This is a genomic window from Methylibium sp., assembly GCF_013817345.1.
Classification (GTDB): Bacteria; Pseudomonadota; Gammaproteobacteria; order Burkholderiales; family Burkholderiaceae_C; genus Methylibium.
The window spans coordinates 1-56,871 of record NZ_JACDCW010000013.1 but is presented as its reverse complement, the minus strand read 5'-3'; the positions used below and the strand labels follow the sequence as shown (position 1 = coordinate 56,871).

At 68.0% G+C, this 56,871-nt stretch carries 50 protein-coding genes and 1 pseudogene (1 of these 51 only partly in view); 35 read left to right on the top strand and 16 right to left on the bottom strand.

All coding sequences use genetic code 11. The features are described from left to right. Nucleotides 1–515 carry part of the coding region annotated (locus H0W40_RS04265) for a folate-binding protein (RefSeq protein ID WP_292443582.1) on the bottom strand (this coding region is incomplete at its 3' end). Its footprint begins 349 nt before the window's first position, so 515 of the 864 annotated nt are shown. Nucleotides 516–558: 43 nt separating this feature from the next. On the opposite strand from H0W40_RS04265, the gene mltG reads away from it, so the two are divergent. From mltG to H0W40_RS04230, 7 genes are all read left to right on the top strand, one after another. Next, nucleotides 559–1,572 (top strand): endolytic transglycosylase MltG, encoded by a 1,014-nt coding sequence (gene mltG / locus H0W40_RS04260; RefSeq protein ID WP_292443580.1) that lies wholly within the window; start codon nucleotides 559–561, stop codon nucleotides 1,570–1,572. After that, complete coding sequence (gene tmk / locus H0W40_RS04255; protein WP_292443577.1) at nucleotides 1,569–2,201, top strand: dTMP kinase; 633 nt, start codon at nucleotides 1,569–1,571, stop codon at nucleotides 2,199–2,201. Before mltG ends, tmk begins: the two co-directional genes overlap by 4 nt. Beyond that, nucleotides 2,198–3,262 carry a DNA polymerase III subunit delta' gene (gene holB / locus H0W40_RS04250; RefSeq protein ID WP_292443575.1) on the top strand — a complete coding sequence of 355 codons (1,065 nt, stop codon included), beginning with the start codon at nucleotides 2,198–2,200 and terminating at the stop codon, nucleotides 3,260–3,262. Before tmk ends, holB begins: the two co-directional genes overlap by 4 nt. Nucleotides 3,263–3,285: 23 nt before the next feature. Further along, nucleotides 3,286–3,669 carry a PilZ domain-containing protein gene (locus H0W40_RS04245; RefSeq protein WP_292443572.1) on the top strand — a complete coding sequence of 128 codons (384 nt, stop codon included), beginning with the start codon at nucleotides 3,286–3,288 and terminating at the stop codon, nucleotides 3,667–3,669. Nucleotides 3,670–3,755: 86 nt separating this feature from the next. Continuing rightward, nucleotides 3,756–4,559: a TatD family hydrolase gene (locus H0W40_RS04240; protein WP_292443569.1), complete on the top strand. Its 804-nt coding sequence runs from the start codon at nucleotides 3,756–3,758 to the stop codon at nucleotides 4,557–4,559. 16 nt (nucleotides 4,560–4,575) lie between these two features. Continuing rightward, the gene (locus H0W40_RS04235) at nucleotides 4,576–5,217 is read left to right on the top strand and encodes an ankyrin repeat domain-containing protein (protein ID WP_292443567.1); all 642 of its coding nucleotides are present in this window, start codon (nucleotides 4,576–4,578) and stop codon (nucleotides 5,215–5,217) included. A gap of 232 nt (nucleotides 5,218–5,449) precedes the next feature. Then, a complete protein-coding gene (locus H0W40_RS04230) occupies nucleotides 5,450–5,656 on the top strand; it encodes a hypothetical protein (RefSeq protein ID WP_292443565.1) in 207 nt (68 codons plus the stop codon). 25 nt (nucleotides 5,657–5,681) lie between these two features. On the opposite strand, the gene H0W40_RS04225 is transcribed toward H0W40_RS04230, so the two are convergent. Further along, on the bottom strand, nucleotides 5,682–6,821 hold the full coding sequence (locus H0W40_RS04225) for a YeeE/YedE family protein (protein ID WP_292443562.1): 1,140 nt from the start codon (nucleotides 6,819–6,821) through the stop codon (nucleotides 5,682–5,684). A gap of 125 nt (nucleotides 6,822–6,946) precedes the next feature. Here H0W40_RS04225 and H0W40_RS04220 point away from each other — a divergent pair, with 125 nt between their 5' ends. Together H0W40_RS04220 and H0W40_RS04215 are read left to right on the top strand one after the other, a co-directional pair. Further along, nucleotides 6,947–7,609 carry a DUF599 domain-containing protein gene (locus tag H0W40_RS04220; protein WP_292443560.1) on the top strand — a complete coding sequence of 221 codons (663 nt, stop codon included), beginning with the start codon at nucleotides 6,947–6,949 and terminating at the stop codon, nucleotides 7,607–7,609. 21 nt (nucleotides 7,610–7,630) lie between these two features. Next, on the top strand, nucleotides 7,631–8,530 hold the full coding sequence (locus H0W40_RS04215; RefSeq protein ID WP_292443558.1) for an alpha/beta hydrolase: 900 nt from the start codon (nucleotides 7,631–7,633) through the stop codon (nucleotides 8,528–8,530). Nucleotides 8,531–8,585: 55 nt separating this feature from the next. On the opposite strand, the gene H0W40_RS04210 is transcribed toward H0W40_RS04215, so the two are convergent. Next, nucleotides 8,586–9,341, bottom strand: coding sequence for a TlpA disulfide reductase family protein (locus tag H0W40_RS04210; RefSeq protein ID WP_292443556.1), 756 nt, complete (start codon nucleotides 9,339–9,341; stop codon nucleotides 8,586–8,588). Here H0W40_RS04210 and soxC point away from each other — a divergent pair. The 10 genes from soxC to H0W40_RS04160 all read left to right on the top strand — a co-directional run bounded on the left by soxC (nucleotide 9,334) and on the right by H0W40_RS04160 (nucleotide 18,159). Beyond that, nucleotides 9,334–10,680, top strand: a complete 1,347-nt coding sequence (soxC, locus tag H0W40_RS04205) for a sulfite dehydrogenase (RefSeq protein WP_292443554.1) — start codon at nucleotides 9,334–9,336, stop codon at nucleotides 10,678–10,680. The two genes, H0W40_RS04210 and soxC, sit on opposite strands and share 8 nt — an antisense overlap. Then, complete coding sequence (locus H0W40_RS04200) at nucleotides 10,664–11,812, top strand: c-type cytochrome (protein WP_292443551.1); 1,149 nt, start codon at nucleotides 10,664–10,666, stop codon at nucleotides 11,810–11,812. Before soxC ends, H0W40_RS04200 begins: the two co-directional genes overlap by 17 nt. 86 nt (nucleotides 11,813–11,898) lie before the next feature. Beyond that, nucleotides 11,899–12,369: a thiosulfate oxidation carrier protein SoxY gene (soxY, locus tag H0W40_RS04195; protein ID WP_292443548.1), complete on the top strand. Its 471-nt coding sequence runs from the start codon at nucleotides 11,899–11,901 to the stop codon at nucleotides 12,367–12,369. Nucleotides 12,370–12,416: 47 nt separating this feature from the next. Further along, nucleotides 12,417–12,728 (top strand): thiosulfate oxidation carrier complex protein SoxZ, encoded by a 312-nt coding sequence (gene soxZ, locus H0W40_RS04190; RefSeq protein ID WP_292443546.1) that lies wholly within the window; start codon nucleotides 12,417–12,419, stop codon nucleotides 12,726–12,728. A gap of 94 nt (nucleotides 12,729–12,822) precedes the next feature. Further along, entirely contained in the window at nucleotides 12,823–13,617 is a 795-nt protein-coding gene (gene soxA / locus H0W40_RS04185; protein ID WP_292443514.1) for a sulfur oxidation c-type cytochrome SoxA, read from the top strand. A gap of 12 nt (nucleotides 13,618–13,629) precedes the next feature. Beyond that, nucleotides 13,630–14,283, top strand: a complete 654-nt coding sequence (gene soxX / locus H0W40_RS04180; protein ID WP_292443511.1) for a sulfur oxidation c-type cytochrome SoxX — start codon at nucleotides 13,630–13,632, stop codon at nucleotides 14,281–14,283. A 69-nt stretch (nucleotides 14,284–14,352) separates the two neighbouring features. Continuing rightward, entirely contained in the window at nucleotides 14,353–16,098 is a 1,746-nt protein-coding gene (soxB, locus tag H0W40_RS04175) for a thiosulfohydrolase SoxB (protein WP_292443509.1), read from the top strand. After that, nucleotides 16,098–16,613 carry a heme-binding protein gene (locus H0W40_RS04170; protein ID WP_292443589.1) on the top strand — a complete coding sequence of 172 codons (516 nt, stop codon included), beginning with the start codon at nucleotides 16,098–16,100 and terminating at the stop codon, nucleotides 16,611–16,613. The genes soxB and H0W40_RS04170 overlap by 1 nt, the downstream gene beginning before the upstream one ends. 114 nt (nucleotides 16,614–16,727) lie before the next feature. Further along, nucleotides 16,728–17,141, top strand: coding sequence for a DsrE family protein (locus H0W40_RS04165; RefSeq protein WP_292443506.1), 414 nt, complete (start codon nucleotides 16,728–16,730; stop codon nucleotides 17,139–17,141). A 43-nt stretch (nucleotides 17,142–17,184) separates the two neighbouring features. Next, entirely contained in the window at nucleotides 17,185–18,159 is a 975-nt protein-coding gene (locus tag H0W40_RS04160; protein WP_292443503.1) for an MBL fold metallo-hydrolase, read from the top strand. 105 nt (nucleotides 18,160–18,264) lie between these two features. Here the strand turns inward: H0W40_RS04160 and H0W40_RS04155 are convergent, their stop codons facing one another. Next, nucleotides 18,265–19,377 carry a YeeE/YedE family protein gene (locus tag H0W40_RS04155; RefSeq protein WP_292443501.1) on the bottom strand — a complete coding sequence of 371 codons (1,113 nt, stop codon included), beginning with the start codon at nucleotides 19,375–19,377 and terminating at the stop codon, nucleotides 18,265–18,267. Between the two features lie 154 nt (nucleotides 19,378–19,531). Here H0W40_RS04155 and H0W40_RS04150 point away from each other — a divergent pair, with 154 nt between their 5' ends. Both H0W40_RS04150 and H0W40_RS04145 read left to right on the top strand, forming a co-directional pair. Further along, a complete protein-coding gene (locus H0W40_RS04150; RefSeq protein WP_292443499.1) occupies nucleotides 19,532–19,867 on the top strand; it encodes a cytochrome c in 336 nt (111 codons plus the stop codon). A 55-nt stretch (nucleotides 19,868–19,922) separates the two neighbouring features. Continuing rightward, nucleotides 19,923–20,279 (top strand): helix-turn-helix transcriptional regulator, encoded by a 357-nt coding sequence (locus H0W40_RS04145; RefSeq protein ID WP_292443497.1) that lies wholly within the window; start codon nucleotides 19,923–19,925, stop codon nucleotides 20,277–20,279. Here H0W40_RS04145 and smpB read toward each other — a convergent pair whose 3' ends face one another. Then, the gene (gene smpB, locus H0W40_RS04140; RefSeq protein WP_292443495.1) at nucleotides 20,280–20,747 is read right to left on the bottom strand and encodes an SsrA-binding protein SmpB; all 468 of its coding nucleotides are present in this window, start codon (nucleotides 20,745–20,747) and stop codon (nucleotides 20,280–20,282) included. A gap of 37 nt (nucleotides 20,748–20,784) precedes the next feature. Here smpB and H0W40_RS04135 point away from each other — a divergent pair, with 37 nt between their 5' ends. Then, on the top strand, nucleotides 20,785–21,252 hold the full coding sequence (locus tag H0W40_RS04135; RefSeq protein ID WP_292443493.1) for a type II toxin-antitoxin system RatA family toxin: 468 nt from the start codon (nucleotides 20,785–20,787) through the stop codon (nucleotides 21,250–21,252). A gap of 24 nt (nucleotides 21,253–21,276) precedes the next feature. After that, nucleotides 21,277–21,558 (top strand): RnfH family protein, encoded by a 282-nt coding sequence (locus H0W40_RS04130; protein WP_292443490.1) that lies wholly within the window; start codon nucleotides 21,277–21,279, stop codon nucleotides 21,556–21,558. Between the two features lie 66 nt (nucleotides 21,559–21,624). On the opposite strand, the gene H0W40_RS04125 is transcribed toward H0W40_RS04130, so the two are convergent. After that, complete coding sequence (locus H0W40_RS04125; protein WP_292443488.1) at nucleotides 21,625–22,149, bottom strand: DUF4124 domain-containing protein; 525 nt, start codon at nucleotides 22,147–22,149, stop codon at nucleotides 21,625–21,627. A 128-nt stretch (nucleotides 22,150–22,277) separates the two neighbouring features. Here H0W40_RS04125 and guaB point away from each other — a divergent pair, with 128 nt between their 5' ends. The 3 genes from guaB to guaA are packed head-to-tail and all read left to right on the top strand — an operon-like array spanning nucleotide 22,278 to nucleotide 26,683. Then, nucleotides 22,278–23,747, top strand: coding sequence for an IMP dehydrogenase (guaB, locus tag H0W40_RS04120; protein WP_292443486.1), 1,470 nt, complete (start codon nucleotides 22,278–22,280; stop codon nucleotides 23,745–23,747). Between the two features lie 56 nt (nucleotides 23,748–23,803). Further along, complete coding sequence (locus H0W40_RS04115; RefSeq protein ID WP_292443484.1) at nucleotides 23,804–25,072, top strand: MFS transporter; 1,269 nt, start codon at nucleotides 23,804–23,806, stop codon at nucleotides 25,070–25,072. Nucleotides 25,073–25,099: 27 nt separating this feature from the next. Next, entirely contained in the window at nucleotides 25,100–26,683 is a 1,584-nt protein-coding gene (gene guaA / locus H0W40_RS04110; protein ID WP_292443481.1) for a glutamine-hydrolyzing GMP synthase, read from the top strand. 13 nt (nucleotides 26,684–26,696) lie between these two features. On the opposite strand, the gene H0W40_RS04105 is transcribed toward guaA, so the two are convergent. After that, on the bottom strand, nucleotides 26,697–27,458 hold the full coding sequence (locus H0W40_RS04105) for a BTAD domain-containing putative transcriptional regulator (RefSeq protein WP_292443479.1): 762 nt from the start codon (nucleotides 27,456–27,458) through the stop codon (nucleotides 26,697–26,699). A gap of 405 nt (nucleotides 27,459–27,863) precedes the next feature. Here H0W40_RS04105 and H0W40_RS04100 point away from each other — a divergent pair, with 405 nt between their 5' ends. Then, entirely contained in the window at nucleotides 27,864–28,607 is a 744-nt protein-coding gene (locus tag H0W40_RS04100; RefSeq protein WP_292443477.1) for a response regulator transcription factor, read from the top strand. A gap of 13 nt (nucleotides 28,608–28,620) precedes the next feature. Here H0W40_RS04100 and H0W40_RS04095 read toward each other — a convergent pair whose 3' ends face one another. The 9 genes from H0W40_RS04095 to H0W40_RS04055 form a co-directional block, all read right to left on the bottom strand. Then, on the bottom strand, nucleotides 28,621–30,705 hold the full coding sequence (locus H0W40_RS04095) for a diguanylate cyclase (RefSeq protein WP_292443475.1): 2,085 nt from the start codon (nucleotides 30,703–30,705) through the stop codon (nucleotides 28,621–28,623). Next, a complete protein-coding gene (locus tag H0W40_RS04090; protein ID WP_292443472.1) occupies nucleotides 30,702–30,980 on the bottom strand; it encodes a hypothetical protein in 279 nt (92 codons plus the stop codon). Before H0W40_RS04090 ends, H0W40_RS04095 begins: the two co-directional genes overlap by 4 nt. Next, nucleotides 30,977–41,218 carry a DUF4347 domain-containing protein gene (locus H0W40_RS04085; protein ID WP_292443470.1) on the bottom strand — a complete coding sequence of 3,414 codons (10,242 nt, stop codon included), beginning with the start codon at nucleotides 41,216–41,218 and terminating at the stop codon, nucleotides 30,977–30,979. The genes H0W40_RS04090 and H0W40_RS04085 overlap by 4 nt, the downstream gene beginning before the upstream one ends. 14 nt (nucleotides 41,219–41,232) lie before the next feature. Continuing rightward, nucleotides 41,233–42,126: an efflux RND transporter periplasmic adaptor subunit gene (locus H0W40_RS04080; protein WP_292443468.1), complete on the bottom strand. Its 894-nt coding sequence runs from the start codon at nucleotides 42,124–42,126 to the stop codon at nucleotides 41,233–41,235. A gap of 27 nt (nucleotides 42,127–42,153) precedes the next feature. Next, nucleotides 42,154–44,160 carry a hypothetical protein gene (locus H0W40_RS04075; protein ID WP_292443466.1) on the bottom strand — a complete coding sequence of 669 codons (2,007 nt, stop codon included), beginning with the start codon at nucleotides 44,158–44,160 and terminating at the stop codon, nucleotides 42,154–42,156. 73 nt (nucleotides 44,161–44,233) lie between these two features. After that, nucleotides 44,234–46,375, bottom strand: coding sequence for an HlyD family efflux transporter periplasmic adaptor subunit (locus H0W40_RS04070; RefSeq protein WP_292443464.1), 2,142 nt, complete (start codon nucleotides 46,373–46,375; stop codon nucleotides 44,234–44,236). Further along, a complete protein-coding gene (locus H0W40_RS04065) occupies nucleotides 46,372–47,826 on the bottom strand; it encodes an HlyD family efflux transporter periplasmic adaptor subunit (RefSeq protein WP_292443461.1) in 1,455 nt (484 codons plus the stop codon). The genes H0W40_RS04070 and H0W40_RS04065 overlap by 4 nt, the downstream gene beginning before the upstream one ends. Nucleotides 47,827–47,883: 57 nt before the next feature. Further along, nucleotides 47,884–48,006, bottom strand: coding sequence for a hypothetical protein (locus tag H0W40_RS04060; RefSeq protein WP_292443458.1), 123 nt, complete (start codon nucleotides 48,004–48,006; stop codon nucleotides 47,884–47,886). Nucleotides 48,007–48,101: 95 nt separating this feature from the next. Continuing rightward, nucleotides 48,102–49,661 (bottom strand): methyl-accepting chemotaxis protein, encoded by a 1,560-nt coding sequence (locus H0W40_RS04055; RefSeq protein WP_292443455.1) that lies wholly within the window; start codon nucleotides 49,659–49,661, stop codon nucleotides 48,102–48,104. Between the two features lie 189 nt (nucleotides 49,662–49,850). On the opposite strand from H0W40_RS04055, the gene H0W40_RS04050 reads away from it, so the two are divergent. The 8 genes and pseudogenes from H0W40_RS04050 to H0W40_RS04015 form a co-directional block, all read left to right on the top strand. After that, nucleotides 49,851–50,081: a hypothetical protein gene (locus H0W40_RS04050; RefSeq protein ID WP_292443452.1), complete on the top strand. Its 231-nt coding sequence runs from the start codon at nucleotides 49,851–49,853 to the stop codon at nucleotides 50,079–50,081. Between the two features lie 37 nt (nucleotides 50,082–50,118). Further along, nucleotides 50,119–50,727, top strand: coding sequence for a tRNA adenosine(34) deaminase TadA (tadA, locus tag H0W40_RS04045; protein WP_292443450.1), 609 nt, complete (start codon nucleotides 50,119–50,121; stop codon nucleotides 50,725–50,727). Further along, entirely contained in the window at nucleotides 50,727–51,737 is a 1,011-nt protein-coding gene (locus tag H0W40_RS04040; RefSeq protein WP_292443447.1) for an LD-carboxypeptidase, read from the top strand. The genes tadA and H0W40_RS04040 overlap by 1 nt, the downstream gene beginning before the upstream one ends. Before the next feature lie 4 nt (nucleotides 51,738–51,741). Beyond that, entirely contained in the window at nucleotides 51,742–54,420 is a 2,679-nt protein-coding gene (locus tag H0W40_RS04035) for a TonB-dependent receptor (protein WP_292443445.1), read from the top strand. A 141-nt stretch (nucleotides 54,421–54,561) separates the two neighbouring features. Beyond that, nucleotides 54,562–55,437, top strand: coding sequence for a MotA/TolQ/ExbB proton channel family protein (locus H0W40_RS04030; RefSeq protein ID WP_367153728.1), 876 nt, complete (start codon nucleotides 54,562–54,564; stop codon nucleotides 55,435–55,437). A gap of 88 nt (nucleotides 55,438–55,525) precedes the next feature. Next, nucleotides 55,526–55,951 carry a biopolymer transporter ExbD gene (locus H0W40_RS04025; protein WP_292443583.1) on the top strand — a complete coding sequence of 142 codons (426 nt, stop codon included), beginning with the start codon at nucleotides 55,526–55,528 and terminating at the stop codon, nucleotides 55,949–55,951. A 3-nt stretch (nucleotides 55,952–55,954) separates the two neighbouring features. Next, nucleotides 55,955–56,398, top strand: coding sequence for a biopolymer transporter ExbD (locus H0W40_RS04020; RefSeq protein ID WP_292443442.1), 444 nt, complete (start codon nucleotides 55,955–55,957; stop codon nucleotides 56,396–56,398). Between the two features lie 55 nt (nucleotides 56,399–56,453). After that, nucleotides 56,454–56,871: pseudogene (locus tag H0W40_RS04015) on the top strand (energy transducer TonB); the annotation flags it as partial.

Sequence of the window (56,871 nt, the reverse complement as noted above, 5' to 3'; positions counted from 1 at the left end):
ATTTCGGCCGCCGATTCGGCCGGCGCCGCGCACAGCCAGCGTGGCTGGCCGGCACCGTCGGGCAGGCGCACGACGCTGACGCCGTTTTCGAGCAGCCGGTGGCCCCAGACGGGCAGGGCCGCGGTGCCGCTGGCGGCGGCCTGCAGCCAGGCACCGGCCTGCGCACCGCTCAAGCCGAGCAGCGAAACCGGCGCGGTGATTTCTTCGAGCTGCACCTTGGCGCGCAGCACGAACATGCGCAGGCGCTTGAGCGTTGCAGGCAGCAGATCGGCTCGGCACGCCAGCCAGATCTCGTCGTGGCTGCGCTTGAAGCCGACGAAGCTCGCCAGCATGCGACCCTTCGCCGAACACGGGGCAGCCAGCCGGGCTTCGCCGAGGCCGAGGCCGGTGAAGTCGTTGGTCAACTGGCTGTGCAGGAAGGCCGCGGCGTCGGCGCCACGTGCGCCGATCAGGCCGGTGTGGTCGAGGCGCACGGCACCTTCGGGCGCAATCTCGGTCGCAGGAGTAGATGTCATGCGCTGATTATCATCAGCGCCGCATGGAACAACCCCACTGACGATGAAGCGCGTGTTCAAGCTAGGGCTGCTGCTGGCGCTGGTGCTGCTGGTGGGCGCGGCCGCGGCGGCCTTCTGGTGGTTGCAGCGGCCGCTGCCGCTCGCCGCTCCGAGCGTCGAGTTGTCGATCGAGTCCGGCACGGCACCGCGCCAGATCGCTCAAGCCTGGGTCGACGCCGGCGTGCAGGTGCCGCCGCGGCTGCTCTATGAATGGTTCCGATGGTCTGGCGAGGCGCGCAATATCCGCGCCGGCAGCTACGAGATCCGCACGGGCGAAACCCCCGTGTCGCTGCTGCACATGATGGTGCGCGGCGACGTCACCATGGCCACGGTGCGCCTGATCGAAGGCTGGAACTTTCGTCAGTTGCGGGCCGAGTTGGCCAAGGCCGAAGCGCTCGTGCCCAGCACCGTAGCGATGAACGACACCGAGCTGATGGCGGCTCTGGGCACGCCCGGCGTCGCGCCCGAAGGCCGTTTTTTCCCGGACACCTACAGCTATCACAAGGGCGCGACCGACCTGTCGGTGCTGCAGCGGGCCTATCGCGCGATGCAGGGCCGTCTGGAGGCCGCCTGGGCGCAGCGTGACGCGTCCACGCCGCTGAAGAGTCCCGATGAGGCCTTGATCCTGGCCTCCATCGTCGAGAAGGAAACCGGCCAGGCCGACGATCGCGGCAAGGTCGCGGGCGTGTTCGTGAACCGGCTGCGCATCGGCATGCCGCTGCAGACGGACCCGACGGTCATTTACGGCCTCGGCGAGTCTTTCGACGGCAACCTGCGCAAGCGCGACCTGCAGGCCGATACGCCCTACAACACCTACACGCGGCGCGGCCTGCCGCCCACGCCGATCGCCATGCCGGGCAAGGCTTCGCTGCTGGCCGCGGTGAAGCCGGAGGCGACCAAGGCGCTCTACTTCGTTTCTCGCGGCGACGGCAGCAGCGTCTTCAGCACCAACCTCGGCGACCACAACCGGGCGGTGAAAAAGTACCAGCGCGGCATTGGCCGCGACACACCGCGGTGAGCACCGCAGCAGGCCGCTTCGTCACTTTCGAGGGCATCGACGGCGCCGGCAAGTCGAGCCATCTCGAGGCGGTGGCCGAGCGGTGGCGTGGGCAGAGCCTGGAGGTCGTGCGCACGCGCGAACCCGGCGGCACGCCGCTGGCGGAGAGCCTGCGCGAACTGGTGCTTCACCGAAGCATGGATGCGCTGACCGAGGCCCTGCTCATCTTCGCGGCGCGGCGCGATCACCTGCAGCAGTGCATCGAGCCGGCGCTGGCGCGCGGCGCGGTGGTGCTGTGCGACCGTTATACCGATGCGACCTTCGCCTACCAGGGCGCAGGCCGCGGCTTCGATCTCGCAGTGCTGTCTGCGCTCGAAAGCTGGGTGCAAGCCACGGGGGGCGGCACGCGACAGCCCGACCTGACCTTGTGGTTCGACCTCGATCCCGCCGTGGCTGCGGGGCGCGTCGCCGCCGCGCGCACGCCCGATCGCTTCGAGCAGCAGGACGAGGCCTTCTTCCGGCGCGTGCGAGACGGCTATCGAACGCGCGCGGCCGCAGCACCCCAGCGCTTCGCCCGCATCGACGCGGCGCAGCCGCGCGAGCAGGTGGCCGCGCAGATCGTCGGCGTGCTGCAGGAGCGTGGCTGGTGAGCGCCGCGCTCGCTCCCTGGCTGCTGGCGCCGCTTGCGCAGGCACTGCAAACCACGCGCGGCCATGCGCTGCTCATTCACGGGCCGCGCGGTGTCGGCCAGTTCGAGCTGGCCCTGGCTCTTGCCGCCGCCTGGCTGTGCGAGGGCGAGCCCGAGGCGCGGCCTTCGGGCCAGGCTTGCGGCGTTTGCGGCGCCTGCCGGCTGATCGCCGCGCGCACGCATCCGGACTTGCTGGTGCTGGTGCCCGAGGCGCTGCAGCAGACCCTCGGCTGGAGCACCACCGAGGAAGCCGCCGACGGCGAAGGCGGCAAGGGGCGCAAGCCGAGCAAGGAGATCCGCGTGGAAGCGGTGCGCGCCGCGGTGGCGTTCTCGCAGAAGACATCGACCCGCGGCGGCGCGAAGGTGAGCGTGCTGTACCCGGCCGAGCGGATCAACCCCACCAGCGCCAACATGCTGCTCAAGACGCTTGAAGAACCGCCCGGCCGTGCGCGCTTCATCCTGGCGAGCGCCGCGCCTCAGCAGTTGTTGCCCACGGTGCGCAGCCGATGCCAGGCGCTGCGGCTGCCACTGCCGCCGCAGCAAGATGCAATCGACTGGCTCGAAGCCGAGCGTGTGAGCCAACCCGAGGTGCTGCTCGCCGCAGCGGGCGGCGCGCCGCTCGAAGCGCTGGAGCGGCTTGCACTGGGCATCACCGCCGAGGCCTGGCTGCGGCTGCCGCGCGAGGTGCAGGCCGGGCAAAGCGCCACGCTGGCCGCCTGGCCGCTGCCGCTGGCGATCGACGCGCTGCAAAAGCTTTGCCACGATGCGCTGGCCGCAGCGGTCGGCGCCGCGCCGCGTTACTTCGGCGCGCAAAGCGTTCCGAAAGCGGGTGACGTGGCCCGACTCACCGCCTGCGGCGCCGTGCTTCGCGGCGAGATGCGCCGTGCCGAACACCCTTGGAATGCCGCGCTCGGCATCGAAGCGCTGGTGCAGCAATTGCGCCGGGCAATGCAGCCGGCCACGTTGCCGACAACTCTGCCGCAAGTCGCACGGTCTTCGACGTTGCGGCGCGCTGCCGAATAGAGTCCGGTGGATACACTGAAACCATGAGTGAAGTGAACCTGCGGAGCCCACCGGCGATCGCCACCACCGCGCGGCCGAGCGTGATCCAGCTCGTCTTTCGCGAGAAGGGCGCGCTGTATGCGGCCTACATCCCCCTCTTCACCGACGGCGGGCTGTTCGTGCCGACCAATCGCGAATACAAGCTCGGCGAAGACATCTACCTGCTGCTGTCGCTGCCGGAAGATCCGCAGCGTTATCCGGTGGCCGGCAAGGTCGGCTGGGTGACGCCGGCCAACGCCTCGGGCGGGCGCACGCAGGGCGTGGGCGTGCGCTTTCCCACCGATGAGAAAACGCGCATGCTCAAGGTCAGGATCGAGGAGATCCTCGGTACCTCGCTTTCCTCGGCCAAGCCGACGCAAACGCTCTGAGTCGTTCTGTCGCGTATTGACGCAGCTTCGCGCGACGCGGCCCTAGAAAACACGTGCTCCAGCTGCTGAGGCACAGTGTCGGCACCATGTTCGTCGATTCCCACTGCCACCTCAGCGACCCGCAACTGCAGGCCGAGTTGCCCGCCATCCGCGCGGCCATGGCGCGCGAGCGCGTCGACCGTGCGCTCGTGATCTGCACCACGCTGGAGGAGTTCGAGACGGTTCATTCTCTGGCGATGGCTCACGAGAACTTCTGGTGTTCGGCCGGCGTGCATCCTGACAACGAAGACGTGCGCGAGCCGAGCGTGGAGAACCTGCTCGAGCTGGCGGCCAAACCGCGCGTGGTGGCCATCGGCGAGACCGGCCTGGACTACTACCGCCTGGGCGAACGCACGGTGGCCGACATGGCCTGGCAGCGCGAGCGTTTCCGCGTGCACATCCGCGCGGCGCGGCAGGCCGGGTTGCCGCTTGTCATCCACACGCGCTCGGCCTCCGAGGACACGCTGGCGATCCTGCGCGAGGACGGCGTTTCCGGTGCGGGGACTCCGGCACACGGCGTTTTTCATTGCTTCACGGAAACCCGCAAGGTGGCCCGCGAGGCCTTGGCCCTGGGCTTCATGATCTCCTTTTCGGGCATCCTGACCTTCAAAAACGCGACCGAGCTTCATGAGGTGGCGCGCGAGGTGCCACTGGATCGCTGCCTGATCGAGACCGACAGCCCCTACCTCGCGCCGGTGCCCCATCGGGGCAAGATCAACAACCCGTCTTTCGTGCCTCTGGTGGCTGCCAGGCTGGCGGAGCTCAAGGGCTGCAGCGTCGAAGCCGTGGCTGAAGCAACTCGCCACAATTTCGAGAGATTGTTCAATGTTCCGGCCGCTGGCAGTTCGTAGTGACTTGATAAACGACATGAAGTACATCGCCTATCTGGCTGTTGAACTTGGATTTTCTTCTTCGCTTGCTGGTTCGTACGAGGATTTTTTTCGGGCTGTCCACGGCAACGACGCCGCAGCCGTCGAAGCGCTGGTCGCGCGCGGTTTCGATCCCAACGCCCCCGATCCGAGAGGCCAGCCGGCGCTGATGCGCGCGCTCGATGCCGGCGCGAGCGACGTGGCGCTGACGATTGCCCGGCTGCCCGGCACCGACGTCAATGTCCAAAACCCGGACGGCGAAACGCCGCTGATGAAGGCGGCCATGAAAGGCAACATCGCCTTGTGCCGCGCCCTGATCGAACGCGGCGCCGACGTCAACCGGCCCGGCTGGACGCCTTTGCATTACGCGGCGGCCGGCGATTCGCTCCCGGCCCTGCGGCTGCTACTGGCGGAGGGAGCGGCGGTGGATGCCCGCGCACCCAACGGCCGCACGCCGTTGATGATGGCCGCGCTCTACGCTGACGAGAGGCTGGTCGAGACCTTGCTGGCCGCAGGCGCCGACTTGGGCGCACGCGAAAGGGACGGTGCCACGGCAGCCGACCTGGCCGGCGCAGGAGGTCGGGAGTGGCTGGCTCGAAAGCTGGCGGAACGTGCCGACGGGTCAACTACCGGGCGCTGAGGGGACGAGCGGTGCGCCGTTCGGGGTGGGCAGCGCGCTCCGGGTCGCCGTGTAGAAAGTTTGTCGCGCCGGCGCCTCAGCTACCTTGCGACATATGCACTGTTCCGACCGCCTGCGACAGCCGCAGCGCGTGTCAGGTGAATTCCGACACCGTCTATGGCGCTGCCCCGACTACGGCGCACGCCCCGGGCTGCCTACAGTTGCGGTCATGCCAGCCAACCGAGGTGATCCCATGCTGCCGATTCGTACTCCGTCCAACCCTTTTGCACTGCTGATGGACCCGGAGACGGTGCTCCAGGCCATCGAGCGTTCGGATCGTCTGGGCCGCCTGCAAAGCCGCATCTGCCGCCCGCTCGACAAGCCGCTGATCCCGCGCGTCGCCAAGGAAGTGATCGAGTTCGACCGCAAGGTCGACGCCATTCGTTACCGCGGCGAGTGATCCTCGAGCTGCTTAGGCAGCCCGCTCAGCTTGTCGCCAGGCTGGGTACGCTTTCCCGCCCGACCCGCATCGCCTGCACGTTCAAGGCGGCGAATGCGCCGGCCACGATGCCGGCAACCGCCAGCAAGGCGCCCGCGGACAGCATGGCCAGGCCCGTGACGCCCTGACCGACGGAGCAGCCCAGAGCAGTCACGCCTCCGAAACCCATCAGTGCGCCGCCGGCAAGATGACCGCGCAGTTCGTCGGCCGTCTTGAAAGACTCCACGCGAAACTCGCCGCGCAGCCGCGCTGAGACGAAACTACCCAGCACCACGCCCAGGGTCAGCAAGACGCCGAAGCTCGCTCTGGTGTTCTGGTCGGTCCAGAACGTGAGCAGATCCAGCACGTGCGCAAGCGGGGCCGTGAAGCTGAGCGCTTCAGGCCGCCGGGATTGCGTGCCGAGCCAGGCCGCCTCCAGGGTTTCGGGGTGCTCCGAAATGAAACCGACATGCCCGGTAAGCCACCAGCACACGGGCACCAGCGCACCCACGACGACCCCGCCCATCCAGTGCACCGGCTTCATCGAAGCCCGAGCGCGCCACAGCCACGTGCCGGCGATGCCCAGCACGGCCAGCAGCACGACCCATCGCAACATGGCGGCCGATGCGGGCAGCAGCACGGCGAGCAGTGAGCCGAGGTCTTGCGGCCGGCCGAGCTGAAGGCTCCAGGTGTCGAGCCCTTGCACGCGGACTTCCGCCAGCACGCCGCGCAGCGTCATCTGTGCCACCACGGCCGCGACGAGCAGCGTCACCAGCGATTTGAGATTGCCGGACCCGGCCTTGACCAGGCTGCGCTGAGGGCACCCGGCCGCCAGCACCATGCCGTACCCGAACAGGACGCCGCCAACCAGGTAGGAAAGCCAGACGAAGCGCTCGCTCCACGGCAGCGAGCGCTCGGCATCGAACACCTGCAAGCCGATCAACAGCTGCGAGCCGAGTCCGGCGACCGCCACTGCGAGCACCCAGGTCATCAGGCGGGCTTGCCCGCGAAAGACGAACCAATCGGCAATGGCGCCGCGAATGCAAAAGCGCGAAGCCTGCCCCGCCGCGCCGAGCAGCACGCCGATGAGCAAAGCGCCCCAGACGACGGCCTGGGTGGCTGTTTCAGGGTCGAGTTGAAGTTCCATGATCGGGATTGGCGACGCGCCGCACTGGCTCGATAAAACAACCCGCGATTGTGCCGGGCGCCTGCCGCTGCCTGTCAGACGCGTTCGGGAAGCCAGCGCGGATCGCCGGGCCGATAGGATGCCGCATGAACCCCCTGCTTCCCTGGCTGGCCATTGCCGCGGCCACCTTGCTCATCGGCGCCTACGAACTGCACCTTGTTCTGACCGGGCACCGCAGCCCCGAGGCGACGGCGCGTTCGGCGCATTCCCGGCTGCGGGGCGAGTGGGTCGCGGCGCTCGCGGTGCAGCCGGGCTCGGAAATCCTTGCCGTGCAGACGCTCAGAAATTCGCTGATGTCGGCCACCATCACGGCATCGACCGCAGCACTCGCACTGATGGGCAGCGTTTCGCTCGCTGCTTCGTCTGCCATCAGGAACGGCACGCTGTGGGCGCCGCCGCAGAACTCGGCGCGGCTTGTGCTGGAGCTGATGCTGCTGGCCACGTTGTTCGCTTCCTATTTGTGTTCGGCCATGGCGATGCGCTACTTCAGCCAGGCCGGCTTCGTGCTTTCGCTGCCCGTCGGCTCGCCGGCGCGCGAGCGTCGCAACCCGATGGCCACGGCATACGTGCAGCGCGCCAGCGTGTTGTACAGCTGGGGTCTGCGTCTGTTTCTCTTCGTGGCGCCGATCGGCGCCGGCCTGGTCAACCCGATCGCGATGCCTTTCGCGGCGCTGGCGCTGATCGTCGTGCTGCGGCTTTTCGACCGGGCGCCCGATGTCCCTGTCCCGGGGCAGGCGCCCGCCCCTTAGTAAGCCCATCGGCCATTCACCATGAACGCTTTCGAGCAGCCCCTGTTCCCCCGTTTCGAACAGCTTCGCATGGAGGTGGGCGACGGAATTCACATCGCGGCGGTCATCGGAGGCACCGGCGCGCCGCTGCTGTTGCTGCACGGCCATCCGCAGACGCATGCCATCTGGCACCGCGTTGCGCCCGTTCTTGCGCAGCATCGCACCGTGGTCGCTGCCGACCTGCGCGGCTACGGGGACTCGACCAAGCCGAGTGGCGCGGCCGATCATGAGAACTACTCGAAGCGAGCCATGGCGCGTGACCCGCTCGCACTGATGCACGCGCTCGGTTTCGAACGGTTCGATGTGCTGGCCCACGACCGCGGCGCGCGGGTCGCCCACCGTCTGGCCATGGACCGCCCCGAGGCAGTCCAACGTCTCGTGCTGCTCGACATCGCACCCACCCTGGCGATGTACGAGCAGACGACCGAGGCGTTTGCCCGGGCCTATTGGCATTGGTTCTTCCTCATCCAGCCCGCGCCGCTGCCCGAACGGCTCATCCAGGCCGACCCTGCCAGCTACGTTCGCGACGTGATGAGCCGAGGCAGCGCCGGCCTCGGCGCTTTCGATCCGCGCGCGTTGGCCGAGTACGAGCGCTGCATTGCGCTTCCGGGCGCCGCGCACGGGCTGTGCGAGGACTACCGCGCGTCGGCCGGCATCGACCTCGAACACGACCGCGCCGACCGCGATGCCGGCCGCCTGCTCGAGCAACCGCTGCTGGCGCTTTGGGGCGAGCAGGGCGTCGTTCACCGGTGCTTCCGCCCGCTCGATGAATGGCGCCGCGTCGCGCGAGACGTGAAGGGCGAAGCACTTGCCTGCGGTCACTACATCCCCGAGGAAGCGCCCGAGGCCTTGCTCGCAAGCGTGGTGCCGTTTCTTTCCTGATCGGCCTGATCAAGCCGAGCCAGCCCCGGCCCGGGCGACCGACTGGCGATGCCCCTCAGTCGCCCAGGCGCAGCAGCTTCAGCTTGCTCGCGAGCGCAGCCTTGGAAATGGCGCCGACATGGCGCGCGACCAAACGGCCCTCGGCGTCGTAGAACAGCGTTGTCGGCAGGCCCCTGGCGCCGACCGCCGGACGCAACGCCGAAGCAGCGTCGAGCAGCACGTTGTCGAGCGCGAGGATTTCCTCGTACAGGTAGCGCCGCACCACGGCCGCGCTTTCGCCCTGGTTGGCGAACACGAAACGAACCGCGGTCTCGCGCTCCTGGGCCAGCGCGAGCATCGGCATCTCTTCGCGGCACGGCGGGCACCATGTGGCCCACAGGTTGACGACGGTCGGCTGCCCTTTGGCGAAGGTGGGCAGATCGACCGGAGCTCCCTCCAGCGTCACCAGGGGCACGCGGGGCAGTGCGGACTCGCTGGAGGTGCCGGCCGCAAGGCCCGGCCCGCCGAGAAGCGCAAGCACGAGCGCGAGAAAAGGAGCTAGCAGGCGCAGGCGAAGGTGGCGGGCGTGGAGGGGGATCATGGTGGCGAAGGCAAACGCGACGCTGGAGAGCATAGGCCCGGCCAACGGCCCGAGGAACGGCCCGGATTCCTCGGCGGGTTTCCCCCCATCGCAATAACTTCTGCAATCGCTAATATTCGCCACAAATGATATCCGGCTGAGCCGCTTTTCAGGCGCGCCGCAGACCGGTGCTTTCGAGTCGCGAAAGGGCAGTGTGGATTCACAAGGCAAACCGGTCGGGCGCTTGATCAAGGCACCGGAAAACTTCGTCGATGCGGCGGGCGTACGGCAAGTCTTCGCCGAAGCCCGCAGCGGGCGCCGGGACTTCATTCGACAGGCCTTCGCGGCGGCTGGCGCTGCGGCGACGGCGCCCCTGGCACTGGCGGCGGCCGATCCGGTGTCGGCCGACGGGGGCGACCCGCACATCTTGAACCTGCCCGCACACAGCTTGGGCCTGGGCCAGCCGGTGGCCACCGACGGCTACGGCAATCCCTCCAAGTTCGAAGCCAACGTGCAGCGCCGCCGCAGCCCGGGCCTCACGCAGACGACGCAGGCCTCGGTGTCTTTTGCGCCGCTGCAGTCGCTGTTCGGCATCGTCACGCCCAGCGGACTGCACTTCGAGCGGCATCACCAGGGCTGGTGGGACGTGGACCCATCCAAACACCGGTTGATGATCAATGGCTCCGACGCGAACCTCGTGAAGACCCCGCGCGTGTTCACGATGGACGAGCTCATGCGTCTGCCTTCGGTGTCGCGCTTTCACTTCATCGAATGCGGCGCCAACACCGGCATGGAGTGGGGCAATGCCGCGGTGCCGACCTGCCAGTACACGCACGGCATGCTGAGCTGCAGTGAGTTCACCGGCGTGCCGCTGCGAACGCTGTTCGAGCTGTGCGGCGTGGACTACAAGCGCGGCCGCTTCGTGCTCGGCGAAGGGGCCGACGGCTCCTCGATGACGCGCACACTGCCGATGGAGCTGGTGGAAAGCGGCGAGGTGTTCGTCGCCTACGGCCAGAACGGCGAGATGCTTCGCCCCGAAAACGGTTACCCGCTGCGCCTGGTCGTGCCCGGCGTGCAAGGTGTGAGCTGGGTCAAGTACCTGCGCCGCATCGAAGTCGGCGACAAGCCCTACGGCAGCAAGGACGAAGTGCTGCACTACGCCGACCTCATGCCCGACGGCCGCCACCGCCAGTACACGAGCACGCAGGAGTGCAAGAGCGTCGTCACCACGCCCTCGGGCGGGCAGGTGCTGCTCGACAAGGGCTACTACAACATCACCGGCCTGGCCTGGTCGGGCAAGGGCAAGGTGAAAAGGGTCGATGTATCGACGGACGGCGGGCGCAACTGGCGCAGCGCGCGGCTCGAAACACCGCTGCTGAGCAAGTGCCTGAGCCGCTTCAACCTCGACTGGGTCTGGAACGGCAAGCCGGCCATGATCCAGAGCCGGGCGATGGACGACACCGGCTATGTGCAGCCGACCTATCAGCAGCTTCGCAAGGTGCGCGGCTCGCGCTCGATCTATCACAACAACGCCGTGCAGACCTGGCTCGTGCAGGAAAGCGGAGAGATCAAGAATGTTCAGCTGGCGTGAGCTGCTGATCGCCGTTGGTTTGTGCAGCGCCTTGGCCACACAGGCGCAGACGCAGACCCAAGCGCAAGCGCAGGCCGATGCCTATCCCGGCATCGGCCGTGCGGCGACGCCGAAGGAAATCACCGCCTGGGACATCGACGTGCGGCCCGACTTCAAGGGCCTGCCTGCGGGCGCCGGTTCGGTCGATGCGGGCATGCAGGTCTGGGAGAGCAAGTGCGCTTCCTGCCACGGCGTGTTCGGCGAAAGCAACGAGGTCTTCATGCCGATCGTGGGCGGCACGACCAAGGAAGACATGAAGTCCGGCCGCGTCGCCCGGCTCACCGATGCCGACTATCCCGGCCGCACCACCCTGATGAAGCTGTCTTCGGTGTCGACGCTGTGGGACTACATCAACCGCGCCATGCCCTGGGCGCAGCCCAAGTCGCTCAGCACCGAGGAGGTGTACGGCGTCACCGCGTACATCCTGAACATGGGCGGCATCGTCGCGAATGATTTCGTGCTCTCGGATCGCAACATCGCCGAGGTGCAGTCGCGGCTGCCCAACCGCAACGGCAAGTCCACAGACCATGCCTTGTGGCCGGGTGAGGGCGCGAGCCAGCGCGAGCCCGACGTGCTGGCAACGGCCTGCATGAATGACTGCGCCACCGAGCCCGAGCTGCGCTCCTTCTTGCCGGAACACGCACGCAATGCCCACGGCAATCTCGCCGAGCAGAACCGCACGGTGGGCGCGCAGCGCGGCGCCGACACCAGCCGGCCACCCGCTGCGTCGCTGGAGGCGAACGCCGCCCGAGCCGGCACGGCCGGGGCGGCGGCTGCATCCGCGCCGAGGGCGGCGGCCGAGACCGGTGCAGGCCCGAAGGCAGTGCCGAGCAGTGGCACGGCGGCCATCGCGCTCACCCGAAAGCACGCGTGTGTCGCGTGCCACGGCATGGAGAGCAAAATCGTCGGCCCGAGCTTTCACGAAGTGGCCGGCAAGTACGCGGGCCGTGAAAACACGGTGGCGTATCTCGCCGGCAAAATCAAGGCAGGCAGCTCTGGCGTCTGGGGCGCCGTTCCCATGCCGGCACAAGCGCTCGGCGAGGCCGATGCCCAGGCCATCGCGCAGTGGCTGGCCGACGGAGCCAGCGAGTGAGCCCGCCGGGCAACCGCCACCCTAGGGATGGCACCGATCGTCGAAGCATCCTGCTTCATTAGGATATGCAGATAAAGGAGTTCGATATGCAAACTCGTCGAGACATGCTTTCCCATTCGGCCAAGGTGGCGCTCATGCTGGCGGGCGCTGGCCTGGTGCCCTCCGTGTCGCTGGCCCAGGCGGCGGGCGACTACAACAAGGCCGCCTTCGAAGCCAAGACCATCGACGACCTGATGAAGGCGCTGGGCGCGGGCAAGCCGGTCGAAAGCAAGGACGTCACCATCACCGGCCCCGACATCGCCGAGAACGGCGCCGTCGTGCCGATCGGCGCGGCGACCACGCTGCCGGGCGCGAAACGCCTGCTGCTGCTGGTCGAGAAGAACCCGTCGGTGCTCTCGGCGATGTTCGACGTGAACGAATCAGTCGAGGCGAACTTCTCCACGCGCGTGAAGATGGGTCAGTCCTCGGACGTCTACGCCGTGGCAATGATGGGCGACGGCAAGGTGCTGTTCGCCAAGAAAGAAGTCAAGGTCACGCTCGGCGGTTGCGGTGGGTGAACCCGAACGCCGTGCACTGCAACCTTAATTGATCGAAGGAGTTCAACATGGCAGATCCGATGCGCATTCGCGCTCAAGCCGCCGGCGACAAAGCTACCGTTCGCGTTCTCATGAGCCACGAGATGGAAACCGGCCAGCGCAAGGACGCCGCCGGCAAACCCATTCCGGCCTGGTTCATCCAGGAGGTAACGGCGCAGCACAACGGCAAGCCGGTTCTCAGTGCCCAGTGGGGGCCGGCCGTCGCAAAGAATCCCTACCTCCAGTTCGTGGTGAAGGGCGCCAAGGCCGGCGACAAGATCACCATCACTTGGGTCGACAACAGGGGCGACAAGCGCAGCGACGAGGCCACGGTGACCTGAGCCCATTACGGCGTGCCGACCTCGGCACGCCGCTTGTGAGCGCACTCGCGAGCGCCATGGCCTGACTCGACAGAAAGACAAAGGGAGACGAATCATGAAGCGAATGTTGATCGCGAGTGCCCTGATGGCAACGATGGTCGCCGCGGTGGCGCAGAAATCGACCGCCGAAGGCATTGCCGAGTACCGCAAGATGCTCGAAGACGGCAACCCGGCCGAGCTGTATGAGATGAAGGGCGAGGAGCTCTGGAAGAAGAAGCGCGGCCCGAAGAACGCCTCGCTCGAGCAGTGCGATCTGGGCAAGGGCCCGGGGCAGGTCAAGGGCGCTTTCGTGGAGTTGCCGCGCTACTTTGCCGACACCGGCAAGGTGCAGGACCTCGAGTCGCGCCTGCTCACCTGCATGGAGCGCCAGCAGGGCTTCGACGCCGCCGAGATCGCCGCCACGCCGTTCGGCAAGGGCGAGCAGTCCAACATCGAGTCGCTGGTGGCGTATATCTCGACAGCCTCGCGCGGCATGAAATTCAATGTACCGCAGGGGCACGAGCAAGAGCGCACCATGCTCGAACTCGGCGAGCGGGCCTTCTTCTACCGGGCCGGACCCTACGATTTTTCCTGCGCTTCGTGCCACGGCTCGGACGGCAAGCGCGTGCGGCTACAGGACCTGCCCAACCTCACGGTCAACCCGGGCGACGGCATCGGCTTCGCCGCGTGGCCGGCCTACCGGGTGAGCAACGGTCAGATGTGGGGCATGCAGCGACGCCTCAACGACTGTTTTCGGCAGCAGCGCTTTCCCTACCCGGGCTACGGCTCCGAAGTGATCACCGCGCTCAGCGTGTACATGGGCGTCAATGCCAAGGGGGCGGAATCGATCGCCCCGGCCCTCAAGCGCTGAAGGAGCATGAACATGCACAAGAAGCACCTCTGGATCGCCCTGGGCGTCGGCACGACCGCGCTGCTGGCGGGTTGCGCGGCCCTGTCGCCGAAGCCTGACTACGACGCGCTCACCGCCGAGATGATGAAGTCCTCCTTCCGCGACCGGGGCATCGCCACGGTCGATCGCCTGGAGCAGAACCCGGCGAACGCCGCCTGCTCCAAGGCCGCGGGCGCCGAACTGCCGCCCGCCACCGCCAAGGCCATCGAGGCGGCCAACCTGAAGACGGTGAAGATGCCGAGCGACGGCCAGTTCATCGGCGACTGGAAAGCCGGCGAGAAGCTCGCACAGAACGGTCGCGGCATGACCTGGAACGAGAAGTCCACGGCCACCAGCGCCAACGGCGGCAACTGCTACAACTGCCACCAGATCGGCAAGGCCGAGCTCTCCTTCGGCACCATCGGCCCGAGCCTGTACCAGTACGGCAAGCTGCGCGGCGTCAGCGATCCGCAGAGTGCTGCGTCCAGGCCGATCGTCGAATACACCTGGGCCAAGCTGTACAACTCCAAGGCCTTCATCGCCTGCTCGGACATGCCGCGCTTCGGCCATGCGGGGCTGCTCGACGAAGCGCAGCTGAAGAATGTCATGGCCCTGCTGCTCGATCCGAAATCGCCCGTCAACCAGTAAGCGGTGCGAGCTTTCGAGCCCGCGCAGAGCGGGCTTTTTCATTCGAGCAATATCGTTGATTGCTGAACCATGAATCTTTCGAAGCGCGAGTTCCTGCAGATGCTGGGCGCCGCCTCGGTGGCCGGCATGGCGCTGGGGCGCCATGCAGATGCTGATGCCGCTGCCGCGCAAAGCGCGCTGTACGACGTGCCGCGTTACGGTAACGTGTCCTTCCTGCACATGACCGACTGTCATGCGCAGCTCAAGCCCATCTACTTTCGCGAGCCGAGCGTTAACCTGGGCATCGGCGACATGCGCGGGCAGTTGCCCCATCTCGTTGGCGAGCACCTTCTCAAGGCCGCCGGCCTGCGGCCCGGCACGGACCGCGCCTATGCCTTCACCTGCCTCGATTTCCAGCAGGCGGCCGAGCGCTACGGCAAGGTCGGCGGCTTCGCGCACCTGGCCGCGCTGGTCAAGCAGCTCAAGGCCAGCCGCCCCGGCGCGCTGCTGCTCGACGGCGGCGACACCTGGCAGGGCTCTGCCACGGCGCTGTGGACGAACGGGCAGGACATGGTCGATGCCGCCAAGCTGCTCGGCGTCGATGTGATGACCGGCCACTGGGAATTCACCTACGGCATGGAACGGGTGAAGGAAGTCCTCGCCAAGGACTTCAAGGGTCAGGTCGCGTTCGTCGCGCAGAACGTCAAGACCAACGACTTCGGCGACCCGGTGTTCGAGCCCTACGCGATGCGCGAGATCAACGGCGTGCCCTGCGCGATCATCGGACAGGCCTTCCCCTATACGCCGATCGCCAATCCGCGCTGGCTGGTCGCCGACTGGAGCTTCGGCATCCAGGACGAGAATATGCAGAAGGTGGTCGACGAGGTGCGCGGCAAGGGCGCGCAGGTCGTCGTGCTGCTGTCGCACAACGGCATGGACGTCGATCTGAAGATGGCCTCGCGCGTGCGCGGCATCGACGCCATCTTCGGCGGCCACACGCACGACGGCGTGCCCGTGGCCGTGCCGGTGAGCAACGCCGGCGGCAAGACGCTGGTCACCAACGCCGGCAGCAACAGCAAGTTCCTGGGCGTAATGGATTTCGACGTCAAGGGCGGCAAGGTGGCTGACTTCCGCTACCGCCTTTTGCCGGTGTTCGCCAATCAGCTTGCCGCCGACCCGGCGATGGACGCGCTGATCACCCAGGTGCGCAAACCGTTCGAGGCCAAGCTCGCCGAGAAGCTGGCCGTCACGGACGGCATGCTGTACCGGCGCGGCAACTTCAACGGCTCCTGGGACCAGTTGATCTGCGATGCGCTGATGGACGTGCAGGGCGCCGAAATCGCGTTCTCGCCGGGCTTCCGCTGGGGCACCTCCTTGCTGCCCGGCGACACGATCACGCGCGAACTGATGATGGACCAGCTTGCCATCACGTACCCGCAGGCCACGGTCAACGAAATGACGGGCGCGACGATCAAGACCATCCTCGAAGACGTGGCCGACAACCTCTTCAACCCCGATCCCTACTATCAGCAGGGCGGCGACATGGTGCGCGTGGGCGGCCTGGCCTACACCTGCACGCCGGGCGGGCAGATGGGCGGGCGCATCACCGACATGCGCCTGGCTGGCAAGCCGATCGAGGCGGACAGGAAGTACAAGGTGGCCGGTTGGGCGCCGGTCGCCGAGGAAGCCCGCGATGCGCCGGGCGCCAAGCCGGTGTGGGAGGTCGTTGAAACCTGGCTGCAGGGGCAGGGCGGTCGCGTGAAGGCGCGCTCGCTGAACACGCCCAAGCTTGTCGGCGTGCAGGGCAACCCCGGTATCGTGGAGGGCCGAGCGTGATGTCGATTCGAAAACTTCTTTCGCTCGCCACAGTCGCGCTGAGTGCCTCGCTGCTGCTGGCTGCACCCGCGTCTGCCCAGGAGGAAGGCAGCTTCACCGTCAAATCGCTGACGCCCGAGACGGCCCTCGCGGCCGCGCGTGCGACGATGGCGCATTGCCGCGCACAAGGCTTCCAGGTGGCCGTGGCGGTGGTCGATCGCTCGGGCGTGCTGCAGGCGCTGCTGCGCGACCGCTACGCCGGCGCGCACACGATCCAGGTGGCCACGGACAAGGCCTGGACTGCGGCCAGCTTCAAGATTCCGACCTCGTCGCTCGCAGCCGAGACGCAGGCCGGCAAGCCGATGAGTGGCCTGCGTGCCGTGCCGCGCGTCATGGCAGCGGGAGGCGGACAGGTCATCGAAGCGGCCGGCAGCCTGCTCGGTGCCATCGGCGTTTCCGGGGCGCCGGGCGGCGAAGCCGACGAGGCCTGTGCCGATGCCGGCATCAAGGCGATCGCCGACGCGATCGAGTTCTAGCTGGCCCGGTCGCAGAATGCCTGTTCGCGCCGATCCGCCTCGGTAGCCGTTCGCAGCTGCATCGCGCCAGGCACCGGCGTGATGCCCCACGCCATTTCCTGCAAGGAGATTTTCATGAGCATTCGCCAGGTTTCCACAGCGCTCGTCCTCACCCTTGCGGCCACTTGCGCGCTGGCCCAGGACAAGGTGGCGTATCACATCAACGACAGCGCCACGCAGGCTCTGGCGGGCCTGCGCAACGTGAAGAACCATCTGGACACCGACCCCAAGGCGCAGATCACAGTCGTCACTCACGCGGGTGGCGTGGACTTCCTCATGTACGACGCGCAGGACCGCAACGGCAACCCCTACGAGGTCGCGGTGCAGCAGCTCGTGGGGCGGGGCGTGAAGTTCGAGGTCTGCGAGATCACCTTGAAAAATCGCAAGCTCGAGCCCAAGCAGTTCATTCCCGAAGCGTCATTCACGCCTTCGGGCGTGGTGCGCCTGTCGAAGCTGCAGGGGCAAGGCTACTCGTACATCAAGCCGTGAACACGGCGCCTTGCAGGCGGCGCTGAACGCAGGGTCGGCGAACATGCGAGGCCCTTTCACAACGGCTCGGCACCGGATCGCCTGCGTCGTCGCGCTGGTCGCCGGCCTTTTGAGCCCGGCCGTTGTTGCGGCGGGCACCGAACCTGCGGTTCGTGCGGTCCGTGTGGCGCCTGATGTCTGGTTCGTCCAAGGCGAGGCGGCACTCGGCACCGCCGGCAACCGCAACTTCATCTCCAACGCCGGCTTCGTCGTCACCGACGACGGCGTGGTCGTGATCGACGCGCTCGGCTCGCCCACGCTCGCCAGAGAGCTGATCGCCGAGATACGGCGCGTGACCGCGCAGCCGATCCGCCATGTGATCGTGACGCACTACCACGCCGATCACATCTACGGGCTGCAGGCCTTTAAGGCAGCCGGCGCGAGCATCGTGGCGCACACCGCCGGGCGCGAATACCTCACCTCCGACACCGCCCAGCGACGGCTCGAAGCCGGTCGCCAGGAAATGTTTCCCTGGATCGACGAGACCACCCGCCTCGTGCCCGCCGATCGTTGGCTCGACACCGAGAGCACCCGCTTGCAGGTGGGCTCGACGCAGTTCGAGATCCACCGTGTCGGGCCCGCGCACACGGCCGAAGATCTGGTGATCCACGTGCCGGCTGCCGGCGTGCTGTTCGCAGGCGATCTGGTGTTTCGCGGCCGCATTCCCTTCGTCGGCCAGGCCGACAGCCGGCGCTGGATCGAATCGCTCAACCGGCTCATTGCGCTAGAGCCGCGCATCATGATTCCCGGCCACGGCCCGGCAGCGATGGAGCCTGCCGCCGACCTGGCCCTTACGCGCGACTACCTGCTCTATCTGCGCAGCAGCATGGGCGAGGCGGCGCGCAATCTCGAACCTTTCGAGGAGGCCTACGCCAGGACCGACTGGTCGCGCTACGAACGCATGCCGCTGTTCGGCGCGGCCAATCGCATCAACGCCTTCAACACTTATCTGCTGATGGAGCAGCAGGGCCCGCGCTGAATAGGGCAGTACTGTGCGTACTCGACTCGGCACTCGCTGCCACCGTTCGGCTCGCGGGTACCTCGCTTTGCAACGGCTGCCGCGTCCGGCAGCACGGGCGACGCCTCACATGCGCTCCAGGCGCCACATCTGATAGTGCAGCGCCAACACCGCACCCCCAACGATGCCCGCCAGCGCGATGAAGCTGCCGATCGCCAGGGTGGAGACGCCCGACAAGCCCTGGCCGATCGTGCAGCCCAGCGCGGTGACGCCGCCCACCCCCATCAGCAGGCCACCGGTGAGGTGGTTCGCGGTGTCTTCGACGCTGCCGAAACCTTCCCAACGGAAGCTGCCGCTCAGCAGCGCCCAGGCTGCCGAGCCGACCACCACGCCCACCACGCTGACGACGCCCAGGGTCAGCAGCTTGTTCGCGTCGCTGAAGAAAAGCAGCCAGTCGAGCGCGTAACCCACCGGCGCAGCCATGCTCAAGGATTCCATGCGCCGCGAGTTCGTCGCGAGAAAGGCTTCCTCCAGGGTGTTCGGGTCTTCGGGCAGATAACCCAGCACGCCGGATATCCACCACATGCCCACGATCACGCCGCCGATCCCCAGGCCGCCCAGCCAGACATCGAGCGTGCGGCCTTCCGGCTTGGCCAGCACCCACAGCAGCAGGGCGGCTCCGAAGGCCAGGCCGAGCAGCGCCGCCGACGTGGGCGTCGCCAGGCCGGTCGCTCCGGACAAGAGCGTGGGCAGATCCTGCCCCCGCGGCAGCTCGATCAGCGCGCGATCCACGGTGGACACGCGCAGCACCGCCGTGATGCCCCTGAGCGTGGCGAAGGCCCCCACCGCCAGCATCACCACGACCACCAGCGACTTCAGGTTGCCGCCACCCACGCGCACCAGGCTCTTGCTGCCGCAGCCGGACGCCAGCACCATGCCGAAGCCGAAGATCGCGCCGCCGACGATCCCCGAAAGCCACAGCACCTGCGGGCCGGCGTAGATCGTCTTGCCGGCGCTCACCCAGCCCAGTGCCACCATCGCGTTGAAGCCGAGGATCGCCACCGCGATGGCCAGGGCCCACATGCGCGCGCGCGTCCAGTCGTGCATGTTCACCACATCGGCGATGGCGCCCATGGTGCAGAAATGGGTGCGCTGCGCGATGGCGCCGAACAGCGCGGCGAGGAGGAAGGCGCCCCACAGCACCTGACTGGTAATGGCCGAATGATCGACGTCTTGCATACCGCAATTGTCGCGCTGCGCCTCGCAGGCGCGACGCGACGGTGCTTGCCCTGCCTGACTCAGGGAAACCTCGAAGCGTCATGACCGGCACGAGAAGCGCTCGGGACTGCGCGCCGGGTGCATGATGGCAACCACGCCGCAGCCGGGAGCCACCATGAAGTTCTACCACCTTGCGTTCATGCTCGCCTGTGCCCTGTGCGGACCGCAAGCTGCGGCTCAAAAGGGCACCGATATCTTCGAGGGCGCCGATCTGGCCCTGGGCGAGCGTTTGATCGAGGAGCATCGCTGCGCGCAGTGCCACACCAAGACGGTCGGCGGGGACGGCTCGGCCATCTACCGGCCGAAAGGGCGCATCAACACGCCGGGCTTCCTGCGCGGCATGGTGGAACAGTGCAACACGCAAATGAACCTGGGCCTGTTTCCCGAGGAGGTGACGGCCATCGCCGCGGTGCTCGACCGCGATCACTACCGCTTCAAGCCGGCCAATTGAAATATCGGTGGTTCCGAATACAATTTTTGGCATCTGCAACCACCGAAGTACGTGCATGGATGCGAAGCGCAGCGAAGACCTGGTGTTCGATTCGGTCGCCGAGCTTTTTTCGGTGCTGTCCACGCCGATCCGGCTGAAGATCATCAGCGCCGTGTGCCAGGGCGAGAAGAACGTGTCGGAGCTGCTTTCCGAGATCGACACCACCCAGCCCAACATGTCGCAGCACCTCGCCACGCTCTACCGCAGCGGCGTGCTCGCCAAGCGCCGCGAGGGCACGCAGATGTACTACCGGCTGCAAAGCGAGCGGGTGGCCATGCTCTGCCGGGCCGTGTGCACTCAGGTGGCGATCGAGCTCGATCCCGAGTCGGAGGTCAAGCCTTCGGAACGGCTGGTGCCGGTCGCGCTTCGCTGATCAACCCCTCGGCTTCGACGAGACCTTGTGTCTCATCAGCCGGCCCTTTTCCCGCTCCCAGTCGCGCTTTTTCTCGGTGTCGCGCTTGTCGTGCAGGTCCTTGCCCTTGGCCAGCGCGATGTCGGCCTTCACGCGGCCGCCCTTGTAGTGCAGGTTCAACGGCACCAGGGTGTAGCCCTTCTGCTCGACCTTGCCGATCAGGCGCCGGATCTCCTCCTTGTGCATGAGGAGCTTCTTGGTGCGGTCGGCCTCGGGGTGCACATGGGTCGAGGCTTCGCGCAGCGGGTTGATGCGGCAGCCGATCATGAACAGCTCGCCGTCCTTGATGACCACGTAGCCGTCGGTCAACTGCACCTGTCCGGCGCGCACCGCCTTGACTTCCCAGCCTTCGAGCACCACGCCGCACTCGTACTCTTCCTCAAGCGTGTAGTTGAAGCGGGCCTTCCTGTTGTCTGCAATGGCGGCCATGAAGCCTCTCAATAGAATCAGGCCATTCTAAGAAGCCATGAAGCACGTCAAGAAATCGGTCCTTCTCTGGTATTCGGCGCGCGAGATGTACGACCTGGTGGTCGCCGTGCCGGATTACCCGCAGTTTCTGCCCTGGTGCGAGCGCGCCGAGGTGCTGGAGGCGAGCGACACCGGCATGACCGCCCGGCTGCACCTCAACTACCACGGCGTGCGCCACGCCTTCACGACCCGCAATACGCAGGTACCGGGCGAATCGGTGCTGGTGGCGCTGGTCGACGGTCCGTTCTCGCGGCTCGACGGGACCTGGCGTTTCGTGGCGCTGGGCGGTGGGGAAACCGCCTCGGGCGCCGAGGCGCCACGCGCCTGCCGCATCGAGTTCGAGCTGTGCTATGCCTTCAGCAGCAAACCGCTCGAGATGGTGGTGAGCCCCGTGTTCGATCGCATCGCGAACACCTTCGTCGACGGCTTCGTCAAGCGTGCCGAAAAGGTGTACGGCCCGCGCTGAAGAGGGCTCGGCTTGAGAGTCGAAGTGGCGTACAGCCCGTGCGAGGGGAAGGTCGATCACATCGAGCTCGAACTGCCGGAATGCAGCACGGTGGCCGATGCTTTGCAGGCCAGCGGCCTGTTGCAGCGTCATCCCGGCATCGACCTGGCCCTGCAGCGCATGGGCGTGTGGGGCCGGGCGTGCCGGCCGGACGACGTACTTCGTGAGGGAGACAGGCTCGAGCTGTACCGGGCACTCGAGGTGGATCCGAAGGAAGCGCGCCGGCTGCGGCAGCAACGCCAAAGGAGCGTTGCGAACAAGCGCTAGGACCTGCGGAGTCTTTGGCCCGAACGCCTCGCTTCGCCTCTGTAGCGAAGCCTGGGCAACGAGCCGTCAACGGCACTCGGACGCGATGACTTGACGGGTCTGCGCGGTCTCGCGGGCGCGGATGGCGTCATCGAAGACCTCGCGCTCGCCTTTCGCGGTGGTGCGGGCCATGCGCTGGCCGCTTTCCAGCGAACGCATGTAGGCGCGTGCGCGCTCGCAATTCTGTGCGCGGACCTGGGCCACGCGGTCTTCCTCGGCCTTGCTCTTGACGACCTCTTGCGCCTCGGCCTGCTTGCGGCGCGCTTCGAGGGCGGGATCGATGCCGGCGCTAGCGGGCAGCGCCGGCTGCACCGCCGAGGCAGCAGCGGCCGGGGCGCTGACAGGCGTGACAACCGGAGCCGGCGTACGCGGGCGCTGCAGCACGTCGCTCTCTGCCGTGCCGGGCGGCGGCGGCGTATCGCTGTACTGGACCTGGCCTCGGTCGTCGCGCCATTTCCACTGAGCATGCACGTTCATGCCGGTCAGCAAGGCGCCGGCCGCCACCGCGGCAATCAGGCAACGCGAGAAAAGGGCGGTCGTTGCGGCTGTCATCGAGAAAGTGTAGCGGTGGCCCTGTGGCAGGGCAGCGCCGCCCCGCGGCCCTTTTCGAGATGAAAGTCACGCCGCAGGGGCTGGCACTGGCGTCTCTATAATTTGCTTTTGCGACAGGAGCTTTTCCCATGCGCCTTCTTGGCAAAGCGCTCACCTTCGACGACGTGTTGCTGGTGCCCGCGTTCTCCCAGGTCCTGCCTCGCGATACCTCGCTCGCGACGCGCTTCTCCCGCAACATCCTGCTCAACCTGCCGCTCGCATCGGCCGCCATGGACACGGTGACCGAGGCCCGGCTGGCCATTGCGCTGGCGCAGGAAGGCGGCATCGGCATCGTCCACAAGAACCTGAGCCCGAAGCAACAGGCCGCCGAGGTTTCGCGCGTCAAGCGCTACGAATCGGGGCTATTGCGGGACCCGATCACCATCTCTTCGGGCGTGCGGGTGCGCGATGTCATCGAGCTGTCGCGGGCGCACGGCATCTCGGGCTTTCCGGTCGTCGACGACGGCAAGGTCGTGGGAATCATCACCGGGCGCGACCTGCGCTTCGAGACGCGCCTGGACGCCCCGGTGCGCGAGATCATGACGCCGCGGGAGCGGGTGATCTCGGTGAAGGAGGGCGCCACCCTGCAGGAAGCCAAGGCGCTGATGCACCAGCACAAGCTCGAGCGGGTGGTGGTGGTGAACGCGGCCAACGAACTGCGCGGCCTGTTCACGGTCAAGGACATTACCAAGCAGACCAACTTCCCGAATGCGGCGCGCGATGCCCAGGGCAAGCTCAGGGTCGGAGCGGCGGTCGGCGTAGGCGAGGGCACCGAAGAACGCGTGGAGGCGCTTGTCAAGGCCGGAGTCGATGCCATCGTGGTCGACACGGCGCACGGCCACAGCAAAGGTGTGATCGAGCGGGTGCGCTGGGTCAAGAAGAACTACCCGCAGATCGATGTGATCGGCGGCAACATCGCCACGGGCGAGGCGGCGCAGGCGCTGGCCGAGGCCGGTGCCGATGGAGTGAAGGTCGGCATCGGCCCGGGCTCCATCTGCACCACGCGCATCGTCGCCGGCGTGGGCGTGCCCCAGATCACCGCGATCGACAACGTGGCCACGGCGCTCAAGGGGTCGGGCGTGCCGCTCATCGCCGACGGCGGCGTGCGCTACTCGGGCGACATCGCCAAGGCGCTGGCCGCCGGCGCGCACACGGTGATGATGGGCGGCATGTTCGCCGGCACCGAAGAGGCGCCGGGCGAGATCGTGTTGTTCCAGGGCCGGAGCTACAAGAGCTACCGCGGCATGGGCTCGATCGGCGCCATGCAGCAAGGCAGCGCGGACCGCTACTTTCAGGACACCAGCGGCGCCAACCCGAACGCCGACAAGTTCGTGCCCGAGGGGATCGAGGGCCGCGTGCCCTACAAGGGCTCGGCGATCGCCATCGTGTTCCAGATGGCCGGCGGCCTGCGGGCCTCGATGGGCTACTGCGGTTGTGCCACGGTCGACGAGATGCGCGAGCGCGCCGCCTTTGTCGAAATCACCACGGCCGGCATCCGCGAGAGCCATGTGCACGACGTGCAGATCACGAAGGAAGCGCCGAACTACCGGGCTGACTGATTGAAGCCTCAGGGGTCGATCAGCCGCGCAACGGCACTTCCGGCAAGGACGTCGACATGACCACGGTCCTCGAAGGCGCCGCGCCGCCCGCGCGTGCCGCGGCCATGCCGTTCATCCTGATCGTCGTGTTGATCGACATGGTGTCGATCGGCCTGATCATCCCGGTGATGCCGGCGCTGGTCGGCGGCTTCACCGGCTCGCAGGCTGACCAGGCCTTCTGGTACGGCGCAGTGGCCTTCGCTTTCGGCATCGCCAGCTTCTTCGGCTCGCCCGTCCTCGGGGCGCTTTCCGACCGCTACGGCCGCCGGCCGGTGCTGCTGATGGGCTTTTGCGGTCTCGCGCTCACCTTCTTCGCCTCCGCGCTGGCCACGGCCTTGTGGATGCTGATCGCGGTGCGGCTGTTCGGCGGCGCGATGCAGGCCAATGCGGCCGTCGCCAATGCCTATGTGGCCGACATCACGCCGCCCGAGCAACGGGCCCGGCGCTTCGGATTGCTGGGGGCGATGTTCGGCCTGGGTTTCATCCTCGGCCCGGTGCTCGGCGGCCTGCTCGGCGCGATCGATGTGCGGCTGCCTTTCTTCGTGGCGGGGGGCCTGGCGCTCGTGAATTGGCTGTACGGTTATTTCGTGCTGCCCGAGTCGCTGCCGCTCGATCGCCGTCGCAGCATCGACTGGAAAAAGGCCAACCCAATCAGCTCACTCAAGGGTTTGGCGCAGCTCGAGGGCGTGGGTGCACTGGTCGTGGTGATTGCGCTCTCGAGCCTGGCGCAGTTCATGCTGCATACCACCTGGGTGCTCTACACCACCTTCAAGTTCGGCTGGGGGCCGCTGGAGAACGGTTGGTCGCTGTTCGCGGTGGGCGTGATGTCCACGCTCGTGCAAGGCTTCCTGCTTGGCCGGCTGCTGAAGCGCTTCTCCGCGCAGCGGCTGGCCGTGATGGGTTTGGTGTCGTCCAGCCTGTCGTACCTGATGTGGGGCGCGGCAAGCGAAGGCTGGATGCTGTATGTCGTGATCGGCTGCAATGTGCTGGGCTTCGCGGTCACCGCCTCGCTGCACAGCATCGTTTCCAACGCCGCCGATCCGCGCACGCAGGGCCAGACCTTGGGCGCGGTGTCGTCGCTCAACAGCCTGATGGCTGTTGCCGCGCCGGTGATCGCCGCGCCGCTGCTGGTGCTGGTCTCGGACCTGCCGCCGGGCGACTGGCGCATCGGCGCGCCGTTCTATTTCTGCGCCGCGCTGCAGGCGGTGGCCATGCTGCTGGCGCTGCGCCACTTCAGAGCCGAGCGCGCAGCACATGCGAGCGCCGCCGCCGAATCCGCCGTCTGAACGAATTCTTCCGATCCCCTTCACACCATGCACGACAAGATCCTCATCCTCGACTTCGGCTCGCAAGTCACGCAGCTCATCGCGAGGCGCGTGCGCGAGGCGCACGTGTATTGCGAGATCCATCCGAACGACGTGTCGGACGATTTCATCCGCGCCTTTGCACCCCGGGGCGTGATCCTCTCCGGCAGCCATGCCTCCACCTACGAAGAGCACGATCTGCGTGCACCGCAGGCAGTGTGGGAGCTCGGCGTGCCGGTGCTCGGCATCTGCTACGGCATGTTCACCATGGCCGTGCAACAGGGCGGCGAAGTGGAAGCCAGCACGCACCGCGAGTTTGGATATGCCGAGGTGAGGGCGCACGGCCACACGAAGCTGCTGCAGGGCATCGAGGATTTCTCAACCGCCGAAGGCCACGGCATGCTCAAGGTGTGGATGAGCCACGGCGACAAGGTCACGCAGTTGCCCACCGGCTTCAAGCTGATGGCCAGCACGCCGAGCTGCCCGATCGCCGGCATGGCCGACGAGGCACGCGGCTACTACGGCGTGCAGTTCCACCCCGAGGTCACGCACACGCTGCAGGGCCGCGCGCTGCTCAACCGGTTCGTGCTCGACATCGCCGGCGCCAAGCCCGACTGGGTGATGGGCGACTACATCGAAGAAGCCGTCGCACGCATTCGCGAGCAGGTCGGCAGCGAAGAGGTGATCCTCGGCCTTTCGGGCGGCGTTGATTCGAGCGTGGCCGCAGCGCTGATCCATCGCGCCATCGGCGAGCAGCTCACCTGCGTGTTCGTCGATCACGGCCTGCTGCGCCTGAACGAGGGCCGCATGGTGATGGAGATGTTCGCGGGCAAGCTGCACGCGAAGGTGATTCATGTCGATGCGAGCGAGCAGTTTCTCGGCGCCTTGCAGGGCGTGAGCGATCCCGAGCAAAAGCGCAAGCTCATCGGCCGGGAGTTCGTCGAGGTGTTCCAGCGCGAAGCGGCCAAGCTGCAGCAGGCCAAGTGGCTGGCCCAGGGCACGATCTACCCCGATGTGATCGAGTCCGGCGGCGCCAAGACCAAGAAGGCGACGTCGATCAAGAGTCACCACAACGTCGGCGGCCTGCCCGAAACGCTGGGCCTGAAGCTGCTCGAGCCGCTGCGCGAGCTGTTCAAGGACGAAGTGCGCGAGCTCGGTGTGGCGCTCGGCCTGCCGCCAGAGATGGTCTACCGCCATCCCTTCCCGGGCCCGGGCTTGGGCGTGCGCATCCTCGGCGAGGTGAAGCCCGAGTACGCCGAGCTGCTGCGCCGCGCCGACGCCATCTTCATCGAGGAGCTGCGTGGCACTTTCGACACGGCCAGCGGCAAGAGCTGGTACGAGCTGACGAGTCAGGCCTTCGCGGTGTTCCTGCCGGTCAAGAGCGTGGGCGTGATGGGCGACGGCCGCACCTACGATTACGTGGTCGCGTTGCGCGCCGTGCAGACCAGCGACTTCATGACGGCCGACTGGGCCGAGCTGCCTTATGCGCTGCTCAAGAAAGTGTCGGGCCGCATCATCAACGAGGTGCGCGGTATCAACCGTGTGACCTACGACGTGTCGAGCAAGCCGCCGGCGACGATCGAGTGGGAGTAGCGCGCGCGGCCTGCTATGCGTCTTCTGGTGAGGACATCGTGTCGCAGGGCTCTGCGCAGCGCATGGATTTCAGGATCTGCACATGCAGTTCCTGCGTCTGCCGCTCGGGCGTGACGCCCAGGGCTTCGCTCAGCGTTGCCCGGCAACGCTCGTAAGTAGCCAGAGCAGCGCCCCGGTCACCGTTCGCCAGGTGGGCCTGCATCAGTTCACGGTAGGCGGCTTCGCTGGTCTGGTCGAGCAAGACCTTGGCGCAGGCCAGGGCCACCCAGCGAGGGTGATTGCCGAGGCGCTCGGCCTGGGCCATGGCGCCGGTAAGCAGCCGCAACTGCGCCTCGCGATGGCGCGTGCGCGCCGATGACAGCCATGAATCCGTCTGCTCCACAACATCCAGCGAAACATCGGGCAGCAGCGTGCAGCGGTCGGCGCCGAGCAACACAACCCGTTCGGCGAGCTCGTTGGCGGTTTCGTGATGGACCTGCACGACGTTCTGGTTGAGCGCAAGCATCTCGCCTTCGCTGAACAGCGGCTCGCCGTGGCGGCGAACGAGGCGGTGCACCAGCGTGCGCAGGTTGTTGCGCGCCAGAGGGGCCGGGGAGTCGGGCCACAGCAGGGCAGCGACGGCCTGCCGGTGCCGCGGCCCTTCGGTTGCGAGCAGGGCCATCAGCACGGCAGCGCGGTCGCGCAGCCGTGCGGGAGTGCGCTGTCCGTCGTCCAGCACGATGCCCTGGGCAATGAACAAGCCCACGCCGCCGCGGCGCTGTGGCCATGACGACACCGAGCCGGAACGCCTGGCCGCTGCACGTCGGTCCAGCCCGCGTCGCTCTGCAGAACGCTCTACGCCAACGCTGTTCATTGAAATCATCTGGGTTCCCGGTTACTGCGCGAACTATTCGCTTGCGGTCTTGCTCGACCCCTCCTGCAAGCGAAACCCGATTTCAAACCGACTCGCGGCGGGTGACCCCTTTGCGCACCCCCCGATCGCGTGGGCGCGTTGCGCCGACGTCGAAGGCGAAGCGACGACTCCTTGCCGTTTGCGCGCAATTCCAGTCGAAGCACGGCACCTGAAACGCGCCTGAAACGCCCTGCGGCCTACCTTGGCCCCGTCAGCGAAGCGTCGCGGCACTCTGCGACGCGCTTGCAAGCCGGCGTCGTAGTAGCCGGCACATCCCTGGAGCGTTTCATGCATCGAGTGTTTCTTGCCGATCAGGAGGCTCGCGTCGTCGATTCGATCGCAGCCGGGTTCGCCGAACTGGGCTACTCTGTCGAGGTTGTCCACGATGTCGCGTCGGCCATCGCCGCGGCTTCGAGTTCGGGCCCGAACGTGGCATTGATCGCGAGAAAGCGGCCGATGGTCTGCGGCCCGGGCGTGATCCGGCAGCTCGAAGAGGGGTCGCACAGCCTGCCGATGCTGCTCATCACCGACACGCAGACCGCGTGCGCCGGCAGTGCCTCTCCCGAAGGCGCGGTCAAGCGAGATCCCTGCAAGCCTTTCGCCCTGGCGCAGATTGCCGCGCGGCTGCGCTCGCAACTGGTCGGCGCGGCGCCTGCCTGGGGCGCTGCGGTGCCGGCACACGCGCTGCCGAGGGCGTCGACATTGCGCGTGGCCGATCTCGAGATCGAGCGCAACGCCCGGCGCGTGTTCCGCGCCGGCATCCCGATCGAGGTGACGCGGCGCGAATACGTGCTGCTCGAATACTTTGCGCTGCACAGCGAGACCACCGTCACGCGCGAGATGATCGCGCGCGAGGTCTGGCAGGTGGAGAGCCGCGCGACCTCGCTGGACAACGTCATCGACGTTCACATCGGCCGTTTGCGCCGCAAGCTGGCGGTGGCGGGCGGCTCGTCGCTGATCCACACGATCCGGGGCGTGGGCTACACGCTGATGGCCGGCGAGGCCTTTGACGCCGCCGCTTCGCCAGGCTGAAGCTGCCGCCGCGTCACGGGAGCGATTCTTCGGTTTTCGCGGATGCCGGCGCTTCATTGAGGGCAATGGTTTCCTGGCCGGCGGCGAACCTGCCGACCCGGTTGTTGCCGTTGCGCCTGGCTCGCAGCAGCGCCTTGCCGGCACGCTCGATCAAGGTCGACGCGCCCAGCGCGTTGGCGGGCAGCGCGTCCACACCGGCGGTGACCGTCAACCGGCGCGCGGGGTGCTCCTGCGCGGCATCGGCGCCTTCGCTTTGCACCTGAGCGCGTACCCGTTCGGCGAAGGCCAGCGCGTCCTGGATCGACAAGCCCGGCGAGACGATGCCGAAATGCTCGGCGTCGATCCGCACCAGCAGATCGTTGGGCCGCGCACATTGCTTGAGCACCCTGGCGACCATGCGCACCGCCTGGTCCGCCGCCTGCGGCCCCGGGCCGGCCAGCAAGGCCCGGTACGGGTCCACCGCCAGCTTGACGCCGCTCAGAACCCCCGAGCGAACACTGGCGTCGCCCAGCAGCGCCATGAAGGCGCTTTGGAACGCAGCGGGGGTGAGGTAAGCGCGCAGAACATCGGCATCGCTCGAGTTGGCAGGCGCGGCGCCCTCCGGCTCGAATGCGCACACGCGGTTGCGGCCCGAGCGCTTGGCGCGGTAGAGCGCCTGGTCGGCCCGGTCGATCAGCGCCGGCGCGGCAACGGCTTGACTCGACAGTGCCTCCACGCCGAGGCTGACCGTGATTCGCAGGTTCTCCACCTCACGCACGCCCGGGCCGCATTCGGTGAGGATGCGCTCGCGCACGCGCTCGGCGAACGCGGCCGCAGCGGCCATGCCCAGGCCCGGCAGCACGACGCAGAACTCCTCGCCGCCATAGCGGCAGACCAGGTCGGCTGAACGTGTCGAGTCGAACAGCTTCTTCGCCACCTCCTGGATCACCCGGTCGCCGATCACGTGGCCGTGGTCGTCGTTGACGAGCTTGAAATGATCGATGTCGAGCATCACGCAGCTCAGCGGGCTGTTCGCGGCGTGAGCCTCGCTCAGCCGCGCCTCGAACGCATCGAGGAACGCGCGCCGGTTCAGGCAGCCGGTGAGCGGGTCGCGCGTGGCCAGCCGCTCGAGCTCGGTGTTCTGTCGCTGCACTTCTTCGTTCGAGGAGGTGAGCGCCGTCATGGTCTGGCGCAGCGATTCGTTGGCGCGCTGCAGTGCCGTCACGTCATTGAAAGTCACGAGAGAGCCGCGCACGGTACCGCCGGGGTCGGTGATCGGCGCGCAGTTGATCACCAGTTGCCGCGCGTCGGGGCTGCCGGTGCCGACCTCCAGTGTGTAGCCCGCACTGGCGGCGCGATCGGACATTGCTAGCGCCCAGGGATGCTCGCTGCGAGTGGAACTCAGGTTCTCGCACAGCCAGGGCAGATCCGACAGGTTCCTGCCGACTCCAACGGCCGCAGCCTCGGGATGCAGCCCACGGAAATGCTTGTTGGCGAGCAGCACACGGCCGCGGGCGTCGAGCGCGACCACGCCCTCGGCCATCGCGTCGAAGGCGCCCTGGACGCGTTCGGGGATCACCGAAGACGGGTCCAGGTGCTGCAGCGCGCGCCGCATGTACAGCCAGAACACCAGCATGCCGGCGGCGGACATGAACAGCAGCATCACCATCAGCGGCTGGCGCAGCAGGCGCAGCACCGCGTTGCCTTCCTCCCGGGCGAAGGCCACCTCGAAGCTGCCCCAGGGCGCGCCGTCGGCGTTGAGTTTCACCGTCACCTGCTCGAGATTCGATACGTCGGTGTCGCGGCTTTGCCAGTTGCGGGCATGGTCGCCGCCCTGCAACACGATCGCCCCGTCGGCGCGGCGGATGGCGAGCGAGCGGACGTCGTCGGTGCGCGTGGCGACGCTGTCGAGCGTGCGCTGCAGCGCTCCCCGGTCGTCGGTCTGCAGGAGTGCCGCGACCTGCACCGCCAGGGCTTCGCCCATGCGCTTGCGCAACTCCATGGTCTGAGCGGTGCTGTCGGGTAGCACGCCGAAGAACAGATCGGCCAGCAGCACCAGCGTGCCGCAAAGACCGACCAGCGCAAGCGTCATCTGCAGGAGGGGGCTGGGCTTCTTCATCGGATCACCGAGTGGCGCGCGCTGACTTCGGCTTCGAAGAGCTCGGCCACCGCGCTGTCTTCGTGGTCGGTCGGTGTTGAGCTGGTGTCAAAGTTGCCACCGCTGTCGTCGTCGCTGTCGTCGCCGCGGTCGTCATCGTCTTCGGCTTCGTCGTTCGAGCGCGCCAGCACCGGCAGCAGGTCGACGTGGCGCCAGGCGGGAACGCCCATCAGCATGGTGGTGATCAGCCCGCCGCTGCGCGTGAGCCACCAGACGAAGCCGGCGGTGAAGGTCACGCTGGCCACCCGGATCGGGTCGCGGGCGGCCTCGGTGAAGGATGACGGGCTGCCGGCGGCGTCGCCGCGGCGGTCCGTCCTCGTCGCATCGGCCTCGATGGCGGTGTCGCGCGCCAGCAGCATGGCGCTGCGCAAGGACGGCTCGGTGCCCCCGGGACGGCCGCCTGATCCCAGTTCATGGCGATGAGGGCAGGAGCCTCGCCGAGCGTGAAGTCGCCGAAGGAGATCGAGGCCAGGTCGCCCGCGTTGTCGCGTTCCCGCAGCGGCACGCGAAGCGTCGAGCCGATGCCGCGAGGATCGGCGGCATCCGGCCCGCCGGCCTCGGGCGCCATGGGGTCGATACCGCCGATACCGCCGTCGTCGCCTTCGCCTTCCTGCGGGGCTGGCGGGGCCGAATCGCCGCTGGCGGGGGGCGGCGTTTCAGGCTCCGGCTCGGCCGGCGGCGGGGCCGGCGGGACGGTGCTGCCGGGCGGGGGGGGCGGGGGCGGTTCGGGTGCAGGAACAGGCGGCGTCATGGGGCCGGGGTCGGTCTGCGTCGGCTCGCGAAGCGCGACCCGCAGCGACTGCTCGAAACTCAGGCCGCCGGTGTCGGTGACGCGAACCCTGAGATCGAAGCTCGCCTGTGCCTCGAAGTCCAGCACGGCGCCGGGCGCAACGACGATGCGGCCGCTGGTCGGATCGATCGAGAAGCGCCCTGCGGCGTCCTGCACCAGCGCATAGCTGAACGTCTCGCCGGTATCGGGGTCGGAAGCGATCACCGTGGTGACCACCGTGCCGGCTGGCGCCTTGTTTTCAATCTGAACGGCCGCCGGCGCAAGGCCGTTCGGCGTTTCGTTGGCATTGATCACCGTGACGCTGAGCGCCTGCGTGTCGGCGAAGCTGCCGTCGCTGACCCGCACGAGCACGTCGTAGAGGTTGTCGGCGTTCGCATCGCCCGGCGCTTCATAGTCGGGTGCCGAGGCGAAGATCAGCGCGCCGGTGCTGGCATCGATGGTGAAGCGCGCCGCATCGGCACCGCCGGCGATCGAGTAGGTGAGGGTCTGTGCGGGCAGGTCGGCGTCGGTGGCGGTGACGTTGGTCACGGCGATGCTGTTCTCAGTGACGTTGATGCTTGCCGTGGCGCCGCCGCCGTTGCTGATGATCACCGGGGCGTTGTTGTTGACCGGGGTGACAGTCACGGCGAGGGCCTGTGTGTCGGTCAAGCTGCCGTCGCTGGCTTGCACGATCACGTCGTAGACGTTGTCGGCGCCGGTGTCGCCGGGCGCTTCGAAGCTGGGTGCCGAGACGAAGCCCAGTGCGCCCGTGGCCGCGTCGATCGTGAAGCGTGCTGCATCGGCGCCGCCGGTGATCGAATAGGTGAGGGTCTGTGTCGGCAGGTCGGCGTCGGTGGCCGTCACGGTCGTGACCGAAGTGCCACCCTCGGCGACGTTGACGGTGGCCGAAGCGCCGCCCCCGTTGCTCGTGATCACCGGCGGGTTGTCGTTGACCGAGGTGACGGTGACGGCAATGGCCTGCGTGTCGCTGCCGCCGGCGCCGTCAGTGACCTGCACCGTCACGGCGTACCCGTTGTCGGCACCGGCGTCACCCGGCGCTTCGCGGTCCGGAGCGGCACGAAAGCTCAGCGCGCCGGTCGTGGCGTTGATCTGGAACAGCGCGGCGTCGGCGCCGCCGACGATGCTGTAGGAAGGCGCGCCGCCATCGACGTCGCCGCTGGTCACCGTGGTCACGGCCGTGCTGTTCTCGGCCAGGTTGACGCTCGCGGTCGCACCACCGCCGTTGCTGGTGATGACGGGCGCGTCGTTGACCGCGGTGACGGTGATCGACGCCGTTGCAGCGGCCGTGCTGAACGCCGTGGTGCCGCCGGCGGGGCTGGTGCCCAGCTTCGTTCCTGCGGTGCCGTCGCTTCGGTCCCAGGCCTGGAAGGTGATGCTGGCTGCGTCGGCGTCCACGCCGTCCGGCACGAAGCGCAGCCGATCGCCGGCGCGCAGGAGCAGGGCCGACGAGTCGGAGACCGGGCCGACATCGCCCCAGGTGCCGCCGCCGTCGAGCGAGTACTGCCAGGTCCCGTTGCCGGCATCGAGCCCCGTGAGTGCAATGCCCTCCAGCGCGCCGTTGTCCACGTCGGTGATGCGGTTTCCGCCAGCGCTGGCGATGATCTCGGCGACCGTGTTGCCGCCGTTGTTCGCCGCATCCTCGTCGATGGTAGTGAGCGTCATGGTGCCGGTGTTGTCCAACACGGGCGCGTCGTTGACGGCGGTGACGGTGATCGAAGCAGTTTCCGTGGCCGTGCTGAAGGCCGTCGTGCCGCCGTTGACGCTGGCGTCCGCTTTCGTGCCGGTGCTGCCGCTGGTCTGGTCCCAGGCCCGGAAAGTCACTGAGGCGGTGTCGGCGTTCTCGGTGTCGGGCACGAAGCGCAGGCGATCGGTCGCCCGCAGCAGCAGCGCAGACGTGTCCGAGACCGCCCCCACGTTGCTCCATGCGGTGCCGCCGTCGGTCGAGAACTGCCAGGTGCCGTTGCCGCTGTCCAGGCTGTTGACGGCGATCCCTTCCAGGGCCCCCGTGTCCACGTCGGTGATGCGGTTGCCTCCGGCGCTCAGGATGATGTCCGAGACAAGGCGACCGTTGGTGTTGGTGGCGTTCTCGGTGATCGCCGGCAAGCTCATCGTGCCGGTGTTGTCGAGCACGGGCGCGTCGTTGACTGCCGTCACGGTGATCGAAGCGGTTCTGGCACCAATACTGATGGCGTTGGTGCCACCGAGGGTGCTGGCGCTGACCTTCGTGCCTGCAGTGCCGCTCGTCTGGTCCCAGGCTCGGAAGAAGACACTGGCTGCGTCGGCGTTCGCGCCGCCCGGCACGAAGCGCAGCCGATCGTCGGCGCCCAGGAGCAGGGCCGACAAGTTCGAGACCGCGCCGACACCGCTCCAGGTGCCGCCGTCGTCGAGAGAGTATTGCCAGGTGCCGTTGCCGGCGTTCAGGCTTTCCAGGGCGATGCCTTCCACCGCCCCGTCGTCCACATCGGTGATGCGGTCGCCGCCGGCGCTGGCGATGATTTCGGCGACCGTGTTGCCGCTGTTGTTCACCGCGTCTTCGTCGATCGTGGTGAGCGTCATCGTGCCTCCGTTGTCAACCACGGGCGCGTCGTTGACGGCAGTGACGGTGATCGAAGCCGTTTCCGTGGCCGTGCTGAAGGCGGTGGTGCCGCCGTTGACGCTGGCGTCTACCTTCGTGCCCGTGCTGCCGCTGGTCTGGTCCCAGGCCCGGAAGGCCACCGTGGCGGAGTCGGCGTTCTGCCTGTCGGGCACGAAGCGCAGGCGATCCGTCGCCCGCAGCAGCAACGCCGACGTGTCCGAGACCGCACCGACGGCGGTCCACGAAGTGCCGCCGTTGGTCGAGAACTGCCAGGTGCCGTTGCCGCTGTCCAGGCTGTTGACGGCGATGCCTTCCACAGCGCTCGCGTCCCCATCGGTGATGCGGTTGCCGCCCGCGCTGGCGATGATCTCGGAGACGAGGCTGCCGGTGTTGGTGGCCGTGATCGCGTCTTCGTTGATCGTCGGCAGGGTCATGGTGCCGGTGTTGTCGAGCACGGGCGCGTCGTTGACCGCCGTCACGGTGATCGAAGCGGTTCTGGCACCAATACTGATGGCGTTGGTGCCACCGAGGGTGCTGGCGCAGACCTTCGTGCCTGCCGTGCCGCTCGTCTGGTCCCAGGCTCGGAAGAAGACACTGGCTGCGTCAGCGTTCGCGCCGTCCGGCACGAAGCGCAGCCGATTGTCGGCGCCCAGGAGCAGGGCCGACAAGTTCGAGACCGCGCCGACACCGCTCCAGGTGCCGCCGTCGTCGAGAGAGTATTGCCAGGTGCCGTTGCCGGCGTTCAGGCTTTCCAGGGCGATGCCTTCCACCGCCCCGTCGTCCACATCGGTGATGCGGTCGCCGCCGGCGCTGGCGATGATTTCGGCGACCGTGTTGCCGCTGTTGTTCACCGCGTCTTCGTCGATCGTGGTGAGCGTCATCGTGCCTCCGTTGTCAACCACGGGCGCGTCGTTGACGGCAGTGACGGTGATCGAAGCCGTTTCCGTGGCCGTGCTGAAGGCGGTGGTGCCGCCGTTGACGCTGGCGTCTACCTTCGTGCCCGTGCTGCCGCTGGTCTGGTCCCAGGCCCGGAAGGCCACCGTGGCGGAGTCGGCGTTCTGCCTGTCGGGCACGAAGCGCAGGCGATCCGTCGCCCGCAGCAGCAACGCCGACGTGTCCGAGACCGCACCGACGGCGGTCCACGAAGTGCCGCCGTTGGTCGAGAACTGCCAGGTGCCGTTGCCGCTGTCCAGGCTGTTGACGGCGATGCCTTCCACAGCGCTCGCGTCCCCATCGGTGATGCGGTTGCCGCCCGCGCTGGCGATGATCTCGGAGACGAGGCTGCCGGTGTTGGTGGCCGTGATCGCGTCTTCGTTGATTGTCGGCAGGATCATGGTGCCGGTGTTGTCGAGCACGGGCGCGTCGTTGACGTTCGTGACGGTGATCGCGACGGTATCGCTGTCCGTCGCGCCATCGCCATCGGTCGAAAGGACGGTGAGCGTGTCGCCACCGGCGAAATCGGCAGCACCCTGGTACGTGAGTGTCGCCAGCGCGGCGTTGATCTGCGCCTGCGAGCCGGCGAGCGTGAGCGTGGTGCTGCCGTTGTTGCCGGCGCTCACCGTGGCACCGCCCGCCAGGCTGACCGTCAGCACGCCGCTCACCACGGCCAACCGGGTCGAGACGAGGTTGCCGTCGAGGTCATCGACCGAAATCGTCGCGCCGCCGCTGAAGGAAAGCTGCGTATCCTCGGCGACCGACTGTGCGCCGGGGACCGTGTTGACCGGCGCTCGGTTGACGCTGATCGCCACGAAGTTCTGCGAGAACTCCGAGCTGTCGGCGAAGCTGGAGCTGGTGGGCGCATGCGTGGCGGTCACGCTGATCGCGGAGCCGATGGGCACCGTGGCGGACAGCGTGGTGCTGATCGTGGCGTTGCCCGAGGCGTCGGTGGTTACGTTGCGGGAACCCAGATAGATCTGTCCTTCGCCATGACCGCTGGCATCGCCGGTCGTGTTCGAGAAGAACTCGATGCGGTAGGTGCGGTTTGCCACCGTGTTGAGCGTGCCGGTGACGACGAGTTGCCCGGCTTCGTCGGTTCGTACGTCCGTCAACAGCGGGAAGTTCTGAGTGTTGTTCGGGCCGGTGTCCGCATCGCCGGCATCGTTGGCGGTGACACCGTCGTTGCCTAGGTCGATGCCCAGCAATGTGTTCGAGTGGATGATGTTGCGCACGAAACTGTTGCCCGCGCCGGCGGTGGACAGCGCCGTGATGCCGTTCGCCCCGTTGAACGCGATGCGATTTCCCTGGCCGGCAAAGGGGCCGCCGATCCGGTTGTTGGCCGCGCCGTCCTGCAGCCGGATTCCATCGACGCTGTTGCCGAGCGCCGCGGTGCCCGCGGCGTTCGTGCCGATGAAGTTGCTTTCCAGGGCGTTGCCCGTGGTTCCCACGCCGCGCAGGAGAACACCGTTGCCCGTGTTGCCGGAGATGACGTTGGCTCTTCCTTGGCCGATGCTGTTGTTGCTGGCACCGGCATCGAGCAGCACGCCGCCCATGCCGTTGGCGATCGCCGCTGTACCGGCTGCGTTCGTGCCGATGTAGTTGCCTCGGACGGTGTTGGTGTTCGAGTTGAAGATGACGATGCCGTAGTTCGCGTTGCCGGAGATCACGTTGCGGTCGGCCGCCGTCGTGCCGCCGATCAGGTTGCCCTGGGCGCCACCGTCGATCCCGATGCCGTGCAAGCCGTTGCCCAGCGCGGCCGTGCCGCCCGCGTCGGTGCCGATGAAGTTGCCGCGAACGATGTTGCCGGTGGTGGTGGCATTCACGAGGTAGATGCCTTCCTCCGCGTTGCCGGAGATCACGTTGCCTGCCACCGTGTTGTCTTCCGATCCGTTGTCGATTCGCACCCCCTGTCGGCTGTTGCCGAGAGCTGTCGTGCCAAAGACGTCGGTGCCGATGTAGTTGCCGACGATCTCGTTCATGTCGCTCGATGTGATGTGCACTCCGCGCAAGGTGTTGCCGGAAATCAGGTTGCGCGCGCCGGTCGTCGTGCCGCCGATGATGTTCCCCGATCCACCCTCGACGCGCACGCCGCTGACGCTGTTCGCCATTGCCACGGCACCTGCCGCGTCGGTGCCGATGTAGTTGCCCTGGATGACGTTGCTGCTGGCATTGAAAAGCCTGATGCCGGAGCTGGTGTTGCCCGAAATCACGTTCCGGTCGGCGGTGGCCGTGCCCCCGATCGTGTTGCCGCTGGCGCCGGCGCTGATGTAGATGCCTGCAAGGGCATTGCCCAGCGCCGCCGTGCCGTCCGCATTGGTGCCGATGTAGTTGCCTCGGGCCGTGTTGCCGTCTGTGCCGAGGCCATCGATCCACAGGCCTTCCTCGGCGTTGGCCGAGAGCACGTTGTCCTTCACCGAGTTGAGCGTCGCGGCATTGGACAGCTTGACACCGGCGATGCCGTTGCCGAGGGCTGCGGTGCCGGCCGCGTCGGTGCCGATGTAGTTGCCGACGATCGAGTTGCCGCTGCTGGCGGTGACTTCGACGCCATTGCCGGTGTTGCCCGAGATCAGGTTGCGCGCGCCGGCCGCCGTGCCCCCGACGGTGTTGCTGCTCGCCCCGGCTTCGACCATCACGCCATTCGCGGCGTTGGCCAGGGCGCCGGTACCTGCCGCGTTGGTGCCGATGTAGTTGCCCTGGACGATGTTGCCCGTGGTGCCGGCGCTGACCAACAGAATGCCGTGGTCGAGATTGCCGGAGATCACATTGCGTTCAGCGAGCGTGGTGCCGCCAATGATGTTGCCGCTCGCACCGCCGCCGACGGTGATACCGGTCAACACGTTGCCCAGCGCGAGGGTGCCGAGCGCATTCGTGCCGAGATAGTTGCCGCGAACTGCGTTGTCGTTCGTGCCTGCGCCTTCGATCCAGATGCCTTCCCAGCCGTTCGCCGAGATCACGTTGTCCGTCACGGAGTTGGTGGTCGAGGCATTGAGCAGCCAGACGCCTGCCAAGCTGTTGCCCAGGGCCGCCGTGCCGGCTGCAGTGGTGCCGATGTAGTTGCCGACGACTGCGTTGCCGCTGCTTGCGTCGATCTTGATGCCCCCGCTGGAATTACCCGAGATCACGTTGCGCGCGCCCGCGCCCGTACCGCCAATCGTGTTGCCGCTTGCGCCATCGGAGATGGACACGCCGTCACCGGCATTGCCCAGCGCCGTCGCGCCGCTGAAGTCGGTGCCGATGTAATTGCCCAGAACCACATTGCCGATCGCGCCCACGCCGCTGATGCCGATGCCGGACAACTGGTTGCCGGCGATCACGTTGCGGTCCGCCGCGACCGTGCCGCCGATCGTGTTGTTGGCGCCCAGCACGAGGATGCCCTCGCCGCTGTTGCGCTCTACCGTGCCAGCGTCGAGGCCCGCGCCCGTCAGGGTGCCGATGTAGTTGCCCACGATCGTGTTGTTGTCCGAGCCGGCCTCGATGCGAATGCCGTCGCCGAAGAAGTCGCGGATCACCAGCCCGCGGATCGTGCTGCCGTCGGCGGTGCTGCCCAGCACCAGGCCGGTGAGGGCGTTCTCGCCGTCGAGGATGACCGCGGGCCGGTTGCCGTTGATGGCGAAACTGTTGTCGGTGGTGGCGTCGAGGATCACCGTGTCGGTGATCGTCGGCAGCACCGAGTCGAGGCGGATGGTGTTCCACCCCGTATCTGCGATGGCGAAGACAATCTTGTCCGGCGTGCCGCCGTTGACCGTGTTGTTCGTCGCGGTGATCGCCTCGCGCAGTGAGATGCGGCCGTCGGCGCCGCGCCCCGCGCCGAGCGCCGCGATCGATGTCGTGCTGCCGTCGCTGACATCGCTGATCGTGTCGACCACGACGATGCCGCTGGTGGTGGCGGTGACGTTCGCGGCGAACTCGGAGCTGCTGCCGTAGGTGCCGCCGCCGAGATCGACCGTGGCGGTGGCGGTGACTTTGTCGCCGCTGTTGATCCACAGGCCGGCGAGCGTGGCGTTGATCGCCGCATTGCCGGCGCCGTCGGTCACGACGGTCGCAAAGCCCAGGTAGCGCTCGCCTTCCCCGTTGTTCGCGTCAGCCACGCTCGGCCGGTTGGCGAAAAACTCGATACGGTAGGTGGTGCCGGCGTCGCTGTTGATGGAGCCGCTGATCGTGGTGCCGGTGGCGTCCGAGGTGGCGCTCGTCAGCACGGGGTAGTTCTGCAGGTTGTTGGGTCCGGTGTCGGCATCGCCCGCGTCGTTCAAGGTCACGCCGTTGTTGTCGAGGTCGATACCGAGTTGTCCGTTGGAGTGAATCGAGTTGCCGAGCAACGCATTGCCAACACCCGCCGTAGGCCGGAGGAGGATTCCCTTGGACGCGTTGAACGCAATCAAATTGCCTTGGCCTGCCGAGGTGCCGCCGATGCTGTTACCGGAAGCGGAGTCGCCGATGGCGATGCCGTCACTCGTATTGCCGAGAGCCACGGTGCCGGTGCTGTCGGTGCCGATGTAGTTGCCGTACACCCGGTTGCCAGAGGTGCCCACGCCCTCCACGTTGATGCCATCGACGTTGCCCGAAATATAGTTTCCTGCACCAGCTGCAGTGCCGCCAACCGTGTTGTTGCTGGCGCCGAAGGCGATCCAGACGCCGTCGAAGCCGTTGCCTATCGCGGCGTTACCGGCCGCGTTCAAACCGATCAGGTTGCCGAGCACCACGTTGCCGGACGTGCCGGTGTCGAGGAGCGCAACGCCGTCACGATTGCCGGAGATGACGTTTCCCGCACCGGCTGCGGTGCCGCCGATGGTGTTGTTGCTGGCTCCAAAATAGATCTCGACGCCGGCACCGTCATTGCCGAGGCCGCTCGCGCCGTTGGCGCTGGTACCGACGTAGTTGCCGCGGACGATGTTCGCGGTTGCGCCGGCCCCCTCCAGCATGATGCCGGAGAGACCGTTGCCGGAGACGACGTTGCGATCGGCAGCCGTGGTGCCGCCGATGAGGTTGCTGCCGGACAGCACGTAGATCCCCGCTTCACCGTTGCCCAGGTCGGCCGTGCCGGCCACATTGCTGCCGATGTAGTTGCCGACGATGGTGTTGCCGCCGCTGCTGGCGGTTATTTCAATCCCGTCGCCGCCGAACCGGTTGATGACCAGTCCGCGGATCGTGCTGCCGGCCGAGCCTGCGCCCAGCCGCAGTCCATCGGCGCCCACGCCGGCGCTCGCGCCGTTGAGCTCGACGATGGGCGCGCCGGCGAAGTCGGGCTCGGTCGCCGCGTTGAGGATCACCGTGCCGGTGATGGTCGGCAGTGCGGAGGCGAGGTTGATCGTGTGCGCGCCGCCGACCAGCGCAGCACTGATGCTGAACGAGATGTTGTCGGTCCCGGCGTTCGCGTTGGCGTCGATGATCGCCTGGCGCAGCGAGCCGGCGCCGCTGTCGTTGATGTTGGTGACGGTGTAGGTGGCGAGGGCGCCTTGCCACGCCGCCTGCGTCTGTGCACCGATGACCACGTCCGTCTCAATGCCGCCCACGGCGCGCTCGAGCTCCCAGTCGCCGAACTGCGCCGCGTGTCCGGTGCGGTCGGTGCTGGCCGCGACGTCTGCGCCGGTGAGCCGCGCCATCGTCTGCATGGCGGCCAGCCCCGCTTCGCCCTGGCCGAAGTTGCAGCCGTAGATCAGCAGGTCGGCATCCGACGAGAAGCTCTGGCCGATCTGTGCGAGGAGGTCGGCGTACCGACCATCGAGCGCGCCTTGCGTGACGAAGGCGCTGCCCAGGTGCAGTTCGGCCGCGTTGCCTTCGCCGATCAGGTGAACGGCATCGATGCCGGTGCGCCCGCGCAGGTGCGCGGCGATCTGTTCGATGCCGTCGCGGTGGCGGTCGAGCAGCACGACTTCGGCGTCGGCGTCGATGCCTTCGATGAGCTGCCCGTAATTCTCGACGCGGGTATCGACGAACACGATCTCGTGGCGGCGTTGCTGCTGCTGTTGAAGCAGCGAGCTCTGTTCCGACGGCGATGACGGCGCCGCCGGATCCAGCGTGCCGACGATCGCACCGGTGCTGCCGCCTTCATCGCTGCCGGACCACATCAAAGGGTTCAGGTCGGCCGAGTACAGGATGCGCGGCTCGCACTCTTCGACCACGGCGGAGCGTTCGGCCTCGAGGTCGAACCAGGCGGCAAGGCGGTGCAGCAGCATCGGGCGTCTCGCGTTCAGCGGCGCAGCACGGTCGGCGTCACGGTGCCGAGCTGGGTGGGCACGGCTCTGGCGCTGCGCGCCACCGACTCGGGCAACTCGATGCCCAGATCGACCTTGCAGCGCAGGCCGGCCGGCAGGCGGCCGCTCGGGTTGGGCAGCTCGAGCCGCACGCGAAAGGTGTTGCTGGCGGCGTCGATCACGCGGTCCACGGTTTTCACCGTGGCGACGTGCAGGCTGCGGTTGAACAGCTCCGGCACGACGGTGCCCGTCATGCCCGGTTCGATCTGGCCAAAGGCCGCGGCCGGCACCAGCACATCGACGCGCAGCGGGTCGATCGCCGCGATGCGCAGCACGGGCTTTTGCTCGACATACTCGCCCGGCGACAGGAAGCGTTCGACGACCACGCCCGCCATGGGTGCGCGGATCGTGCGCTGCTCGAGCTGCGCGGCGGCGAATTCAAGCTCGCGCACGGCGAGCTTGCGCTTCTCGCGCGCCTGGTCGGTGCGCCCGCCCGCGACCTGGGCTTCCGCGTGCTGCCGGTCGAGGTAGGTCTTGCTGACGAAGTTCTGCTGGTACAGCTCGCTCGTGCGCTGCAGTTCGCGCTGCGCGAGTTCCTGCGAGCTGGTCGCGACCGTTGCCTCGCCGCTGTGCGCCGCGCGCTCTCGCGCCACGGCGAGGGCGGCGCGCTCCAGCGACGCATTGAGCTGCACGATCGGTTGGCCGAGCTCGACGAGGTCCCCCCGATCGACCGCGATGCTGTGGATCACGCCGGGCGCAGGGCTGCCGACCTGCACGATCTGGTGCGGCTGGATCATGCAGTCGAGCCCGACGGCAGGGACCGACGAGGTCTGCGCGTTGGCAGCGCCGGCCAGCACGGTGAGCGCGGCGGCAATGAGAGCGTGGTACATCGTTACTTCTCCACTAGAAAGTCTTCGTCATTCGGTGCCGCCGCTGAAGCCGTAGAGCTCCGCGGCGCGCTGGTCGGCGTGGCGTAGATCACGCCGCTGCCCGCGGTCGCGCCATTCGGTGACGCGCTGCGCCACCGTGAACAGGGGCCGCGCAAGCCACATCGGCAGCTCGTGCCGGGGGCCGTGCGCGCAAGCGGCCACTGCGCGCAAGAGCGCGGCGGGCCACACGCGCGCCAGCAGCGCGTCGTCGAGCGCAAGCACGGCCTCGGCCGAGCCGGGGTCGCCGTTGCGCGCGGCGCGGCCGATGAGCTGGCGGTCGATGCGGCGAGAGCGGTTGCGCATGGTCGCGATCACATGCAGCCCGCCGTTCACTGCGGCCGCCGCGTCGAGCCGGATATCGGTGCCGCGCCCGGCGATGTTGGTGGCGACCGTCACCATGGCCGCCGTGCCGGCAAGGGCGATGCGCTCGGCCTCGGCGGCGTCTTGTGTGGCGTTCAGGAGCTGGTGGCGCACGCCGTGGCTTTGCAGCAGTGCCGAGAGCTGCGCCGAATCGGCCACGCTGTCGGTGCCCACGAGCACCGGCCGGCCCGCGCCGGCGTGCTTGCGAACCGAATGCAGCACCGCGCTCCACTTGTGCGCGGCATCAACGCAGACGCTCAGCCCGAGCCAGCGCCTGCGGCTCGGCTTGGCGAGCGGCACGCGCACCACTGGCGCGCCGTACAGCAGACGCAGTTCGTGACGCGATTCGAGCAGGCTGCCGCTCATGCCGCCGAGCCGCAGATAGCGGGGAAAGAAGCGCTGGTAGGTGATCTGTGCGGCGGTGGCGGTCGGCAGGCTCGGCGCCAAACCTTCCTTGAGCTCGACCATGGGTTGCAGCGCGCCCTGCCATTGGCGGCCTTCGGCAATGCGGCCGGTGAGCTCGTCGATCAATTGCAGCTTGCCGCCGGCCACCGCGTACTCGCGGTCGCGACGGTAGAGCAGCCGCGCTGCGAGCGCGGCCTCGATCAGCTCGCAGGCGCGGCGCGCCGGTGCCAGCACGCCGCCGGCGCCCTCGACCGCCGCGCTCACGCGGCCGCGCCCGGCGTCGGTGAGCACCAGGGCGCGGCGCGCTGGCACGAGCGTGTAGTCACGCTCGCGCTGCAGAGTGCACGAGATCTCGTAGGCACGGCGGTAGGCATCGGCGTCGAGCGCTTGCGTCGGCGCCGAGATGATGAGCGGCACCACGGCCTCGTCGAGCAGGAGGCTGTCGGCTTCATCGATGAAGCACAGGCACAGGCCGGGCAGAGCGGGCGTAGCGGCGGCCGTGCCGGCGGCGCCCTCGTCCGCAGCGGCGATCGCGTGTGCCCGCAGCACGCGTGCATCGCGCTCGCCACGCAGGACGAGGTGGTCGCGCAAGTAGTCGAAAACCAGCTCGCGCGCGGTGGTGTAGACGATGTCGCGTTGCCAGGCCTGCGCGTGCGCGCCTGCGGCCATGCCGCCGGTGATGCAGTCGCAGCTCAGGGACAGCGTGGCGTAGAAGGGCTCGAGGTCTTGCCGGTCGCGCCGGACGAGGTAGTCGTTGGCGGTCAGCACGTGCACCGGCGCGCCGCCGAGGGCGGCCACTGCGGCGGCCAGCGCCGTGGCGAGCGTCTTGCCTTCGCCGGTGGCCATCTCGACCAGGCGGCCGTTCAGCATCAGCCAGGCGGCATGCGTTTGCGTGTCGTAGGGCGTCTTGCCGAGCGTTCGCGCCATCGCCTCGCCGGCCAGTGCGAGCGCTGCGCCGGCCGTTTCGGCGTCGAGGCCGTGGCGGCGCAGGCGCTGCCGGAGCGTGTCGGTCTCGCACTTGAACATCGCTGCGTCGAGCCCGCGCAGCCGCTTGCGGGCCGCGCCCAAAGATTGCGCGACGCCGTCCGGCAGTCGCGCCGCAGTCGGGCGGGCGAAGTGGCTGAACACCCAGCGCCGCGCACCTTCGAACGCGGCGGCGTCGCCGGCGCCGACGCGTTGCGGGTACTCGCCGAAAGCCAGGCCGCGCGAGGGAAGCGCTGCGTGACTCATCGGACGTTCCGGGCGGTTTGCGCCGGCTCCACGTGCGGACGCGAGCGCCTTGTCGGAGTTCTGGCGGTGCGCATCATTCGAAGTGCCGCAGGAAGGACAGACGCACGAAACGAGCCGCCAGCTCTGCCGCGCTCGCTTCACCGTGGCGGAAGGTGACCAGGGCGCGGGCGCCGATGCGCGCGTCGGTGCCGGCGTCGAGCTCGAGGTCGACCGAAAAACGCGGCTCGCGCGCGGTGCGCCCGCTGGCGTCGTTGGTGTCGAGCGCGATGCTGCCGCCGGACGCTTCGCCGAGCGCCGGCGTGGGCAGCTCGGCCGAGGCCCTGGGCACGGCGCGGTCGAACGTGGCAGGCAGCGCGTCGCCGCCGGCGTGCGCGAGCTGCACGGTGATCGTGCCCGGCCGCTCGCGGACCAGCGCGATGTCTTCGTTGCGCACCAAAGCGCGCACCAGCGGTGCGCCACCCGGCAGCACCTGGGCGATCAGTTCGCCCTGCGGCAGGTACTGCCCGACCACGACGCGCCGGGGATCGATCACCACCCGCCCGGCGATGGCGGCGCGCACGGTCAGCGAGTCCAGGCGCTCGCGCAGACGGTCGCGCTCCGCGCTGAGCTGCGTCAGCTGGTCCAGGGCCGCGGCGGCGCGACGGGCGTCGAATTCGAAGTGGAGCGAGCGTTCGACCTGTTGGCGTGCGAGCAGCGATTCGGCACGCGCCAGATCCACTTGGAGCAGCTCGTTCCTCAGGCGTGCGATGGGCGTGCCGACCTCGACGGCATCGCCGTCGCGGACCAGGAACTGCTCGACGAAGCCGTCGCTGCCGAGCCGCACCAGAGCGTCGTCGGGCAACCAGACCACGCCGGGCGCGAGGGTGCGCTGCGGCAGGGGCAACCCGAGGCCGAGGGCGCCGAGTGCGGCAAACGCCGCCAGCGCCGCGAACGCGGCACGCGGCCGATGGCCTCGCGCCTCGCCCGACTGCGCCACCCAGCGCAGGGCGGCGAAGGCGGGCTTGAGCAGCACCCACCACACGCCCAGCGCCAGCACCACAAGCCCGAGAGTGGCACTCCATTCGGCCGCCAACACCGCCAGCAGCGCGATCATGGCGGTGCGGTAAGCCCACGACAGCGGCGCGTAAGCGAGCAGCCAAGGCCGCTCGCCGCGCGCTCGGCCGCCGAAGCGCACATGGCGCAACCGCAGCAGCCGGCGCTTGACCAGGTATTGCCAGTAGCGCGTGCTGCGCACCCCGAGGTTGGGCAGTTCGGCGGCGTCGCACAGCACGTAGTAGCCGTCGAAGCGCAGCAGCGGGTTGCCGTTGACGACGACGGTGGACAGCGCGCCGACGAACACCACCGCGAATGCGAACTCCTTGGCGAGTCCCGGCTCGAGCGCAAGCCACAACATCAGCGCCAGACTGGCGAGCACGGCCTCGACCACGATGCCGGCCGCCGCCACGCCGATGCGGCGCCGCTTGTCGAAGGCGATGGATGCCGACGCATCGACATACGGCACCGGCGTCAGCATCAACAGCGTGATGCCGATTTCGTGCACGTCGCCGCCATGCACCTTCACGGCGAAGGCGTGCGCCATTTCGTGCAGCGCCTTCATCAGGGGGTAGGTCAGCCACATCATCAGCAGCATGCGGCCGCTGCCGAGTTCGCGGTGGGCGAAGTCGCTCACCGCACCGGCGTTGACCGCCAGCAACAGCGCGCCGATGGCGATCAGCAGGCCGACGGCAATACGCGCGCCGAGGCTGAACAGCCAACCGACCCGGTCGACGTGGGCGGACAGGAAGCGGTCGGGATTCCACAGCGGCACCCGAAAGGCGAGCGGGTTGATCTGCCCGCGCCGGCGCCGCGACCGCGTGCGCACGTGTGCCTTGATGAGCGCCGCTGCGTCGGGCGCGATGTCGCCGATGAAGAGGTTGGCCGCAAAGGCCTGAGCGACGATGCGGATGGCCTCGGCCTGCGAGGGCGCGGCATTGCCTTCGGCGCTCACGCGCGCGGTCCACACGTCGTCGAGCGTGGCGTGCCCATCGCAAGAGCCGATCAGGGCGTAGGCAATGTCGTTGAAACGGTGATGCCGACCCGAAACAGGGTCCGACAGCACGTACCAGGTCTCTCCGCGCACCCGCTGGCGCGACACCCGCACGCCGCTGCGCAGCCGCGGCCGCATGGCGGCGACGCGGTACCAGTCGTGCGAGAGCAGCGGCTCGCGGACGCTCACCCCAGCACCCGCCACAAGGTGCGCCGCATCCAGTCGCTCGTGCGGGGCCACCACACCCAGCCGAGCGAATGGCGAGCGATCTCTATGCGGGCGACACCGCGCAAGCCTGGGCGCAGCGCCTCGGCGGAGCCTTCGATGCGGCCGTCGACCTCGAACACGTTGCGCCCGTCCAGCGGCGCGGCGACCGGCGCGATGCGCGTCACGGTGATCTGCACCGGGCGGCTCGACAGCGCGCCGAACATCACCCGTGCGCGCTGGCCTTCGCGCAGTGCGCCGATGTCCTGTTCGTCCACTTCGGCGACGATGCGAAAGGAGTTGTCCGGCGCCACCGTCATCAATTCCTGCCCACGTATCACAGGCATGCCGACCGACTGGCTCAGGTCGCCCGAAACCAGCACGCCGTCGAACGGCGCCTTGAGCTGCGCACGATCGAGCTGGCTCTCGACGAGGGCGAGCTGCACCTGCGCCTGCTCGAGCTTGGAGCGCGAGATGACGATCTGCGCTGCGTCGTCCTGGCTGAGGGCCTCGCGGTACTGCTTGTCGAGCTGCTCGCTTTCGGCGTTCCACTTCTCGCGTTCGAGCGCGAGTTCATGGTCCTCGAGCGTTGCCAGCACCTGTCCGGCCTTGACCGGCGCGCCGGGGCGCAGCGCCGACGAACGCACGAAGCCGTCGACCGGCGCCGAAATGATGCGTTGGCCTTCGCCCTCGACCCTGGCCGGTGCGACGACCCGGAACGTCGACGGCCACAGCGCGGCGACGAGCAGGCCGAGGGCGATGAGCGCGAGCCCGACATGCCAGGCGGCCGGTTGGAAGGGGCCCGCGTGCTCGCCGCGCGGCGCGACCGCCCGGGCGATGCGCGTGCCGATCGGCTGGTCGAGCCGGTGCTTGAGTTCGAGCACCGGGCCCACGAAGGTGGCGGCGTCTTTCGCGATCTCCACCGCGCGAGCGTCGAAGCCGTCTCGCCGCTCGAACACGATGGCGCCGAGCATGCGGCCGCGCCCACGTCCACGGCCGATGATCGGCACGGTGCAGATCGAGGCATTGCCGTTCTTGCGGGTCAGCTCGGCGTGCGCAAGCGATACCGAGGGCGAACTGCCGCCCGGCAGCGGGTGCACGATCACGGCGCCCTGATCGATCGCTTCGTCCATGGCCGCAGCGATGGCGCGCACGATGGCTTGCTGCTCGCGGATGTCAGCGGCGTTCGACACCACGCCGACGCGCGCCCGCTCCCTGTGGAGAAAGCCGATGCTGACGCGTTCGCAGCCGAGCATGAGCGCGAGTTCGGTGGCCACGGCGGTGGCCGACGCATGAAAGCGTTCATGGCACAAGGCGCGCGCCTGCAACGCCAGCACGGCGCCGCTGCGGGAAAGCCGTGAGGGCTGGGGCGCAAGCTCGGCAGGCGTCGGTGCACGTGGCACGGTCCGCTGGCGAGCGACTTCTTCGAGGTTCATTACTTCAGGTCTCGAATACAGCGCAGGAACAACATGATCTGCGGCACTGTGTGCGCATCATTGCGCCGTCTCCGCGTGGAAGATCGGCGAAACAGAGGCATCAATGTTGGGCACATCGTCCCACTGGCGCAGGCTGCTGAGCACCGGGTCAGCCCGTAGCGCCGCGTAACGCAGCACCAAGGTGTGAACAGCTTGGCATTCAGCAGCGTCGCACGCCGAAGAGCCGGCGCTTTGCCGGCCCGAGTCGCAGGCGTTCCTGCGCGTCGGCAGACCGCCTACGCGCCGTGCATCGCCGCCGTGGCGGTGTTGCCGAGCCTGAACGCGCCGACCGCTGCAACGAGCTGCCGGGCCTGGTCACGCAAGCTCTCGGCCGCCGCACCCGATTCCTCCACCAGCGCGGCGTTCTTCTGCGTCACCTGGTCCAACTGCGTGACCGCCGTGCTGACCTGGCCGATGCCGGAGGTCTGCTCGGCACTTGCGTTGCCGATCTCCGCCACGAGCGCCGCCACGCGCTGAACTTGGCCGACGATGTCGACCATGTGGCTGCCCGCCTCACCGACGAGCACCGAGCCGGCCTGCACGCACTGCACGCTCGATCCGATCAGACTCTTGATCTCCCTGGCCGAATCGGCGCTTCGCTGGGCCAGGGCGCGCACCTCGCTCGCCACGACGGCGAAACCGCGTCCCTGGTCCCCGGCACGGGCCGCCTCGACCGCCGCATTCAGGGCGAGGATGTTGGTCTGGAAAGCGATCGCGTCGATCACGCCGACGATCTCGCCGATCTTCCTGGAGCTCTGCGCGATCTCGTCCATGGTCGAGACCACCCGGTGAACCACTTCGCCGCCCTGCGTGGCCGCGGCGCTGGCAGCGCTCGCCAGGTCGGTGGCGCGGCGGGCGGCTTCGGCGGTGCTTTTCACGGCCGAGCTCAGCTCTTCCATCGAAGCCGCGGTCTGCTGGAGGTTGGCCGACTGCTCCTCGGTGCGCTGGCTCAGGTCGGTGTTGCCGCTGGCGATCTGTTGCGAGCCGGTGGCGATGGAGTCGCTGCTCGTTCGCACGGCGCCGACGACGCGCGTGAGGCTCTCGCACATGCTTTGCAGCGCGGCCATCACGCTGGTGGTGTCGCCGGGCGCTAAATCAACGTGAACGGCCAGGTCGCCGGCCGCGACCGCGTTGGCGATGGCCGCCGCCTGGGCCGGCTCGCCGCCCACGGAGGACCAGATCGATCGGCGCGCCCACCCGCCCAAAGCGACGAGCAGTACTGAAGACACTGCGAACACCATCCACTGTGTCCAGGCGACGCGGCTCAGCGTGGCGGCAAAGCTGGAGGCGGCGTCACCGGCAAAGGCGGTCGAGGCCTTGACGGTGTCGTCCACACCCGCACGGTGCTGCAGATAGGCGGCATCGGCGAGCGTGAGGGCCGCCTGCGCCCCACTGGCATCGCCGGCGGTTATCGCCTCGAACACCTTGCGAGAGGCGTTGATGAAAAGACCGGCTGCTTCATGCTGGTGCCCGAGCAGTTTGGCCTGCAGCCCGTACGGCGGGTTGGCCTTCCAGTAGGCGACCCGATCGGCGTATTCCTTCTCGAGCCGGGCGGCCTCGGCGGTGGCCCGCTCGGCCGGCATGCTGCCTTCCACGGCTTGAGACAGCACCAGCCGCAGCTCGATCAGGTACATGGGCGGCGGCAGGATGTCGGCGGTGACGTCCTTGCCGACGAAGGTGCGCTGCACGGCGGCGTCCGAAGCGTGGCCTCCTCTGAGCGACACGGCGGTCAACACGCTGGTGGCGACGATGCTCGACGCGATCAGCAGCGTCAGGGTGTGACGGATCGACTTCATACTGCTCTCCTGAAGTGATGGGAGGCTGCGCCATTGCGGGCAGCCCGTTGCTTTTGTGTTGTCGTCGGACGGCCGCAGAACTTGAGGCTGCTCTGCGCGGGGCGTTCAGGCGTCGGTCTTTATCGAGACCTATGGACTAGCATTCGTGCGGAATTGCGACGACCCGCAAACATTGAAATGAGGTGCAGCGTGCGCTTGGTATTCGGTGTGTTGAGTCTGCTGGTGGTCTTGGCGATCGTGGGCTCGCTGCTGAAGAAGCAGTTGCAGACGGTTCAGGGGCCGGTCGTATCCGAGGCCGGCGCCGCGGCGCCGGACGGCACGCCAGTGCAGCAGTCGCGGCAGCTGCAGCGCAAGGTGACCGAGGACGTGAACCGGCTGATGCAGCAGGCGCCGGCGCGCATCGAGCGCGGCGAGCAATGAAAACGACGCCGATGCGGCCGGTGCAGGGAGCGAGCCGATGAGCGAGCCAGCCGAGCAGGCGCTGCACGACGAAGCCGGCATGCGCCTGGCGCTCGACCAGGCGCACAACGCGTGGCTGGTCGGCGAAGTGCCGGTCGGCGCGGTCATCGTGCGCGACGTCGAGGGTGTGCGCCAGGTCGTCGCCACCGGCTACAACCGCCCCGTCACCACCCACGACCCGACCGCGCACGCCGAAATCGTGGCGCTGCGCCATGCCGCGCAGTTGCTCGGCAACTACCGGCTGCCCGAGTGCGAGTTGTACGTCACGCTCGAGCCGTGTGCCATGTGCGCGATGGCCTTGCTGCATGCGCGCTTCAAGCGCGTGGTGTTCGGCGCGATCGACCCGAAGACCGGCGCGGCCGGCTCGGTGCTCGACCTCTTTGCGCAAAAGCAGCTGAACCACCATACCGAGATCGTCTCGGGCGTGCTGGCCGAACCCTGCGGCGCACTGCTGCGCGAGTTTTTCGCGGAGCGGCGCGCCCAGGCCCGCGCCTTGCGCGGGCAAGCCGCCGCGCCGGTCGCGTTGTCGGACGCGGAGCCCGACTACGACATCGTGGAAGTGATCGAAATGCAGGACACCTTGCCCGGCCAACATTCCGACAACTGATGCACGAGCACGCCCGCCTTCACGCCCATGAGCATGCTCACGAGCCGGCCCCCGAACCCGGTCACGACGCTGCTCCGGTGCTGAGCCTCACCCTCCATTCGCCCGCCGGCCGGGTCACGCGAGGCGCCGAGTTGACCCGCGCGCTGCGCCACCTGCGCAAGCTCGGCTTCGATGCGCAGCTCGACGAGGCGGCGCGGGCCGGCCATCAGCGCTTCGCCGGCGATGACGACTCGCGCCTCGCGGCGCTGCACCGCGTGGCCGGTGACGGACGCGACATTGCCTTGGCCGCACGCGGCGGCTATGGCCTTACGCGGCTGCTCGACCGGATCGACTACGCACTCATCGCGAAGTCCATCGATGCCGGCAAGCGCTGGGTCGGCCACAGCGACTGCACCGCCTTCCAGCTCGCCGTGCTGGCGCACACGAAGCGCAGCACCTGGGCCGGCCCGCTGGCCTGCTACGACTTCGGCCGCGTATCCGAGGCGGCCGAAAGGCAGGGCGGCAAGCCGGCTTCGCTGATCGACGAAGTCACCGAGGGCTGCTTCGTCGAGGCGATGCACGGGCAGCTCGAGGCGGTCGGCTTTCGCACCGAAGCCGGCTTCGACGGGCTCCAGACCAGCGGTTTGCTTTGGGGCGGCAACCTTGCGGTGCTGCTATCGCTGCTCGGCACACCGCACTGGCCGCGCGTCAAGGGCGGCGTGCTGTTTCTGGAAGACGTCAACGAGCATCCCTACCGCGTGGAGCGCATGCTGCTGCAGCTTCACCAGGCCGGCGTGATCGACGCGCAAAAGGCGGTCCTGCTTGGCAGCTTCAGCGACTTCCGCAAGTCGCCGCTGGACCGCGGCTACGGCCTCAACGCCGCGGTGGCGCAACTGCGCAGCCTCACGCGCACGCCGATCCTCACCGGCTTGCCTTTCGGCCACGTGCCGACCAAGGTGTGCCTGCCGGTCGGGCGGCGTGTGCAGTTGATCATCGAGCGCCGGGACGCTCTGGTCGGTTGGGCTCATTGACCTCATGGGCAGATCGATCCGGTTTGTCGCGAGTGCGGCGGCCTTCGCGAGCATCGTGTGGCTCGTGCCGGGCGCCGTGCGCGCGCAGCCGGCCGAGCGGCTGGAGCGCGTGGAGATCACCGGCTCGGCGATCCGGCGGATCGACGCCGAGTCCGCCGTGCCGGTCACTATTTTGCGAATGGAAGACCTCGAGCGCGAGGGCATCACCTCGGTCGAGCAGGTGCTGCAGCGCCTGCCTTTCAACCAGTCGAGCCTCACCACCAGCCAGGTCATCGGGCTGGGCACCGGCGGCGCTTCGTTCGCCGACCTGCGCGGCATCGGCGCAAACAAGACGCTGGTGCTGCTCAACGGACGCCGCATCGCCAGCAACGCGGTCGACAGCTCGGCGCCGGACCTGAACATGATCCCGTTCGCGGCGCTCGACAGGGTGGAGGTGCTGCGCGACGGCGCTTCGGCGCTCTACGGCACGGACGCAATCGGCGGCGTCATCAACTTCATCACGCGAAGCGGCGAATCAGGCACGAAGCTCTCGCTCGATGCGACCGTGCCGCAGCACGCGGGCGGCGACGGCCGCGGCATCAGTGCGGGCGTGGGATTCGGCGAACTGGAGCGCGACGGCTACAACTTCGTGGGCAGCGTCGATTACCGGAAGACCGAGCGCATCAACTCGCAGCAGCGTGCTTTCGGCTCACGCGGGTTTCGGCCCGAGCGCGGGGTCGATGGCACCTCGTCGGTCACCACGCCGGCCAACTATTTCCAGGGTGAATTCAGCGCCAATCCGTCGTTTCCGGGCTGTGCGCCGGTAGGCAAGGGCGGCTCCATCGACACGGGCAGTGGGCAGCCGCTGTGCAGGTACGACCCCACGCCTTTCGTCGATCTCATGCCTGAAGTGGAGCGAGCCTCGCTGTTCGGCAAAGCGTCTTTCAAGCTGAACCGCGATACGGTGGCTTCGGTCGAGTACTTCCTCACGCGCAACGAAGTACGCACGGTGGTCAGCCCGGGCGTCGTGGGCCCGCTCACCTTGGATTCGAGCTCGCCTTTTTTTCCCGGCAACGGCATCACGCCGGCACCCGTGAACTTCGCCATCGATCCCGGCCAGCCGATCGATCTGGACTGGCGCACAGCGGCAGCCGGTGGCCGAGCGCAGACCAATCACAACCGCGCCCAGCGCCTTGTCTTCGAGCTCGACGGCCTGGCGGCGGGCTGGGATTACCGCCTGGGTGCTTCCTACAACGAAAGCAAGCTGACCGATCCGCTGACCGATGGCTGGACACAGGATGATGCGATTGCGGCGGGCGTTGCGGGCGGCATCCTCAACCCCTTCGGCGAACAGACCGCCGAGGGCGCGGCCTACCTCGCCGCAGCGGGGCTGCGCGGCAATGTGCGAACCGCGACGGGCAAGGTGTCGGCGGTCGACGTGCGCATCGGTCGCGAGCTGGGCGACTGGCTGGGAGCCGGCAGGCCGGCCGCGCTGGCCCTGGGCGCGGAGTACCGCCGGGAGTCCTTCACCGATGACATCAACGTGCCGGTGGTCTCGCAGTCCTTCGGCATCGGCTTCGATATCGACTCGAACCCGGACCCCGATGCCGCGGGCAAGCGCAGCATTTCGGCCCTGTACGGCGAACTCAACGTGCCGCTGCTGAGTACGTTGGAGGGCACGATCGCCCTGCGTCACGACCGCTACAGCGATTTCGGCAGCACCACGAACCCGAAACTCGGTGTGCGCTTTCAGCCCGCGCCATCGCTCGTGGCCCGCGCCACCTACAGCACGGGGTTTCGCGCGCCTTCGCTGTACGAGCTTTACAGCCCGCGCTTCCTCACCTTTTCGCGGGGCTACAACGATCCCTTGCTGTGCCCCGGCGGCGTGCCGAGCGCCGGCACCGACCCCGCGACCGCCTGCAATCAGTTCGTCCTTGCCCAGATCGGCGGCACCCGCGATCTCGAGCCGGAGAAGGCCAGGAATTTCACCTTCGGTTTCGTCTACGAGCCGAGCCGCCACTTCAACGCCGGCGTGGACTTCTGGTTCATCCGACTGCGCAACTCGATCGGCGAGTTTCCGGCGACGGCCATCTTCGACGATCCCGCGAAGTACGCCGACCGCATCCGCCCCGGTGCCGACGGCACGCTGGACCCGTTCGCCGACGACCCGGGCTTCATCATCGCCGCACAGGAGAACCTGGGCGAGATCCGCACCAGCGGCATCGATCTGTCGGCGAACTATCGGCGGCCCGTGAGCGGGGCGGGGGCGGTCGTGCTGGCCTTCAACGGCAGCTACATCACCCGCTACGACTACCAGAACGAACCCGGCGGGGACTTCACGAACAACCTCGGCCGTTATGCCGACGTGCGGCCGATCTTCCGCTGGAAGCACGCCGTCACCGCCGCCTTCGACGCCGGCGGCTGGTCCGTCGGCATCACCAACCGCTACCAAAGCGGCTACGCGGACGAGAACCGGGTCGAGCCCGAATTCGCCAACCGTGTCGAGCCCTATTCGCTCTGGGACCTGTTCGGCGGCTGGTCGCCGACCCGCACACTCACGCTCGCAGCCGGCATCCGCAACCTGTTCGACACCGATCCGCGCTATTCGAACCAGGGTTCGACCTTCCAGTCGGGCTACGACCCGCGCTTCAGCGATCCGACCGGACGTGCGCTGTACGCGCGGCTCAACCTGCAGTTCGATTGAGGCGGGCAGCGCTGCATGGCAGCGCGCGACGGTGGCCTATGGCGACACCCTCCGCGACGCAGGGCCCGGCTCCGGTACATTCCTCACGGGCGGCAGAGGCCGCCTTTCGATTTTTCGACCCTTGCGCTCACCGGAGACTTCATGTTGCGTTCGTTTTCTCGTCCCGTGGCAGCGCTGCTGTTGGCGATGGCCGTCGTGACGACCGCCGCCGGCATCACCGTTCGTGACGTGCAGGCGCAGGCCCCCGCCAGCGCGCCTGGAGCGGCCAGCGAAGCGGCCCCTCCGGCCTCGAAGCCAGCCGCCGCGACAGCGGCACGCATGAGCTTGCCGGCCACGCCCAACGGCGCCGAGGCAATCGACAATCCTTACGGTCTCGAATCGCTCTGGCGTACCAGCGACGGCGTGGCCAAGGCGGTGCTGCTGGTGCTCGTGATCATGTCGATGGGCACCTGGTACATCCTTATCGTCAAGGTCATTGAGCAAGCCAAGATCGGGCGGCAGGCCAAGCTCGCCACCAAGAGCTTCTGGAGCGCCGGTACGGTGCGCCAGGGGGCCGACACGCTGGAGCAGGCCAGTCCCTTTCGTTTCATCGCCGAGGCAGGCATCGAGGCGACCAAGAAGCACGGGGGCCTGTTCGAGCACGTGGACTTGCACAGCTGGGTGACGATGTCGATCCAGCGCGCTATGGAACGCGTGCAGAGCCGCCTTCAGGACGGCCTGGCCTTCCTGGCCACGGTCGGCTCCACGGCGCCCTTCATCGGCCTGTTCGGCACGGTCTGGGGCATCTACCACGCCCTCACTGCCATCGGCGTGGCCGGCCAAGCCTCGATCGACAAGGTGGCCGGCCCGGTCGGCGAAGCACTGATCATGACCGCCCTCGGTCTGGCCGTGGCGGTGCCGGCCGTGCTCGGCTACAACTGGCTCGTCCGCCGCAACAAGGCGGCGATGGACGACGTGCGCGCCTTCGGCAGCGACCTGCATTCGGTGTTGCTGGCCTCGGTGAAATTCAAAGGCTGAGATGACGATCCCCACGCGCCTTCAGCGCTGCCCCCCGAGGGGGCGCTCAGCTCTCTTGGGGCGGCCCGGCGAGGGCTGACCCGTGGCGATGCAGACCGGCTCCCCGTTCGGGGAGGAAGACGAGGTGGTCTCGACCATCAACACAACGCCGCTCGTCGACGTGATGCTGGTGCTGCTGATCATCTTCCTGATCACCATCCCGGTCGTCACCAGCTCCATCGCGGTGCAACTGCCCAAGGAAGCGATCGAGATCCGCGAGACCCGGCCCGAGAACGTCGTCATCTCGGTCGATCGCAGCGGCGCGATCTACTGGTACGACTCCCGCGTGTCCAGCACCGAGGCTCTGGTGCAGCGGCTGGAGAAGGTTTCGGTCATGCGGCCGCAGCCCGAAGTGCACATCCGCGGCGACCATGCGGCACGCTACGAGTCGGTGGGCCGGGTGGTCTATGCCTGCCAGCTCGCCGGCATCACCAGCGTGTCCTTCATCACCGAGCCGCCGGCCAGGGGAGGCTGAGCGATGGCGATGAACGTCTCGAGCGGCAACAGCGCCGACGGCGAGCCCGAGGTGATGATGGACATCAACACCACACCGCTGATCGACGTGATGCTGGTGCTGCTGATCATGCTGATCATCACCATCCCGATCCAGTTGCACGCGGTCAATCTGGCCCTGCCGGCCGGCAACCCGCCACCGCCGCCGCTGGTGCAGCCGCAGGTGGTGAAGGTCGACATCGATGCGAGCAGCCGTGTGTTCTGGAACGGCGAGGTGCTGGCGGGCCCGGTGGAAGTGGACGCCCGGCTGCGCGAACTGGCGGCGCTGCCGCTCGAGACGCAGCCCGAGCTGCACCTGCGCCCGGACCGGGGGGCTCGCTACGAAACCGTGGCCTCGGTGATGGCCGGCGTGCAGCGCCTGGGCCTCACCAAGTTCGGCATCGTCGGCAGCGAGCAATTCGCGCCGTGAGCGCGGCCGGGTGTGGCAATGCCCGGCTGCGCCGGGCCGCAATGAAACCTTCGGCATGGATCTGAACTACCAGCGGCAACCGGCATCGAGGCGCCTCATCGGCCTGGCGGCCGTGGTCGTGCTGCACCTGTTCATCTTCTACGCGCTGGTGTCGGGCCTGGCGCGCGACATGGTCGAAGTGGTCAAGAAGCCCCTCGAGGCGAAGATCATCGCCGAGCCGCCTCCGCCTCCGCCACCATTGCCGCTCGCGCCGCCGCCGCTGCCCCCTGCGCCGCCGCCTCCGGAGCCGCCACCGCCGCCACCGCCCAAGCCGCCACCGCCGCCTCCCAAACCACCGCCGCCCAAGCCGCCGCCGCCACCGCCCTACGTGCCGCCGCCGAGGATCCAGCCGCCGCCGGTGCCCGCCCCGCCGCCGATCACGGTGGCGCCGGCACCCGTGCCGCCGACAATCGAATACAAGATCGAGCCGCCGC

Excerpts from the sequence above, each read along its gene's own strand:
- mltG (WP_292443580.1), top strand. The coding sequence starts at position 559 with ATGAAGCGCGTGTTCAAGCTAGGGCTGCTGCTGGCGCTGGTGCTGCTG.
- H0W40_RS04245 (WP_292443572.1), top strand. The coding sequence starts at position 3,286 with ATGAGTGAAGTGAACCTGCGGAGCCCACCGGCGATCGCCACCACCGCG.
- H0W40_RS04240 (WP_292443569.1), top strand. The coding sequence starts at position 3,756 with ATGTTCGTCGATTCCCACTGCCACCTCAGCGACCCGCAACTGCAGGCC.
- H0W40_RS04235 (WP_292443567.1), top strand. The coding sequence starts at position 4,576 with ATGAAGTACATCGCCTATCTGGCTGTTGAACTTGGATTTTCTTCTTCG.
- H0W40_RS04230 (WP_292443565.1), top strand. The coding sequence starts at position 5,450 with ATGCTGCCGATTCGTACTCCGTCCAACCCTTTTGCACTGCTGATGGAC.
- H0W40_RS04225 (WP_292443562.1), bottom strand. The coding sequence starts at position 6,821 with ATGGAACTTCAACTCGACCCTGAAACAGCCACCCAGGCCGTCGTCTGG.
- H0W40_RS04220 (WP_292443560.1), top strand. The coding sequence starts at position 6,947 with ATGAACCCCCTGCTTCCCTGGCTGGCCATTGCCGCGGCCACCTTGCTC.
- H0W40_RS04215 (WP_292443558.1), top strand. The coding sequence starts at position 7,631 with ATGAACGCTTTCGAGCAGCCCCTGTTCCCCCGTTTCGAACAGCTTCGC.
- H0W40_RS04200 (WP_292443551.1), top strand. The coding sequence starts at position 10,664 with ATGTTCAGCTGGCGTGAGCTGCTGATCGCCGTTGGTTTGTGCAGCGCC.
- soxY (WP_292443548.1), top strand. The coding sequence starts at position 11,899 with ATGCAAACTCGTCGAGACATGCTTTCCCATTCGGCCAAGGTGGCGCTC.
- soxZ (WP_292443546.1), top strand. The coding sequence starts at position 12,417 with ATGGCAGATCCGATGCGCATTCGCGCTCAAGCCGCCGGCGACAAAGCT.
- soxA (WP_292443514.1), top strand. The coding sequence starts at position 12,823 with ATGAAGCGAATGTTGATCGCGAGTGCCCTGATGGCAACGATGGTCGCC.
- soxX (WP_292443511.1), top strand. The coding sequence starts at position 13,630 with ATGCACAAGAAGCACCTCTGGATCGCCCTGGGCGTCGGCACGACCGCG.
- soxB (WP_292443509.1), top strand. The coding sequence starts at position 14,353 with ATGAATCTTTCGAAGCGCGAGTTCCTGCAGATGCTGGGCGCCGCCTCG.
- H0W40_RS04170 (WP_292443589.1), top strand. The coding sequence starts at position 16,098 with ATGTCGATTCGAAAACTTCTTTCGCTCGCCACAGTCGCGCTGAGTGCC.
- H0W40_RS04165 (WP_292443506.1), top strand. The coding sequence starts at position 16,728 with ATGAGCATTCGCCAGGTTTCCACAGCGCTCGTCCTCACCCTTGCGGCC.
- H0W40_RS04160 (WP_292443503.1), top strand. The coding sequence starts at position 17,185 with ATGCGAGGCCCTTTCACAACGGCTCGGCACCGGATCGCCTGCGTCGTC.
- H0W40_RS04155 (WP_292443501.1), bottom strand. The coding sequence starts at position 19,377 with ATGCAAGACGTCGATCATTCGGCCATTACCAGTCAGGTGCTGTGGGGC.
- H0W40_RS04150 (WP_292443499.1), top strand. The coding sequence starts at position 19,532 with ATGAAGTTCTACCACCTTGCGTTCATGCTCGCCTGTGCCCTGTGCGGA.
- H0W40_RS04145 (WP_292443497.1), top strand. The coding sequence starts at position 19,923 with ATGGATGCGAAGCGCAGCGAAGACCTGGTGTTCGATTCGGTCGCCGAG.
- smpB (WP_292443495.1), bottom strand. The coding sequence starts at position 20,747 with ATGGCCGCCATTGCAGACAACAGGAAGGCCCGCTTCAACTACACGCTT.
- H0W40_RS04135 (WP_292443493.1), top strand. The coding sequence starts at position 20,785 with ATGAAGCACGTCAAGAAATCGGTCCTTCTCTGGTATTCGGCGCGCGAG.
- H0W40_RS04125 (WP_292443488.1), bottom strand. The coding sequence starts at position 22,149 with ATGACAGCCGCAACGACCGCCCTTTTCTCGCGTTGCCTGATTGCCGCG.
- guaB (WP_292443486.1), top strand. The coding sequence starts at position 22,278 with ATGCGCCTTCTTGGCAAAGCGCTCACCTTCGACGACGTGTTGCTGGTG.
- H0W40_RS04115 (WP_292443484.1), top strand. The coding sequence starts at position 23,804 with ATGACCACGGTCCTCGAAGGCGCCGCGCCGCCCGCGCGTGCCGCGGCC.
- guaA (WP_292443481.1), top strand. The coding sequence starts at position 25,100 with ATGCACGACAAGATCCTCATCCTCGACTTCGGCTCGCAAGTCACGCAG.
- H0W40_RS04100 (WP_292443477.1), top strand. The coding sequence starts at position 27,864 with ATGCATCGAGTGTTTCTTGCCGATCAGGAGGCTCGCGTCGTCGATTCG.
- H0W40_RS04095 (WP_292443475.1), bottom strand. The coding sequence starts at position 30,705 with ATGAAGAAGCCCAGCCCCCTCCTGCAGATGACGCTTGCGCTGGTCGGT.
- H0W40_RS04085 (WP_292443470.1), bottom strand. The coding sequence starts at position 41,218 with ATGCTGCTGCACCGCCTTGCCGCCTGGTTCGACCTCGAGGCCGAACGC.
- H0W40_RS04080 (WP_292443468.1), bottom strand. The coding sequence starts at position 42,126 with ATGTACCACGCTCTCATTGCCGCCGCGCTCACCGTGCTGGCCGGCGCT.
- H0W40_RS04075 (WP_292443466.1), bottom strand. The coding sequence starts at position 44,160 with ATGAGTCACGCAGCGCTTCCCTCGCGCGGCCTGGCTTTCGGCGAGTAC.
- H0W40_RS04065 (WP_292443461.1), bottom strand. The coding sequence starts at position 47,826 with ATGAACCTCGAAGAAGTCGCTCGCCAGCGGACCGTGCCACGTGCACCG.
- H0W40_RS04055 (WP_292443455.1), bottom strand. The coding sequence starts at position 49,661 with ATGAAGTCGATCCGTCACACCCTGACGCTGCTGATCGCGTCGAGCATC.
- tadA (WP_292443450.1), top strand. The coding sequence starts at position 50,119 with ATGAGCGAGCCAGCCGAGCAGGCGCTGCACGACGAAGCCGGCATGCGC.
- H0W40_RS04040 (WP_292443447.1), top strand. The coding sequence starts at position 50,727 with ATGCACGAGCACGCCCGCCTTCACGCCCATGAGCATGCTCACGAGCCG.
- H0W40_RS04035 (WP_292443445.1), top strand. The coding sequence starts at position 51,742 with ATGGGCAGATCGATCCGGTTTGTCGCGAGTGCGGCGGCCTTCGCGAGC.
- H0W40_RS04030 (WP_367153728.1), top strand. The coding sequence starts at position 54,562 with ATGTTGCGTTCGTTTTCTCGTCCCGTGGCAGCGCTGCTGTTGGCGATG.
- H0W40_RS04025 (WP_292443583.1), top strand. The coding sequence starts at position 55,526 with ATGCAGACCGGCTCCCCGTTCGGGGAGGAAGACGAGGTGGTCTCGACC.
- H0W40_RS04020 (WP_292443442.1), top strand. The coding sequence starts at position 55,955 with ATGGCGATGAACGTCTCGAGCGGCAACAGCGCCGACGGCGAGCCCGAG.